Here is a 55,381-nt window from a genome sequence, read left to right as displayed (position 1 = left end):
GGTAGCCGTCGGTGACGACGGCGGTGCCGGCATCGCCCGGTTCGAGGAGGAAGCTGTGGTCCGTGTGGCGGCGGCGGAAGTAGGGCACCCAGGGCAGGTGGTGGGCGTCGGCGACGACGTAGCGGCCCGGGGCGGGCTCGGGGGGCCGGCCGGGTGTGGTGGTGTGCTGTTCGGTGACGCTCAGGTGCAGGGCGCGGGCGGTGTCGGCGAGGTGGCGTGGTGCGGGGCGCTGCACGGTGGGCAGGCCGCCGGGGCCGGGGGCGGGGTCGAAGTGCAGGACGGCGCCCAGGTGGAGGTGGGTGCCGGGGCCGTGCCAGCGGTCGGCCAGGACGGCCAGGTTGACCTGGAGGCAGTCGAACAGCGGGCAGTCCACGGTGCCCGGCCCGGCGGGGGCGGCGGGGGCGGCGGGGGCGGCGGCGGATGTGGTGGTGGTCATGGCCGTCTCCCGGCGGCTGTCGCCTCTTGTGGTGCGGTGGCGGGCGTGTGGCTCGGCAGGGGGGCGGCTGCGGGCCCGGTGGGCGGGTGGATGCGGTCCAGGCCGTGCACGGCCGCCCGCAGCGCCTGGGGGTCGGGGCTGTCGTCGGTCAGTTCGCCGTCCATGAGCTGCTGGTAGGCGCTCAGGTCGAGGTAGCCGTGGCCGCTGACGCACACCAGGACGCCCCGCCGGGCGCGCAGCGTGCCGTGGGCGGTGTCGGTGCCGGCGCCTGCCAGGCGGGCGGCGGCGGCCAGGGCGTGGCCGGACTCGGGGGCGGGCAGCACCATTTCCCCGCGGGTGAACAGGTGGCCGGCCTGGAGCGCCTGGACCTGGCCGACGGCGGTGGCGGTGATCTGGTGGCGGTGGCGCATCGCGGAGAGCACCTTGGCGGCGCCGTGGAAACGCAGTCCGGCGGCGTGCGCGTCGGGGATCGGGTAGGAGCTGCCGATGGTGTACATGGCTTCCATCGGGCCGGTGCCGGTGGCGTCGGTGCGGTCGTAGGCGTAGGTGCCCCGGGTGAGTTTGGGGGTGGTGGCGGACTCGGCGGCGACCAGGTGCGGCGGGCGGGTGCCGGCGGCGGTGGCGGCGGCGAAGAAGGGCAGGGCGATGCCGCCGAAGTTGGAGCCGGCGCCGACGCAGCCCACGACGGTGTCAATGCGTGCGTCCAGGGCGGTGAGCTGGTCGGCGGCCTCCAGGCCGATCACGGACTGGTGCAGGATGCTGTAGGTCTCTCCGCTGCCGATGCAAAACGCCGCACCGTCGGTCCGGGCGGCGTATTCGACGGCCTCGCCGATGGCCAGGGAGAGGCTGTTGACGCCGGTGGTGCTCTGGCGGGCGATGCCGGTGAGGTTGCTGGGGCTGGCGTGGACCCGGGCGCCCAGGGTGCGCATCAGGGTGCCGCGGTGGGGTTTGTGGTGCAGGCTGGTGCCGACCATGAAGACGGTGCACTTCATGCCGAACAGGGCGCAGGCCGCGGCCAGGGCGGTGCCCCACTGTCCGGCGCCGGTGCCGGTGACCAGTTCGCGTACCCCGGCCCGGGCGTAGTAGTAGGCCTGTGCGAGGGCGGTGTTGAGTTTGTGGCTGCCGGAGATGTTGCCGCCCTCGTACTTGACGTAGATGGGCACGCGGGCGTCGACGGCGCGTTCGAAGGCGCGGGCGCGCCACAGCGGGGTGGGGCGGAAGGCCCGGTAGGCGTCGGCGACTTCGGCGGGGATGTCCCAGTACTCCTTGGTCTGCACGCTCTGGCGTACGAGTTCCAGGGGGAGGCTGACCTGGATGCCGGTGGCGGCCGCCGGGCGGGGGGTGCGGTCGGGGGGCAGGGGCCGGTCCAGGTGGGGCAGGACGCTGCGCCAGCGGGCGGGGGCGTTCGCGGTGCTCACCGGGCGGGCTCCGCCCCGTGCAGGACGGTCTCGGTCAGGTCGTGGACGGTGTGGAAGCGGCGTCCGAGGAACAGGTCGTCGCCCAGGGTGATGCCGAGTTCGTCTTCCAGGCGTACCAGGATGCCCACGAAGCCCAGGGAGTTCACGCGCAGGAGTTCTCCGTTGAGCGGCTCGTGGTCGTCGATGTCGGCGGGCTGCAGGGGCAGCCGGGACTCGGCGATGACCACGCGCTTGACGGACTCGGTGACCGCGGTGCGGTCCAGTCCGGTGATCATGGTTCCTCCGGGGGGTCGAGGTCGGGCCGGGGTTCGGGAGATGTCAGTGGTGGTGCGGGGCGGCGGGTGCGCCGGGCGCGGCGGATACCGGTTGGGGCAGTGGTGGCGTGGGGGTGGGCAGGGAGCTGCGCAGGGTGTTGTGGGCTTCGACGATCCAGCTGTGGGTGATCAGGCAGCCCAGGGTGACGGGGCCGCGGGCGTGCAGTCGGCCGGTGCTGATGGAGATTTCGCTGCCCAGGCCGAGGGTGGGGCCGTCGTGCAGGCGCAGGGAGCCGTTGACGATGACGGCGGCGGCATCGACGCGGCGGGTGAACTCGCGGGTGACGGCGGTGTCGGTGCCCCAGATGCCCTCGGTGTGGCCGGAGCCGTGCCGGCGGATGTGGGTGAGGGCCTCGTCGAGTCCGGCCACCGGGTACACGCCGATGGTGGCATCGAGGAACTCGCGGCCGAGGTCGTGCTCCTTGAGTTCGGCGATGCGCCAGGGCTGGGCGGCGCCGGGCTGGGCGGGGCCGGTGGCGGGGGGTGGGATGCGGGGGTCGAGCCGTACGGTGAGCGGGCGGCGGCCGCGTTCGGCGGCGTGCAGCAGTGCGGTGACGAAGCGGGGTGCGGTGTCGGCGTCGACGAGGACGAGTTCGGCGGTGTTGCAGGCGGTGGGTTCGGGGAGCTTGCTGTCCAGGGCGGCTTCGGCGGCCAGGTCGAGGTCGGCGCTGCGGTGGACGTAGAGGTGGTTGACGCCGCCGCCGCTGGCGATGACCGGGATGGTGGAGGTGTTGCGGCAGTGCTCGATGAGGGAGGGGCTGCCGCGCGGGATGAGCACGTCGATGGCGTCGGGCCGCTTGAGCAGGGCCCGCAGGGTGGCGCGGTCGGGATCGTCGAGGACGGTGACCAGAGCGGTGGGCAGGCGGGCGGCGCGCAGGGCCTGGTGGGCGGCCGCGGCCAGGGCGGCGTTGGTGCGGGCGATCTCCTTGCCGCCGCGCATCACGACGGCGTTGCCGACAGCCACCGGCAGCAGGGCGCCCTCGACGGTGACGGTGGGGCGGGCCTCGTAGACCATGAGGACCACGCCCAGGGGCCGGGGGGCGCGCCGTCGGCTTCCCCAGCCGGCCACGGGCACGGCGGGTCCGGTGGCGGTGACGGCGCGCAGTTCGCTGCTGACGGTGTCGGTGAGGTGGCGCAGCTGGTCGAGGTGGGCGCCGGTCAGCCGCAGCCGGTCGAGGAGGGTGGGAGGCAGTCCGCGGGCACGGGCGTGGTCGAGGTCGATGGTGTTGGCGTCCAGGACGGCCGGCCAGTGTTCGCTCAGGGCGCGTGAGAGTTCGCGGCAGTAGCGTTCGTAGGCGGGGTCGCCGGTGGGCGGGGCGTCGGCCACTGCGGCGCGGGCACGGGTGCACAGGGCGTCGGTCATGATCTCCTACCACATGAACTGGCCGCCGTCGACGATCAGCTTCTGGCCGGTGACGTAGCTGCTGAGCGGGCCCACGAGGTATTCGAGGGCGTCGGCGATGTCGTCGGTGCAAGCGATGCGTCGTTGCGGGATCTCGGACAGCACCGCGGCGCGGTGCTGGGGGTCGTCGAGCCGGTAACGGGTGGTGAGTTCGTCGGTCTCGGTCATGCCGGGGATGATGCAGTTGACCCGGATGGCGGGGGCCAGTTCCAGGGCCAGGCATTTGGTCAGGTGCAGCAGGCCGGCTTTGGCGGCGCCGTAGTTGGCGCCGTTGACGCGGGGGCGGATGCCGGTGGTGGCGCCGATGTTGACGACCGTTGCGGTGCCGGCGGCGAGCATGGCGGGGGCCAGGGCCTGGGTGAGGTGGAAGGGTGCGGACAGATTGGTGTCCAGCACGCGCTGCCAGTCGGACACGGACAGCTCCAGGAAGGGGCGGTCGATGTTGATGCCGGCGTTGTTGACCAGGACACGGGGAGTGCCGTGTTCGGTGAGGATGCGGTGGGCGGCGGTGCGCAACGCGTTCGCATCGGCCACGTCGGCGCGGATGACGTCCAGGTGGTGGGCGGTGGCGGCCCGGTGTGCGGCCTGGGCGTCGTGGCGGTAGAGGGCGACCGTGCGGTAGCCGAGGCGGACCAGGCGCCGGGACAGGGCCAGGCCGATACCGCGGGTGCCGCCGGTGACGACGGCCAGCGGCGCGCCGGGCGCGGGCGGTGCCAAGGGCACGGGCGGTGCTAAGGGCACGGGGTGTGCGAAGGGCACGGGGGGCGCGAAGGGCACGGGGGGCGCGAGGGCTGCGGGACGAGCGCAAGGCGCCACCGGCGCGGACGCCGGGGACGGTGCGGGGGGCACGTGGGGTGCGGCAGGGCCAGGGGCCGGTGTGGTCATGGTGTGCTCTTTTGCGCCGAGAAGGTCCCACGGGCCAGGAAGTCGTCCAGGTGGGCGAGCAGGTGCGGCAGTTGAGGGGCGTCGAAGACGTCGAAGTGCCCGCAGGGCAAGTCCCGTACGGTCAGCGGGCCGCCGGCCAGGCGCTGCCAGTGGCGGCTCTGTTCCCGGCGGCGGGGGCCGGCGCAGGCGAGCAGGAGGGCGGGGGCGGGGTGGGTGGCCCGCGTGCGGTGGTGTGCGGCGGCGTGAAGGTGGGCGCGGGCCGTGGCGCGGACGCGGGCGGCGTCCTGGCCGCCAAGGGCGTCCAGGCAGCGGTCGAGGGCAGCGCTCAAGGCCTCGCGCAGGCCGTCGCCGGCAGCGGGCGGCTCGGCGAAGCTGTCGATGAGGACGACGGCGGGCGCGGGCCCGTCGGCGGCGAGCCTGGCTGCGAGCTCCCAGGCGATCACTCCGCCGAGGGACCAGCCCACGAGCAGGTGAGGCCGGTGCGCGCGGCGGGCGAGCAGAGGAAGGTAGCGGTCGGTCATCTCAAGGACGCTGTCGTCGGGCCGCTCGCCGGCCAGCAGTCCGTCGGCGCGGATGCCGTGGACACTGCCGTGGCGGGCGAGCCGGCCGCCGACACCGAGGTACTGGGCGAGACCGCCGCCCGCCGGGTGGATGAGGACGCTGTGAAGAGGGCCGGGCCGCCGGGCGAGCGGGACCAGCAGGCGGGCGTCGGATCGGGGGCGGCGCTTGCCGGGAGCGGGGATGTCGTCCATCAGACGCCTTCGGTGGGTGGGCGGTCGGGGCGGCGGTCCGCAGAGCCGGGAGCCTGCCGCGGCAGCGGACGGCGGTACACGGACGGCGGTACACGGACGCCGGTCAGCGCAGGCTCACCGCCGGCACCAGCAGAAAGTGCAGCCACCGGCGCAGGTCCGCGACCGTGCGGACCTCGGCCAGCCCCGCCGGGTTGATCTCCTGGTCCGGATCCGGGACGAGTTCGCTGGCGATCCGCAGCACGGAAAGGGAATCCAGTCCGGCCTCGGCGAGCCCGAAACAGTCCTCGAAAGGCACACGCACATACCGCCGGATAACTGCATCTATTGTCGCACTGGTCGTTCCGCCCGTACGGCTCATTACTCTGACTCCTCGTGAAACGGGTCGCTCTTGATGACGCGTGACAGATCCTTCAGGAATGACCGAAGAACAGTCAACCGGCAATTCCCACACCTATTGACAGACCTGATGAGGACACCGGTACGGGGACACGAACGGCCGACATGCCCGCGGCCGGCACGACCGGCTTCCGGTTACCCGAAAAGCGCCGATCGATTTCTTCTATGGCCCCATAGAGCAACCCGATAAAGAAATACAAGCCAAAAGGAGGGGAGGTCGGCATCCCGGCCTCCCCTCATTTTTTGCACCACCCGACGACACCACCGAATTTTTCGCGCTGCCGTCGCTTTCCTTTCCCGGGTACACGGTGCGGCGGTGGAACGGGAAGGACGCAAACACGTCAAGGGCACAAGCACGTCAAGGACGCAAGCACGTCAAGGACGCAAGCAGATCGAGGGCGTAAGCAGGTCAAGGACGCAAGCAGGTCAAGGACGCAAGCAGGTCAAGGACGCAAGCAGGTCAAGGACGGCCCCCGGCCGGGGCGGGTCAGCACGCCGGCAACGACCGGCAGCCACAAGACGCGACAACGGCGGCGCCACCCGAAGGGCTGCCGGCGGCGCAGCGGCCGAGCGAAGCGTCGGGCACCGCGCACCGGCCGGATGCAGAAAACCACCACCCACAGGGCAGCCCCTCCCCCCACCATGAAAGGGGCACGGCAGCCCCCCACTGTGAAGGGGCACGGCAGCCCCCGCCTCACACCCTGAAGGGGCACGGCAGCCCCCGCCTCACACCGTGAAGGGGCGCGGCGGTGATCGCCTCACACCCTGAAGGGGCACGGCGACCCCCGCCTCACACCCTGAAGGGGCACGGCAGCCCCCGCCTCACACCGTGAAGGGGCGCGGCGGTGAGCGCCTCAGCGGGAGGGCCGTCATCACAAGGCGCCGACCGAACCGGTGCACAGCACCCGGCGGCGAGACGAAGAGCCGGCTCACCCAGGTGGGTGACGGCGAGCACGCCGGCCAGAGCGCCGACACCCGGAGCGCTCAAGGAGCGTGCCGCTTTGCCACGGCCTGCCGCCCGCGCCCGCGCCCGCAGCAGGGGACCCTTTGAGACACCCTCGGCGCCGCGGCCCCGCCGCAGGACAGGGCGAGGACGGGCCGCGCCGCAGGCGCTGCACCTGCCGCCGGTGTCTTCACCGTGCCGAACCGGGGCTCACCCATCAGCTTCAAGTCCCCCCGCCGCCTTCCCCTGAGCGCTCAGGGGAGATTCCGGTGCGCGCAAAGCCCTGCGGCGGCGGACGGCTCGTGTGGCGGTGCGGCACCCGGCTGCACTCAGGCGGCCGACTGCACCAGGAAGTCGTCGGCGTCCTGTTCGGCCAGGACCTGGCGGGCCGCGTCGAGCACCGTACGAAAGACGCTGTCGTCGTCGAGGCTGCGACGCCATACACACTGGGAGAACACCTCGAAGGTGGGCTGCCAGCCGATGCGCCGCAGTTGCCCGCGCCGCAGTTCGGCCGCAACGGTGACGGCGGGCAGCAACGCCATGCCCACCCCCTCGCAGACACTGCGCTTGACGGCGTCCACGGAACCCAGACCCAGCACATCGACCGGGGCTGCGCCGGCCGCGGCCAGCTCGGCCTCGAAACCGCGCTGGTAGCTGCTCTCGCGGTGGGCGCACACCAGCGTATGGCGGGCGAGGTCGGCAACCGAGCGGACCCGCGCACCGGCCAGCGGGTGAGCGGGATGCGCCACCAGGCTCAACCGCTCGGGACGCAGCACCAGATGACTGACGTCATCGGCGGCGATGCGGGTGCCGATGAAGAACGCACAGTCGACCTGTTCGCCGCGCACCAGCGAAACAGCGTCGCCGTCCAGGGTGCGCAGCGACAGATCCAGCGTCCGGTGCCTGAGATGCAGGTACTCGATGAACGGGAGGAGACGATAGGCGGTAATGCACTCGGCGGCACCCATCACCAGGGCGGGCGCGACGTCGACCGGGGCGGACACCGACTCCTGCGCAAGTTCGCTGAGCTGAACGATACGCAGCGCGTAACGATGCAGCCGACGGCCGGCCGGGGTCAGCCGGGCACCCCCGGCCCCACGGTCCAACAACGGCGTCTCGAGCATCTGCTCCAGCGACTTGATGCGGGCGGTGACCGTCGGCTGAGCCAACCCCAGAACACGGGCCGCCTGCGTGAAGCTGCGGGACTCGGCGACCGTCAGGAAGGCACTGAGATGCTTGATGTTCATCCCTCGGCCCGCCACGACACCGCAGAACCCCCGAACACGACACCCCGAACACCCACTACCACCCCAACAACCCCAACAGCCCGAGCAGCAGGGGCAGGGGCAGGGGCAGGGTGAGCGGCAGGGGCAGGGTGAGCGGCATGAGCGCCGCGCGGACCGCAGGCGGCACTCTCGCGCCCGCCGGGCATACAGGGACTTATTCGCAGCCGCATCATGGCGAACCTCAATCCTCGTCGAGACCGGGGTGGGGCCAACCGAACCGAACCGTGCCGAGCCGGCGGACCGTTACCGGCGAAGGCGCCAACCGGCGGACCCGTCACCTACCCGGCCCCACCGACCCCAAGAAGCATACAGAACGCTCGCTATGTTTTTCTAGGGTGGCAAGCCATCCGAGGCCCGCCAAACCCGCAGCCCCACCCCCACACCCCCACCCACAACACCACCCCGAACCAGCCACCACACCCCACCCGAACCCACCCACGAACACCCACCCCAAGACCGCCGACCACACAACCCTGCGTCAGTTCGGAAAGCCAGCCGCAGTGTCGCGCTGCTCATGTCCCAGACAGAACGACCGAACCCAACCGGCTCGCGAGTGCCGAGTAAGTGAGCGTTTGGTTCTCGCTTGTCCGTTTCATTTGGTTCAGCTGTCGCGCCAGTTGATGGTGGCTTCATGAGTGAGGCGGCGGGTCATGAGGTTGATGGCGGCGAGCTGAATCATGGCGGCTGATCGGTGCGGGTGGGTTTCGTAGTCGCGGGCCAGGCGGCGGTGGTGCATGAGCCGGCCGAGGGTGCGTTCGATGACCCAGCGGCGGGGCTGGACGCGAAAGCCGCGGACGGTGGGATCGCGCTGGACGATTTCGAGGTCGATGCCGATCTCGGCGGCGTGTTCGACGGCTTTGGTCTTGTAGCCGTTGTCGGCCCAGGCTTTGGTGATGGTGGGGTGACGCTCGCGGACTTGAGTCAGGAGTTGGGTGCCGGCGGCGGAGTCCCGCAACGGCATCCGCAAACCCACCCACGACCTGCGCGCCCTGATCAACGCCATCCTCTACGTCGACCGCACCGGCATCCCCTGGCGCTACCTGCCCCACGACTTCCCGCCCCACCAGACCGTCTACGGGTAGAGGGATCAGCTGGGTGACGTCGTTGCGATTGCCGCCGGTCAGGGTGGCGGCGAGCGGAATGCCGGTGGCATCGGTGATCAGATGATGTTTGCTGCCGGTTCTGCCCCGGTCGACAGGGCTTCGTCCGGTCTTGGCTCCCCCTTTAACGCCCGGATGTGGGAGCCATCGACCGCCGCGCGGGAGAAGTCCAGGGCATTCGCGCTGCGGAGCTTGGCGAGGAGGACCTCGTGCAGCCGGGGCCACACGCCAGCCTCGGTCCACCCGGCCAGGCGGCGCCAGCAGGTCATGCCCGACCCGAAACCGAGCTCCTGCGGCAGGTGTTCCCAGGAGATCCCGGTGTGCAGGACGAACAGGACGCCCTGGAACACCAGCCGGTCCGGATGCCGCTTGCGTCCTGGGTGGCGGGTCCGTCGCTCGACCTTGGGCAGCAGCGGCTCGATCACCGCCCACAGCTCGTCGTCGACTTCCCACGGCTTCGGCCGCGCCACCTCGCACCCCCGGATCATCGGTCCCGGAGTGATCCAACCACCTCGAAGATCATTTCGTTAGGACTTCTTCTGCGCGCGGCGGGCCACACGGTCACCGTCGAGATCGACGAGACCCGGCGGCGCAGCTTCGCCGAGGCCGAGGCTGACCGCTACGTGCGCGCGGCCGACCGCGCCGTGCGGTTCGGGACGAAGGCGGACGCGGCACAGGCCTCCTCCGATGCGAAGTGGGAGCGCGGGCGCGAGATCACGCGCGGGTACGCGGGCGAGCCGGTGAAGACCGACCACTACTCGGCCGGGCGGCACATGCGGGACCTGGAGCGAGCCCACCGCCTGTTCGGACAGGCCGTCGAGGACCAGAAGGCGGCCCACCACTAGGAGCGGCGGGCCATCGCCGCCGCGCACTTCGAAGAGCACCGCAGGAACCCCCAGGTGACGCTTCGGCGCCTGGAGCGACTGAACGCGGACCGGCGGGTCATCGAACGGCAGCAGGAGGCGACCGTCCGGGCCGCCATCGAGGCCGCCGGGTCGAGCGCGGCGGCGATCGACCCGGAGACGCTCGCCGACAACCTGGCGCGGCTGGACGCCGACCACTTCGACCTGTGCGACGAGATGGCGCCGAGATCCCCGTCGACGGCGGCCTCACCGCACACGGCGGCACCAAGTCGATCTCGGACGCCCTGCGTGAGGGCGCCTGAACAGCGGCAAGTCGCGGACGCGTCGGGCGGGGAACATGGTCCCTGCCCGCCCGACGCCTTGCGCGTGCGCTACGACAGTGCGCTACGACAGGGGCATCACCTTGCGGTAGGCGAACACCGCGACCACCGCGACCACGACGTGCATCAGCAGCAGCGCCACGACACCGGCCACTCCGCCGTCACCGAAGAGCAGGAAGTCGGGCACGAAGGAGATCGCGACGACGGTCGGCACCAGCCATCGGATCAGTGCTTCTGGGTCCTTCGACACCTTGCGGATGATGGCCCAGCCGATGGCCCCGGCCACCACCCCGACCGTTGTCAGGAAGATGTACGAGCCCGGCATCAGCGGCTGGAAGTCGTCGGGCGCGCCCACGGCCAGGGCGAGGAGGGCAAGCACCGCGTCTGCCAGCGAGGCCACGACGATGGCGGCAAGCACACCTCCGGCCACGACGAGCGGGCCGCGGCGGGCGGCGACGGCCTCAGAGGTAACGGACAAGGCAACTCCAGGGAGGGGGGACGGAAGAGTTCCGAGGGGATGTTTCAACTTCAAACCAAAGCCTCCCCGAAGGTGCTTGAAAGTTCAACACCAACGGACAATTCTTCCTCCCGTCGGGGCCTGTCGGGACATCCGGACAAATCTGTTGACAGCACCAGGGGCCAGCCCCGTAGCTACCTAGCACGGCTACTGGGAGGCCCTCGTCGAGCAGGCGAAGGCCGAGGGCGTGAAGGTGTGGGGCCCCGACGACTTCAGCAAGAACGAGTACGCGCTGGGCACGGCCGCCGACGGCTAGGACGTGGGCAATCCCCGAGCGTGCATACCACGTACCAACTGCGTACATGAGGCGTGCGACCGGCCGACATGAAACGTCCGTGGGCCGACCGGGCGCGGGCGCCTGCCCGGGCCACGCTCATCGGGCCTGGGCCCGGGCGTGGTAGCGCTCCTGCAGCTGGCGCAGCATGATCCGGCAGTACTCGGCCAGGGGCCGGTGCTGGTCCTCGTCGATGACCAGAGCGACGGTGTGGACGCCGTCGGCTCCCGGGATCGCGGCGCGGGGCTGGGAGGCGCGCAGGTTGGGCCAGTAGCGGCCGTGCGCGAACCCGGAGGCCGCCCGCGCCAGGCGGCGTCCACCTCGACCGCGGTGAGGCCTGCCACGGGGGCGGCGACGAGCAGGATCTGGTGGGTCCTGGGTGCGGTCAGCGGGGCCAGGGCGAGGTGGTCGGCGATGGCGCGGATCTCTGCCCGGCGCTGCGCTCCGCTCATGCCGCCGCCGGTGGGGAGGTGGCCGGTGTCCTGTTCGTGCTGGTGGCGGTTGCGCATGTCCTCGTCCCACAGCGACAGCGCGCGGCGCCGTCGTTCGCCCCGGCCGGCGCCGTCCAGGAGCCACAGGCCGGTGGCGAAGTTCTCCAGGGCGCCACGCAGCAGGGTCCAGGGGCTGGTCGGGTCGACCTCGCCGGCCGCCGGCAGGCGGCGCAGCGCGTCGGCATGGGCCAGGCCCGCGGTGTAGGAGGCGCGGATCAGGTGAGCGGCCGCGTAGGCGCCGAGTGGTGCGTCGTCGGTGGCCAGGCTGCTGGCCGGGGCGGGGGCGGGCAGCTGCCGGTAGGCGCCGTCTGTGCGGGCCTGCTCGACCTCGCCGAAGAGAGGCAGGAGGTAGGCGCCGTTGAAGTCGCGCGTGCTCGGTGGGCGACTCGCTGGGCGGTGTGCGCGGTGAGAGGCACGGGTGGTGGGCGGTGCCGCCAGGCGATCGGCGGTGGCGCGCACGGGGCGGTGCAGGGGGTGGGGCTGTCGTAGGAGACGAGGCGGTCCAGTGCGGGCAGGGTGAGCCACCGGCTGGCCGGCGCGGCGGGCTCGTCTGGGGGCGGGGTTCGGTGACAGGGGTGCCGTAGTAGTGGCGGCGGGCAGCCTCGAAGTCGGCGGTGATGGCGTAGTGGCGAGGGAGGGCGGGGTGCGCCAGTCGGCCGGGGGCGCGGCGGGCGGGATGAGGTCCGGCAGCGCCAGCTTCGAGGCGTCGGTGTGCTCGACGGCGGCCAGTTCGTGCCCGGCTTGAGCGGAGGTGAGGGCTCCCAGCCTCTGGGCCGGCCCGGCCGTGGTGGCCGGGGCGAAGCGCTGTCGGCGCAGCGTCTCGGCGGCTTTCACCTCGGCGCGCAGACGTCGGGCACGTTCCGCACGGGCTGTGCGCAGGGCCTCGAGTTGTTCGGGGGTGGCCGCGTCCGCAAGGTGCGCAGGCCCGAGATACCCGCCGCTCGCGTCACAGATGTCGATCTCGTGATCGTGGTGCGGCCTGCAGCGCACGGTGACGGTACGGCCGGCCTGGCCCGCCATCCAGGGGGCGATGTAGGTGCGCCCGCGCCAGCGCACGCCGTGGCTGGTCAGCTTTCGCAGGCGGCCGTCGTCCTCGAGGGTGAACGTCCACAGGTCGGCGGCGGGGACGTCCGTGACAGGAGTCGGATCCGCCTGCCATGCCTCAAGCGGCGTACGGCCGGACAGCGCCTGGGGCCGGTGCTCGGTGTTCCACCAGTGTGTCCAGGCCAGCACCTCCGCTGTGAAGTCCTGAAACGACATGACACCGGACGTATCCGGCCTGCGGCCCGCGCCTTTGCGTCGCCGGCCGGAGCGGGGCTTGGCGGGCGTGAGGGTGTAGCCGGGCAGGGCCGCGAACAGCATCCGGTCGACAGCCCGGTTGAGATTTTCCACCGTGCCCTTGAGATGGGGGCTGTAGGCGGGAAGGTCCTTCACCGTCACGCCCATCGTGCCGAACGCGGCAGTTACGGTGGTCGACAGGAAGTCCTTGCCCCGGTCCACCCTCACCTGCTCCGGTGTCCCTCCGGCAGGGCCGTAGGGCTCCTCACGCAGCACAGCGGCGCGCAGCGCGACCAGCACGGGGGCGCGGGAAGGGACGCCAGGAGTGACCGCAGTGCCGGTGATGACTTTGGTGGCGGTGTCGATGAACCAGGTCACCCACGGGCGCACCAGGTCGCCGTCGGCATCGACCAGCAGCGGTGCCTGGACGTGATCGGCCTCCCACACGTAATTGCGCCAGGAGGCCGCCCGTTTACCGAAGACGTCGTGCGCGCGTGCCGCGTCCGGTCCCTCGGCAAGACCGGCCCGCTCCCCCGCGGTGAGATCACGACGCACTGCGCGCAGGAACGTCGACAGCGACGGCACCGGGTCCAGCAGCGGCACCGCAGCCGGCGGGGCGCCCGCGGGAGAAGCCGCGGATTCAGACGCCGTCGTCGGCTGACCGTCACGGCCGCCGGTCTCGGTCCGGGCCACCAACTGGCGGTGGACCGCAGAAGCGTTGCCGTGCCAGTACGCCAACAGCACCCGGATCTCCCTGGTGATCTCGAACCGGTCACCACTGCGTTCCCCGGGGCGGATCGCGGCCCGGGGCGACCGTGAGGCCTCAGCCAGCCACCGCCACACCGTCCGCTCCGACACCCCCAGGCACTCCCCGGCCAGGCGCACATGCTCCCGCGAGAGCCGCCGCTCGGCGCGCAGCGCCAGCAGACGACGCACCGCCGGCGCCCGCAACGCCGTCAAAGGCACTTCCCCCAGAACACGAGCCGGATCCTGCGGCGGTGCCATCGGCTGCCCGTCCACGCCGTGACCCTCCGTCCCTTCCACTTCCATGGAGCGCGTCTTCGTTCACCTCGTCGGAACAGATGAAGGCCCCCGTACGAGCCCTCCGAGCAGCCCGGACCGTCACGGGTAGGGGCCAAGACGCGCGCAGGCCTGCTCGATCAGCTCCCGGTCCACACGCCTTGCGGGGCCGCGCTCGCGGGCCGCGTAGACATGCGACGTGATCTTCGCCCACGTGCGGAAATTGCCGCGCGCCATCTGCTCGTCCGCCCGCGCAAGCTCGTCCGGGTCCGCCTGCGCCCACACGGGATGGAACAGAGTCAGCGTCTGCGGCACTTGAGACGGCTCAAGCCGGCCGACCTGATGCCAGGTCAGCACGCGCGAGCGCAACGCCGAAGCACGGGCGAGGGCCCGCTCGCTTCCAGCCCCACACAGCACCAGCGCCGCCGCACAGCCCGGCGCGTCCCACAACTGCCGCAGATAATCCAGCAAGGGCGGCGTCAGCCGCTGGGCGTCATCGATGAACAGCACACCCGGCTCGGCCAGTGCCCGCGTCAGAGCCTGGCTGGCCGGTCCGGCCCGGTGCGGCAGCGCCCCCGACGGCAGCCCGAGCGCTTCACACAGCGAGGCCCGCAGCTGCGGCAGACCGGGCGCTACGTCGGCCACCGCCCGCCACACCGGAACCCGGCCGGGGAGAAGATGCAAAGCCTGCTCGACGGCGACCGTCTTCCCCAGGCCGGTATCCCCGTACACACAGCACATCCCGCGTGCCGCGACCGTATGCCCCACAGCCTCCGCCACACCGGCCACCTGCCGTGTGGACACCAGCCGGGCCCCCGGCACGTACAACCGCACACCGCCGCCCCGCACCCCCGCATCCGCGGCGCCCTCCGGCACCGGCACGTCGGCGGGCGGCCCGTCGACAACAAGCGGACCACCCGCCCCGTCCACGAGCCCCAGATCCGCCAGTGCCCGGTCATACCGGCTCGGCTCCAGCCCCACCCTGGCCCCCGCCGGACGAGCCACCTCGAACCCGGCCCGCCCCCAGATCCCGCTTGATCACGCGGTGCAACGTTGGCAGCGAGGGCACACACTCCGCATCCCACTCCTCCAACGCCCCCTCTTCCTGGGCCCGGAGCATCCTGCGCCGCAACTCCGCGACGTTCCCACCCGCCTCAGCGAGGACCTTCCACAAGGCGTCACTCAGCGAAAACCCGTCCTGCCGCGGCCGCGCCTCGACATGGCCCCGGCGTCCATCGGCCAGCCACCGCCACACCGTCCGCTCCGACACACCCGCCAGCTCCGCCGCGATCCGCACATGCAGCGCCGACAGCGCCCCCTCCCCATCCACCGAAAGAAGCCGCCGTACCACCACACCCCGCGCCAACGACGCACCCCCGGCCGGCACAACAGCAGCCGATCCCGCCCCGGCCCCACCCGCCGAAACCCCCTGAACCGTCATACGGCCCAGCCCACCCGACCCCGCCAGCCCCTCACATAGGAACAGCGAAAGCCATGACAGCCAGCAACCAACCTGCTAGCCGCCCCACAACATCCGCTTGGTCACCCCATGACAGCAACCACAGCCCCGTCCTGCACCCACTACCAGGACATCCACTCCGCGATCCCGCTGACGCCCACTCGCTGCCACCCCACCGCCCACTCACAGCTCACACCGACGCCGTTTGGGTGAAGTTGTATGTTGGTCGGTGGTTCCGGGCGCCGCTTCAACTACCCGACGGCACCTTGCAGAAGCGGGACCGGGGAACCCCTCAGGGATCGGCGGTCTCGCCCGTGCTGGCGGACCTGTTCATGCACTACGCGTTCGACACATGGCTCAACCGGACGTATCCGGGCGTCGAGTTCGGACGGTATGCGGACAGGGGCGGTACGAACTTCACCGGCTTCCTGCCCGCGATTAGCAAGGACGCCCAGAAGAAGATCAGCACGGAGATCCGCTCGTGGCGGCTCCACCGGCAGATCCACCTCACCTTCTTCGACCTCGCACGACGCATCAACCCGATCGTGCGGGGCTGGATGAACTACTACGGAGCGTTCTGCCGCTCCGAGCTGCATCCCCTCCTCCATCGCATCAACACCTACCTGATGCGATGGGTCCGCAAGAAGTATCGACGGCTCAGGTCGTTCAAAAAGGCTCACGCATGCTGGAACCGTGTCACGCGCCAGTATCCGAGGCTCTTCGCCCAGTGGGCATGGACAGCAGAGTTCCGGTGATCAGGAGGACAAGAGCCGTGTAACGGGAGACTGTTACGCACGGTTCTGTGGGAGGCCGGGGGTGCGATTCCCCCGGGCGACCCGACCATCATCGCTACCGGACCGCCTCGTCCTCGATGTCGCGGACCAGTTCAATGGCCCGCCCGAGCGTCGCGACTCGGGCGTCGAGGGTCTCGCCGGCGGGGTAGAAGCGAACGGTGTCGACGCCGGCGTCACGCCACACGCGCAGCCGCTCGCGCACCATGTCCTCGGTTCCGATCAGTGTGGTCGCCAGCACCATCTCGTCGGGGACCAGGCCGGCGGCGCCGTCCCGGTCCCCGGCCTGCCAGCGTGTCCGGACCTCGGCTGCCACCTCGGCCCATCCCTGGCGGCTGTAGGCGCTGTTGTAGAAGTTCGTCTTCGCGGAGCCCATGCCGCCGAGGCTGAAGGCCAGTTCTTTCTTGCGTCCGGCCACCATCGCGCGCAGCGCGTCCTCGTCTTCCGCGAAGGCGACCTCGGCGCCTTGGCAGATGTCGAGGTCGGAGCGGGTACGGCCGGCGGCGGCCAAGCCCCGGTCCAGGTGGTCGAAGTACGCCTCCTTGGCCCCCTCGGGCACGAAACTGGTGCCCAGCCAGCCGTTGGCGATCTCACCGGTCAGGTACAGCATCTTGGGCGACAGGGTCGCCAGATAGACGGGGATGTCGTACTCGGCCTGCATCGACAGGCGCATCGGCTTCGCATCCCCGCCGGGCAGCGGGATCTGGAACTCCCGCCCGACATGGGAGATCTTGTCTCCTGAAACGGCCTGGCGCACGATCTCGACGGTCTCGCTCATCCGTGACAGCGGCCGGCCGAAGGGGACACCGTGCAGCCCCTCGATCACCTGCGGTCCGGAGGGGCCAAGGCCGAGGAGGAAGCGCCCCTGGGAGATCTGCGACAGCGTGATCGCAGCGCGGGCGATGGCCATCGGGGTGCGGGTGGCGAGCTGGATGATTCCGGAGCCGAGCAGCATGCGCTCGGTCTTCGCGGCGAGGTAGCCCAGGGGCGAGGGCGCATCGGAGCCCCAAGCCTCCGCCACCCAGCAGATGTCCAGGCCGAGTTTCTCCGCCTCGGTGACGTAGTCGACGATCTCCTGCCAGTCGCCACCGGAGGCTTCGATCGTGGTGGAGGTGCGCATCAAAGACTTTCCTCGTCCGAGTACTGGGCCTTCTCGGCCAGTTTCTTGATCTCTTCGAGGGTGACGGTCATGTTGGCCTCGAACTCGCGCATGCGCACGAAGACGATCTTCTGCTCTTTCTCCGGCATGCGATCGATGGCGAGGGAGAGGCCCGAGCGGGCCGGTCCCATCTGCATCCATTCCCGCAGCAGGGTGCCGCCGTCTTGCGGCTCCAAGGTGAACCGCCAGATCGCGGTCGGGTTCAGCGGATCCTCGACGGCCCAGGCGAGCGTCCTCGACGGCTCGCACTCGACGATGTGCGACGTGGTGGCCCACTCCCCCAACGCCTGGTGCTTGCTCCGGCCGATGAACCGGGCTCCCAGAGCGGGGCCGGTGCTGCCGTCCAGCCATTCCACCGACTGCAGCTCGGAGCTCATGCGCGGCATTAGTTCGATGTCGGACACCAGCGTCCACACCTGCTCCGGCGGGGCGGCGATCCAGGTGTGGACCTCCGCCGTCGGTTTGTCCGCATAGCGTGCGCCCGTCCACTCCATGATCCCGCGGCCTCCTTGCTCAGTGAAGCGTCCTGCACGAGCTTCCGGCCAGTAAAGTTGCGTAGATAGACTGACGTGTCAAGGGCGGCTGCGGGTGCCGCGGGGCTACGGATTCAGCCTGCGAAGCGCTCCCGCACATCCGGCCGCTCAGCCAAGTGCGGTGGGTACCCGGGGCCGATCAGGGCGCGCGTATTGTCCGCGGTCATGGGCTCACCGCAGGCGGCGCACACCACCGTGGCGTGGGTCTCCTGCCCGCACGCATCGTGCCGCAAGGCCACCGGCGGACCCGCCTCACCAGCGAGCCAGCGATCCCCCCACCGGTTCATCACCAGCAGCACACCATAGAAGTCGCGCCCCTTCTCGGTGAGCACGTAGTCGTAGCGGACCGGTTCCGTCTGGTACGGCCGCTTGTCCAGCAGCCCTTCCTCCACGAGCCGGCGCAGCCGGTCCGTCAACGTGTTGCGGGCGATACCCAGCGACTCCTGGAACGCGTCGAACCGGCGGACCCCGTAAAACGTCTCGCGCAGCACCAAGGGCGTCCACCGGTCCCCGAGAAGATCCATGGTCCGCGCGATCGAGCAGGGCCACTGCGCAAAGGATATCCGCCTCATGACAGCAGCATAAGTTCGTTCAGTCGTGAGACCCAGCAGGTCCGGTGGGAGCGATCGGCGTGCATGACGTCTTGCGCTCCTTAAATAACGAAGTTATGTTGCCGCCATGAAACGTGACTTGCTCGGCAAGAGGCTGGTTGTCACTGGCGCGGCACGCGGCATCGGCGAGAAGGTGGCCCGTCAGGCCGCCGCCCGCGGTGCCCGTGTGACAGTGATCGGGCTGGAGCCCGATCACCTGCGTGACCTGGCCCATGAGCTGGGCCCCAACACTTCCTGGCGTGAGGCCGATGTGCGCGACGGCACCGCTCTGCGGTCGGCGATCGATGAGGCCGCGGAGGTCATGGGCGGCATCGACCTCCTCGTCGCCAATGCTGGCGTCGTCGCCTTCGGGACGGTACGGCAGACGGACGAGGCATCGTTCGAACGCGTGCTGGACGTCAATCTGAACGGCGTCTTCCGCACTCTCAAGTACGCGACGCCCCACCTGGAGCGCAGCCGGGGCCACGTGCTGGTCGTGGCGTCCGCGCTGTCCTTCATGCCGCTGGCCGCGATGGCCTCGTACGGTGCGAGCAAGGCCGCGGCCGAGCTGCTCGCCCTGACCTACCGCCAGGAGGTGGCGCACCTCGGCGTGACGGTCGGCCTTGTGCATCCCTCCTGGATCGACACGGACCTGGTCCGGGGCGCCGAGGCGGACCTCCCCTCGTTCCACGGCTTGCGCCAGCGGCTGCCGTATCCGGGCAATGTCACCACGAGCGCCGATCGGGCGGCTGCCGCGATCGTCGACGGGCTCGCGCGCAGACGCAGCCGCGTGTACGTCCCGCGCGCAGTCGCCGTGGCCAACTGGGCGAAGGCGGCGCTGAACTCACCGCTGGCCTGGCCCTGGGCGAGGCGCTTCGCCGCCCGGGCAGTCCCGTCCCTCGAACGGGAGGTCGCGGCGCTGGGAAGGCACGACCAGCTCGTGCCGGGCGCCGATGCCGCTGCTACGGGGTCCAGAGCGTCCCGGCCGCGCACGGAGCGGTGACCGGCCGCCCGGCTTCTCAGCGGCCCTGGACGATCGAGTCGTAAAGGCGCGCGCCGGCTTCGTGCGAGGCCTCGGCACGTTCCCGCGTGTCGCCCAAGCCAACGGAGAAGTTCACGCCCATCGGCAGGAGCACCTGTACGACCGCGTCGTCGAACTCGACGAAATGGTCCGCCAGCTCAAGGGTGATGTAACCGTGTACAAGGCTCCACAGTTGCGCCGCGATGACTGCGGGTTCCTGCTGCCTGGCCCGGCCGGTGCTCACGAGCCGTTCGCACGCGGCGGTGACGTGAGCGTGAGCGTCTCGGAAGGCCGGCGAGTGCCCACTCAGACGAAGATCTGCGTCCGACAGCGGCCGGTACGTGGCCCGAGTGGACAGCCCGAACATCAAGTCGTACAGGTGAGGGTTCTCGCGGGCCAGCCGGCGACAGGTCAAGGCCATGGCGAAGAGGTCCGCGATCGGGTCCTCGGTCACCGGCACCTGGGCGAACGCCCTGCCGAGTTCCCTGAAACCGTGGTCGGCAACGGCGCGCATCAGTTCAGGGATCCCGCCGAAGTGGCTGTAGACCCCCATCGTCGACAGTCCGCTCGCGGTCGCCACCGTCCGGGCCTTGATGGCCGACGGCCCCTGCTCGGCCAGCAGGCCGATGGCGGCCTGCACCAGTCGCTCCGGCGCGTCATCGAGCCTCGCCCGCCCTGCCATGCCTCTTACGCCTCCATCGTTGACACACCTGAAATAACTACACATCGTGAGTGACGTGCCGTCCCGGACACGCGCTCGTCCTTGGACGCGTCATCACGCACTGTCCCAGTTTCCGGCCGCGCGTGCGGCAACAGTCCGCTGCGGCGACCCCATCACTGCGATACGCATCCGCGGATGTCCTCCACGCACGTTGCCCCCCCCGAACTCAGCTCGGGAGCAGAACTCATGCCATACAAGGACAAGGGCCAACTCGAAATCGAAGATCGCGGGGCCGTCCTCGTCGTCCGGGTCGACGGCGGCCCACACCAGGTGTTCGGCCTCGACATCGCCAACCAGCTGGACAAGCTGGTGACCCGGGTCGACCGCGACCCGAGCGTCCGTGCCGTCGTCCTCACCGGGGCGCATGCCGAGCGGTTTGTCAGCCATGCCGCGGTCCAGTGGCTGCAGGAAGAGGGCGCAGCCAGCCCTACGGTGGGTCGGCGCGGCGCCTCCGCCGTGGCTCGCATCGCCAGGGGCTTGGACCGGACACGGGTTCTCGGACCTCTGGTGCGCAGGACCCCGATGCGAGGAGCCGCCCAGCTCGACCGGCTGCATGCCACATTCCTGCGGATGAACGCCAGCGGAGTCGTCTTCGTCGGCGCCCTCAACGGTTCGGCCCTCGGCCTCGGCGCGGAATTCGCCTGGGCGTGTGACCTGCGGGTCATGGCGGACGGGGACTTCTTCATCGGCCAGCCCGAGATCCTCCTCGGCATCATCCCGGGCGGTGGCGGTACCCAGCGGCTGACTCGCCTGATCGGCACCCACAAGTCCCTGGTCGCGATCCTCGAGGGCAAGCCGTTCACCCCTGAGGAGGCTCTGGCCAACGGGGCCGTCGACGAGGTCGTGCCACAGGACGAGGTGGTCGCCAGGGCGACTGCGCTCGCGGAACGCCTGGGGGCACGGTCCAAGGGGTCCGTCGCGGCCGCCAAGAGGTCCGTGTACTTCGGCGGCTCGGCGTCGCTGCCGGAAGGGCTGCACATCGAGCGCACCGAGTTCTTCACCCGCGTCATGTCGAAGGAGGGGCAGGACCTCATGCTCCGCTACATGGCGACGACCGAGGCCACCGGCGAGCTCCCGCTGTACAACCCGAACACGTACGCACAGGCGATCGCCTCGGGCAGCGTGCCCGGGCACCGCTCCACGAGCGGACAGTGAGCCGGTGATGACCACTCCCCGCTCCTTCACCCGTCACGACGTCACCTTCCCCTCGGGCGACAGCAGATGTGCCGGGTGGCTCTACCTCCCCAAGGGCGTCGCCTCGCCTCCCGTCGTCGTCCTCGGCCACGGCCTCGGTGCCACTCGCGAGATGCGTCTGGACGCCTTTGCCGAGCGTTTCGCACAGGCCGGCATCGCCGCCCTGGCCTTCACGTACCGCCACTTCGGTGACAGCGGCGGTCACCCTCGCCAGCTCCTGTCGATCAAGCGTCAGCTCGCCGACTGGGACTCCGCGATCGCCTACGTCAAGGCCCGCCACGATGTCGACCGCGCCCGTGTTGCGGTGTGGGGCAGTTCCTTCGGTGGCGGCCACGCGATCACCGTCGCCTCGCGCCATCCCGAGCTGCGCGCGGCCGTGGCCCAGTGCCCGTTCACCGACGGCCTCGCCTCCGCTCTCGCACTGGGTCCGGTCGCCTCTCTCAGGATGACGCCGGTGCTCGCCCGGGATCTGGTGACCAGGGTGCGCGGCAAGGCGCCTGCAATGGTCCCCATCGCCGCCTCCCCCGGTTCGCCGGCCCTCATGAACGCTCCGGACGCGTTGCCCGGCTACGAGGCGCTGCAGCCGGCGGGGAAGACGTTCCGCAACGAGGTGGCGGCACGGGTCATTCCGACCATCGCTGCCTACCGGCCCGGACGTGCGGCGAAGAAGGTCACCATCCCGATTCTCTTCTGCGTCAGCAACACCGACTCCGTCACGCCTCCCGCCCAGACCCTCCGCTACGCGCGCACAGCGCCCCGTGGAGAGATCAAGAGGTACGACGCCGGCCACTTCGACTTCTACACCGGCGCGACCTTCGAGGCACTGGTACGCGACCAGATCGAGTTCCTCGCCCGCCAGTTGGCCCCGGCACCCGCCGCGTCGACGACGTGACCGGATCGCATCACACCGAGACAGGTACCCTCGCCATGAATTTCGCTTCGCTGCCCGACCGCCGCGCCGATCTCGACCCCCATGGGGCCGCGGTTTCGGACGGGCGACAGTCGCTCACCAACACTCAGTTGCTGGACCGCGTCCGAACGGCAGCGTGTCAGCTCCGGGATCGCGGGATCGGTCCCGGTGATGTCGTCGCCCTCAAGTTGACGAACCGCGTCGAGTTCGTGGTGCTGCTGTTCGCCGCGTGGCGGCTCGGCGCCACCATCACGCCGGTCAACCCGAGCATGACCGACGTCGAGGTGGTCCGACAGCTCGAGGACTCCGGCGCGCGCCTCATTGTGGTCGAAGACGGTGCGGCCGTGATTCCGGACGGCGTCGACGTACTCGCCGTGGGCGATCTGTACGACGGAGCTGTGGGTTCGGATCAGGCACCGCTGCTTGCCCCGTCCGTGCTGGCCCTGCTCATCTACACCAGCGGCACCACCGGGGTACCGAAGGGTGTGATGCTCGACCACGCCAACATCGACGCCATGGTGGAGATGGGGCGCCAGGCGCTCGAGTTGGGGTCGGAGGACCGCTGCCTGCTGGTCCTTCCGCTCTTCCATGTCAACGGCATCGTGGTCAGCGTCCTGACTCCGCTGCTCGCCGGCGCCAGTGTCGTCATCGCGGGGCGCCGCTTCGATCCTCACAGCTTCTTCGACCTCGTCGAGCAGGAGCGCCCCACCTTCTTCAGCGCCGTGCCCACGATCTATGGCATGCTCGCGGCGCTCCCGGCCGACGTTCAGCCCGACACGTCGTCCCTGCGGTTCGCAGTCTGCGGTGCGGCACCCGCCTCCGCCGATTTGCTGACCCGGTTCGAGGCGCGGTACGGATTTCCCGTCGTCGAGGGGTACGGGCTGTCCGAAGGCACCTGCGGGTCGACCCTCAACCCCGTCGCGGGGCCTCGTCGTGCCGGAACCGTGGGGCTTCCCTTTCCTGGACAGGAGATCCGGATCGTCGATGCCGACGGCACCGAGGTGGCACCGGGCAAGGACGGGGAGGTAGTCGTTCGGGGCGCCAATGTCATGCGCGGCTATCTCGGTCGTCCTGACGAAACGGCCCGCGTCATCATCGATGGCTGGCTGCACACGGGCGATGTGGGCCACCTCGACGCCGACGGTTATCTGACCCTGGTCGGACGCTCGAAGGACATGATCATCCGGGGCGGGGAGAACATCTACCCCAAGGAGATCGAGGACGTGCTGGCCGGCGATCCGTCGGTGCTCGAGGCCGCCGTAATCGGCGTACCCGACGAAAAGTGGGGAGAGGTGGTCGTCGCCTACGTCCAGCCACGCCCGGGCGCAACCATCGACCCGGAGGCGCTGATGGCACTCTGTGCGGGCCGCCTCACCGGCTTCAAGCGGCCCACCTCGTACGTCGTGGTCGAAGCCATCACGAAGAACGCGGTCGGCAAGATCGACAAGGTCTCGTTGCGAGCTGCCCACGCCGCGGCCGCTGCCAGGTCCACGGTTTCCTGAGCTTCACCTCGCACCCGACCTGCCGTCGGAATCGATGCGTTACCCGGCGAGGGTGGACGGAATCAGCTGCTCCGCCCAGATGACCTTCCCCTCGCGGTGGTGCCGTGTGCCCCAGTGTTCGGTGAGCTGGGCGACCAGGAACAGGCCGCGGCCGCCCTCGTCGAAGGCGCGGGCACGCCGCAGGTGCGGTGCGGTGCCGCTGGCGTCGGCGACCTCGCACGTCACAGTGGACTGGAGGATCATCCGCAACTGGATGGGGCTCTTGCCGTAGCGGATGGCGTTCGTCACCAGTTCGCTGACCACGAGCTCCGTGGTGAAGGCCAGCTTCTCCAGTCCTCACGCGGCCAGCTGGTCGGAAGCGAACATGCGCGCGTCGGAGACGACTGCGGGGTCGGAGGGAAGATCCAGTGTGGCGACGTGGCCGGCGTCCAGCGCTCGGGTTCGCGCTACGAGGAGAGCCACGTCGTCAACGGGTCGGCCGGGCAACAGCGCCTGGAGCAGGCTGTCGCAGGTCTGCTCGAGCGAGCCCGTTGCCCGGGCAAGGACGTCCAACGCGAGGGACGCGTCGACGTCGCGGGCGCGACTGTCGATGAGGCCGTCGGTGAACAGCACCAGCAGACTGTCCTGGGGCAGTTCGAACTGGGCGGTTTCGAAAGGAAGTCCTCCCAGGCCCAGGGGCGGGCCGATCGGCAGCTCCGGAAAGGCGACCGCGCGGACGGACTGCCCATCACCGGAGGTCACCACGGCCGGCAGCACGTGTCCGGCGCTGGCCAGGGAACACACCTGGGAGACGGGACGTAGACCGCGTACAGGCACGTGGCGCTGATCTCGTCTCTGCTGCATTTTTCTGCGCGCTGCAGCCGGATGACCACGTCATCGAGGTGGGTCAGCAGTTCGTCGGGGGGCAGGTCAATGTCCGCCAGGGTACGGACGGCGGTCCGCAGCCGGCCCATCGTGGCCGCCGCCTGGAGTCCGCGGCCAACCACGTCGCCCACCACGAGGGCCACACGGGCACCGGACAGGGGGATCACGTCGTACCAGTCACCGCCCACGCCTGCCCGGGATCCGCTGGGCAGATAGCGGGAGGCCGTCTCGACGGCGGACTCGTCCGGCGCGTGCTGAGGCAGCAGACTGCGCTGGAGCGTGAGCGCGGTGGAACGCTCCTGGGTGTAGTGGCGGGCGTTGTCGATGTTCACAGCCGCTCTGGACGCGATCTCCTGGGCGAGGAGCAGGTCGTCGTCGTCGAACGGGTCTGCCGTCTGCTGACGGAAGAACTGTGCGATCCCCAGGGCGTTTCCACGGGCCCGGAGCGGAACCAGGAGCATGGAGTGCGTGCCGTGGGAGCGCGAGGCGTTTTCGTGATCCGCAGGCCCCTCCAGCCAGGCCGGCGCGGCAGAAGCCGTGACACGAAGCCGGAGAGGTTGTCCGGTGGCCAGCACTCGGGCCGGTGCCGATCCTTCCGGGCAAGAACGCACCTGCCCTGTGACGATCGCCGTATCGGGTGAACCGTTCGAGATGGACTGTGCGATCCGGCGCAGGGTCGGAGCAGCGGGTGCCGAGTGCGTCTCCTCTTCGCGAAAGACGGAGTCGAGGAGATCGACGGTGACGCGGTCAGCGAAGCGACCGGTGCCGACGTCTGCCAGTTCCTGGGCGGTGCGGGCGATGTCGAGGGTGGTCCCGATCCGTGCTCCGGCCTCGTTGAGTCGGCGGCTACTCGCCGATGGATGCGGGGGTACGGATGCTGCCCTGGACCGCGATGCCGATGATCGCCAGGCCGCCGGCCGGGGCGCTGTCCGACCGTATCGGCGGGGGTCCGGTCGTCGCGGTGGGCATGTCGCTCAACGCGGTGGGCCTCGTGCTGTGGGCGCTCGCCGTCGAGCCGCAGGTGTCGTACACCGCTCTGCTGCCGGCGCTGATCGTGTGCGGCATCGGGATGGGGATGCTCTTCGCCCCGAGCGCGAACCTCCTCATGAGCACGGTCCGTCCGGAGGAGCAGGGCATCGCCTCCGGCACCAACAACGCGATCCGCGAGGTCGGCGGTGCCATCGGCGTCGCGTCACTGACGGCCATCTTCTCCGCGCAGGGAGGCTACGAGTCCGCGTCGCTGTTCGTGGACGGGCTGGTCCCGGCGCTCTGGGTGGGCGCGGGTGCGGTCGCCGTGGCGGCGGTGCCGGCGCTCTTCATGCCGCGTCGGGGCAAGGCCGACGGTCCTGCCGTGAGCCGTACCTCGGGTGATGTTGCGGTAGAGGCTCCGCTCGCGATCTGAGTGCTACGTCGAGATGGTGGCGCGTCCCGCGACGGCCGCGCCGCCGGGCCGGCCACCGTGAGGGCCGAACTGGGCAGCCGGAGTTCTCAGCTCACTCTGCCGGCTTCATGCGAAAGGCAGGACCGGGCACGCTCTCGACGTCCTCCGCCCGCACGGCGTGGCCTCCTTCGCAGCCGAGCCGGACGTCCACGCGCGCGCCGCACCCGCGGTGCCGTGACAGCAGGGCCGGTCCCTCCGGGTCGGCGCGGTACCGGTCGCCCCACTGCAGGAGCCCCATCACGGCCGGGACCAGGTCCATGCCCTTCGGGGTGATCACGTACTTGGGCCGGCTCCGCGAGCCGGGCTCCTTGTAGGTCTCGGTGGCCAGGATCCCTTCCTCCACGAGCATGCGCAGCCGCGCCGCGAGGAGGTTGCGGGGGCAGCCGAGGACGCGCTCGAAGTCACCGAAGCGTGACGAGCCGTACCAGACCTCCCGAAGGATCAAGATCGTCCACTTCTCGCCCACGATCTCCAGAGTCCGCGCGATCGAGCAGTTCGACGTGTCCCGATCGAGGCGGGGGTCCAAGCCGGTGTCTGTCAGGGCTTCGGTCCACGCATCCATGGATGTGATCCTAACCGACCCTGGGTTTACTTTCCTATACTCAGCAATTAGCGTCGCCGTCAGCACATCGATCCCGCCGTGCGCCAGACGCCGGCGCGGCCCGCCCCGCAACAGGGCAGTCAGGAGCGTCACCATGGGAGTCAGCCAAGAGGCACAGCAGTTCGCGGAGTTCCTCGCGAGTGTGAGCGCGAAGTCGTCGACACCGGGGCTCGACCTGGCCGTCATCCGCGACATCGTCGACTCGAACCACAAGGCGTCGACCGAACCGGAAGGCGTCACCTACGCCGAAGTGGACGCGGGCGGGGTACCCGCCCTGTGGTGCATCCCCGAGGGCGCCCACCCCGACCGGGCGCTGCTCCACTTCCACTTCGGCGGGTCGGTCACCGCCTCGATGCACTCGGATCGCAAGGCCGCAGGCCACATCGCCAAGGCGGCCGGTGTCCGTTCGCTGGTGGTGGACTTCCGTCTGGCGCCCGAACACCCCCACCCTGCACAGCTCGACGACGCCGAGGCGGCCTACCGGTGGCTGCTCGCGCAGGGCTATGAGCCGCGGAACATCGGCAGTACCGGACATTCCATCGGCGGCACCCTCGCGGTCATGCTGCCGCTGCGCCTGCTGGCGAAGGGCGAGGAGACGCCGGGCGCGATCGTCAGCGTCTCGCCGTGGACCGACCTCGCCCTGCAGCACGCCGCGGTGGACGAGAACGAGGGCAACGACAGGATGCTCAGCAGGGGCACGCTCGAACTCTTCAGGGCCGCCTGGCTCCAGGACCCCGCCGTGGACTTCACCGACCCCTCTGTCAGCCTCATCAGCGCCGACCTGACCGGCCTGCCGCCCACGACCGTCCACTACGGCGAGTTCGAGACCCTCGCCGACGACGGCGCCGAACTCGGCCGCCGCCTCGCGGAGTTCAAGGTCACCTCCGAGGTCCACCCCATGCCGGAGGGCCAGCACTCGTTCATCCTGGGTGCGGGACGCGTACCCGAGGCGGACCAGGCGATCCAGCAGATGGGCCAGTGGCTCCGCAAGCACCTCGGCGCCTGAACACAACCACCTGACGGCGGCCCCGTACGATCGGGCCCGCCGACAGCATCACCATGTGTCACGAAGGAGTGCGCGATGGGAATCTACGAGGACGTCTTCCGCGCCAGTACGGAAGACCCGGAGAGCTTCTGGCTGACGGCGGCGCAGGGCATCGACTGGGAGGTCGCCCCGCGACACGCCCTGAATTCCTCAGGCGCCCCCTTCTACCGCTGGTTTTCCGACGGCCGCCTCAACGTCTGCCACAACGCCCTCGACCGACACGTCGAGGCCGGCCGAGGCGAACAGGCCGCGCTCATCTACGACTCCCCCGTCACCGGCACCCGGCGCACCTACACCTACACGCAGTTGAGGGACGAGGTGGCCGCCTTCGCCGGAGCGCTCGTCCAGCTCGGCGTCGGGCACGGCGACCGCGTGGTGATCTACATGCCGATGGTCCCCGAGGCCGCCGTGGCAATGCTGGCCTGTGCACGCATCGGCGCGGTCCACTCGGTCGTCTTCGGCGGCTTCGCCCCGCACGAACTCGCCCTGCGCATCGACGACGCCGCCCCCAAGGTCGTCGTCTCCGCCTCCTGCGGCATCGAGGGCAAGAAAGTCATCGCCTACAAGCCGCTCCTCGACCGGGCCATCGAACTCGCCACCCACACGCCCGACAAGAGCATCATCCTCCAACGCCCCCAGCAGCAGGCCACGTTGGGACCCGACGACCTCGACTGGACGGAGGCGGTCGCCGCCGCGGCCCCGGCCGAGTGTGTTCCCGTCCCGGCCACCGACCCGCTCTACATCCTCTACACGTCCGGAACGACCGGAAAACCCAAGGGCGTTGTCCGCGACAGCGGCGGCTACGCGGTCGCCCTGCACTGGTCGATGAACGCCGTCTACGACGTCGGCCCGGGCGAGACCATGTTCACCGGCTCCGACGTCGGCTGGGTCGTCGGCCACTCCTACATCGTCTACGGCCCCCTCCTGGCCGGCGCCACCACGATCCTCTACGAGGGCAAGCCGGTCGGCACCCCCGACGCCGGCCAGTTCTGGCGAGTGGCGAGCGAGCACCGCGTCAAGACCATGTTCACCGCCCCCACCGCCTTCCGCGCCATCCGCAAGGAAGACCCCAAGGGCACCCTCACCACCGACTACGACCTCTCCGCCCTGCGCTACCTCTTTCTCGCCGGCGAGCGCCTCGACCCCGAGACCTACCACTGGGCGAGCACCCTGCTGAACATCCCGGTGATCGACCACTGGTGGCAGACCGAGACCGGCTGGCCCATCGTCGCCAACCCCGTCGGCATCGAAGCCGCCCCGCTCAAACCCGGCTCCCCCACCCGCCCACTGCCCGGCTGGGACGTCCGCGTCCTCGCCCCCTCCGGCCGGCCCGTGCCCGCCGACGTCGACGGCGCGATCGTCGTCAAACTCCCGCTGCCGCCCGGCGCACTGCCCACCCTCTGGAATGACGACGAGCGCTACCGCGCCTCCTACCTCTCCGCCTTCGACGGCTACTACCTCACCGGCGACAGCGGACACTTCGACGAGGACGGCTACCTCTACGTCATGGGCCGCACCGACGACGTCATCAACGTCGCCGGACACCGGCTGTCCACCGGCAGCATGGAGGAAACCCTCGCCGCTCACCCGGACGTCGCCGAATGCGCCGTCATCGGCGTCGCCGACGCCCTCAAGGGCCAAGTCCCGCGCGGCTTCGTCGTCCTCAAATCCGGCACCGACCGCGAACCAGCCGGCATCGAGGCCGAGTTGGTCCAACTCGTCCGCGACCGCATCGGCGCCGTCGCCTCCCTCAAGGACATCGCGGTCGTGGCCGCTCTGCCCAAGACCCGCTCGGGAAAGATCCTGCGCAAGACCATGCGTGGCATCGCCGACGGCCACGACGAACCCGTCCCCTCCACCGTGGACGACCCCACCGTCATCGAAGCCCTGCGCCCTGTCCTTCGCGGCACCAATCAGACCCTGTGAGCGGCTGACCGACACATCCGGCGAACCGATCCCGACGGGCCGCTCGTGACGGTCCATACGTCGCTGCTGTATGGACCGTCACGAGCATCACACTTGAAGCAAAGAATTATGTTCGTAATATTATGAGATGGCGTGAATCGATGGAGGACAAGCGGTCCTCGTGACCTGCGGAGGAACCCATGGTGCGCTACAGCGCGGAGCACAAGCAGGCGACCCGGCAGCGAATCATCGAGACAGCCGGCCGCCGGTTCAAGCGCGACGGCATCGACGGCTCCGGCATCTCGGCTCTCATGACCGACGCGGGGCTGACGAACGGCGCCTTCTACACCCACTTCGCCACCAAGGACGACCTCGTCGCCCACGTGGTCGCCGACCAGCTGCGCGCCCAATGCACGTATCTCCGCGATCAGTTCGCGCCCGGCATGGCCGGAGTCGAGCAGCTCGTGCGCGACTACCTCTCGACCTCCCACCGGGACAACGCCGCCGACGGCTGCCCCAACGCCGCGCTGCTGGACGAGATCGACCGCTGCGCCGACGCCACCAGGCAGGCGTACACCGAGGGCGTACTGGCTCTCGCCGACGAAATCGCCGCCCGCCTGGCGCCCCACGCCCCGGCCTCCGCGCGCGCCGAGGCACTGAGCCTGCTTGCCCTGCTCGTCGGCACCCTGCAGCTCTCCCGCGCCCTGACCGACCCCCACATCGCCGACGAGATCCTCGACCAGGGCATCCGCCGGGCGCTCACGCCGTTGAACACCGCTGAGCAAGCCGGCTGACGGCCACGAATAGCCGGGCACTGGCCGCCGGTTCCACATCCCGTCGCACAAAAGGCGTGGGTGCCGCTCCCCCAGGGGGTTGCGGCAGCCACGCCACAAGCCACTGGGCGAGGTTGCGCGGCCAGATGATCAGGATGAACGAGGCGCATCGGTCCCGGGCGGCTGGATCGTCAGGAAAGGGTGCAGACCGCGTAGGCGGTTATCTGACCCCTCTCCTGGGTCTGGCATACCAGCCGCTGCCGTCTTCGAGCGGATGATCTTCCACGGCGCCACCTTTGCCGATCGGTGGGTCGATCCTGAAGGGGTGCGGCTCTTCTACGGTGAGCTGGTGTTGCCGTTGCCGTTCGTGGGCGGAGGGCGGATCGTCGTGTCCCAGGACGTGGTCTTGGAGGCGGTGATGGTTCCCGGCTGCAGATCATGGGAACACCGAACCGTCAGTATCGACTCGGCCGGCATCACAGACCGTTGGCGAAGAACTCGGTCAGCTTGTCCACGGCCGGCTTCACGTACTCGTCGATGTCGTAGAGATCGAGATGCCGTGCACCGTCCACGACGAACAGTTCCTTCGGCTCGCCGGCCGCAGCGTAGGCCGCCTCGTTGTCATGCAGGCTGTCGGACTTGCCGCCGGCGATGAACAGCACCGGATGCGGGGTGATCAAGTCGATCACGTCGAGCGCCGAAAACGACACCCCCTGCTCCAGCGACCAGGACAACACCTTGTTCTCCCAGCGGGGATGGGCTCCACGCTCGGGATCGAAGTAGTAACTCGGGGCCTGCCTGATCAGGTCCATCACGTTCGGCGTGGCCGCATCCGGGATCAGCGGGAAATACAGCGGCTCCGCGCCGTCGGCAAAGGCCTGCCGTGCCGCGGATCCAGCTGCGAGCGCGCTGACGATCGTTTCCCGGTCGGGGAACTGGCCACGAGTGGCACCACGCTGATCGGCTACTCCGCTCACGGTGGCCACAGCCTTGATGCGCCGGTCGGTCGCCGCGGCGGCGAGAGAATAGCCGGCACCGCCACAGATCCCCATCACGCCGACGCGAGAAGGATCAACCTCGGGGCGACGCCCGAGGTAGCCGACCGCGCTCTTGATGTCCTCGATCTTGCTGTACGCATTCTCATCGAAGCGAGGGAAGCCTTCGCTCTCACCATATGAGCGGTGATCGAAAGCGAGAGTGACGAAGCCGCGTTCGCTGAGCTCTCGTGCGTAGCGGCCCGAGGTCTGCTCCTTGATCCCTCCCCCGGGAGAAACGGTCACGACCGCGGGATGCCTGTCGCCAGGCTGGTGGCCGACGGGAAGGTACAGGTGTCCGGCGAGCGTCAGGTTGTCGCTGAGAAAGTGGACGTGAATCGGCATTGCTTCCTCTTTCTGAAGATATTCAATGGCTCTCGATAGCCTTCCTTAGCGCAGCAAAGTTCTCTTCGAGAGTGGCCTTGAGGGGTTTTGTGCCATCGCAGCCGATCCAATCCTGGAACCCGAGCCGAAAGGCTGTCGTCGCGAGCGCCGCCGTCATTGGCGCCGTGCGCACAGCCGGCCACGGCGGTGCCGGGTGCGGCCCCACCGCTCGCGGTGGGGCCGGAATCGTTGTCAGTTCGGCGGAGGCGAGTCCCTGGATGGGTGAGGGACCGGCGGTGGTGTGGGCGTGGTGACGCTCAGCAGCCGGACGATGGCGGGGCGGACGGGAACAGATTGCCCGTTGTGTGCGGCGGGAGGGGAACAAGGGGCTGCTGTCGCCTGTGGGTGGATTCGGTCACCAGGCCACCGGAAGAGCAGCGACGCCGTACACAAAGCTGTTCGCCCGCATCTCGATCTCGTCTGCAGGAGCGCTCAGACGCAGCGTCGGGAACCGTTCGAGGAGCGCGGGAATCGCGATGCGCAGCTCGACACGGGCCAGCTGCTGGCCGACGCACTGATGGACGCCGAAGCCGAAGGCCAGGTGGGCGGTGGCGGAGCGGCTGATATCGAGGGTGTCGGGGTTCTCGAAGCGCTCCGGGTCACGGTTGGCCGCGAACAGGGCGGGGACCACCACATCGCCCTTTCTGATCTGCCGGCCGCGGACCTCCACGTCTTCCAGAGCGGCGCGTTCCAGGCCGTACTGCGGGATGGTCAGGTAGCGGAGCAGTTCCTCGACCGTGTTGTCGATCCGGCCGGCCGGGTCTTCGCACATCAGTGCCAGTTGGTCGGGGTGCTGGAGCAGGGCGAAGGTGGACAGGGCGATCATGTTGGCCGTGGTCTCGTGACCGGCCACGAGCAGGCCCATGCCGAGGGCGGTCGCCTCCTCCAGGGAGAGCTCCTCGTCCTGGGCGAGTTCGCTGAGTATGTCGTCCGTCGGGTGGGCGCGCTTGTGACGGGCCAGTTCCTGGACGAAGTCCAGGAACCCTCGGTTCGCCGCGGCGTGCTCTTCCGCGGTGCTGCCCATTTTCAGCAGGCTGGCGGTACGGGACTGGAACTCCGCGCGGTCCTCATAGGGCACGCCGAGGAGTTCACAGATGACCAGCGACGGTATGGGCAGGGAGTACGTCTCGACCAGGTCGACCGGGGGCCCCACGCGCTCCATCTCGTCGAGGCGCTCGTTGACGATCTGCGTGATGGCATCGGCGAGCCGGGCGACTCGCTTGGTGGTGAACTTGCCCTGGAGCTTGCGGCGCAGCCGGGTGTGGTCCGGCGGGTCCATGGAAGCCAGGTTGCCGGGGTCGGCGGGCCTGCGTGCGGAGATCATGGTTCCGGTGGCCGAGGTGCGTAGTTCACCGCGGGAGCTGAAGGTCTCGTGGTTGCGCAGGGTCGCGTAGATGTCGTCGTAGCGTGTGAGCAGCCATCCGTCGGTGCCGTCCGGCATGGTGACCGGGCACACCGGCTCCTTCTCCCGGAGTCGAACGGGCAGCCTTTCGCCCGCTGAACGGGGATCGAACGACGCTCGGGCAAGGTTTCCGACATGGGGATTCCTTTCTTCATGGGACGTGGACGAGGCGGCGCGGCGCATCAGGGCGTCCGGGCCGCGCCCACGGCGTCACGCCAGGCGGCGCGCAGGGCGACGGACTGCCGCCATGCCCGGACCACCTTCGGCGGCATACCGACGCCGAGGACTCCGGTGAGGCGGTCGCCTCTGCGGTAGGCGGCGACGAACCGGCGGGAGACCAGGTCGCCCTCCACGACGGTGACCTCGTCGTGTCCGCGCAGGTGGCCGTGGGCCTGGATCTTCATGCCGTACTGGTCGGACCAGAAGTACGGCACCGGCGCGAAGGGCTTGCGCGCCTGCGGGTTGAGCAGGTTGCGGGCAGCGGCCACACCCTGTTCGGCGGCGTTCGTGCGGTGCTCGACGCGCATCCGCGTGCCGAACAGCGGGTTGTGCCACGAGGCCACGTCGCCGGCTGCGTACACGCCAGGGGCGGCGGCACTGAACTCGTCGCACACCAGGCCGTCACCGACGGTCAGGCCGCTGCCCTCCAGCCATTCGGTGTTGGGCTGGGAGCCGATGGCCAGGAGTACCTCGTCGGCCCTGAGCACGCTGCCGTCGCCGAGGCGTACGCCATCGGGGACGACCTCGGTGGCTGTCACGCCGGTGCGCAGGTCCACGCCGTGCTCGTAGTGGAGGGAGGAGAGCACGCGTCCGACGGCCTCGCCGACCGCGTGGGCCAGTGGCACGGAGGCCGGCTCCAGCAGTGTCACCCTCGCGCCCAGACTCTGGGCGACTGCGGCGGCCTCGGAGCCGAGGAATCCGGCTCCGATCACGGCCAAGTGGCGGCCGGGCCGGATGCGGTCCCGCAGGGCGAGCGCGTCGTCCAGTGTGCGCAGCACATGCGCCCGTTCGCCGGGCAGCCGACGCGGCCGTACACCCGTTACCACGATGAGGCCGTCGAAGCCCACCTCGGAGCCGTCGGCCAGCGACACCGTACGACCGGTCAGGTCCAGTCCGGTCGCGGCGCGGCCGAGGCGCAGCTCCAGGTGCAGGGCTTCCAGATCGGACTTGGGGCGCAGCGGGAGCCGGTCGGCGGTCCACGATCCCGACAGGATCTCCTTCGACAACGGCGGCCTGTCGTATGGCGGCAGGGGCTCGTCGCCGATGAACGTGATCGCCCCCTTGTACCCCTCCCGCCGCAGCGTCTCGGCGGCGGCGAGCCCGGCAGCGGAGGCTCCGACGATCGCGACCCGGTTCAGGCGCGGACCAGGTGTCGCACGACAGCCTTGCCGATCCGTGAGGCACGCCTGTCGGCAAACGATTCGAACGACGACAGGCGCGGCGGGCGTCCAATGGACCCCGACTTTTCGGGGGCTCCGATCCAATGAGATCCGGTGACGGCTGATGACAGGGTTTGCTGACAGCCAGGGTCTGATCCGCCGACAGAAACGGGGACGGCATGGCAAACCCTGGTCTACAAGCGGGTGTCGACCGACCAGCAGTCGGCCGACCGTCAGGACCTCGTCCTCGCCGAGGCCGGGATCGAAGACCCGGTCGTCTTCGAGGAGGACCCGGCACCTCCAACCGCCTTCACCCGCTGGAACGACCGAAGTTCAGCGAGCTGCTCACCTACGCGCGGCCGGGCGACAGCGTGCACGTCTCCGAGATGTTCCGCCTCGTACGCAGCACTGGGCACATCCTCGACGTGCTCGGCGTCCTCCACCGCGACCGCCTCGCCCTGCGCATCCAAGACGGCGTCTTCTCCGCCATGGACCTCGCCGCCCGACACCCGCGCACCGGAGAACTGCTGTCCACCGTGAAGTTCATGGTGCAGACCCTCGCCGCCGCCGGCGAACTCCAGCGCGACCTACAGGGCGAGCTGACGTACGACGGGCTGCGGTCCGCCGAGGCGAAGGGCAACAAGGGCGGGCTCCGCCCCGTCGTCACGGCGGCGAAGGCCGCCGCCGTACGCGCCGCGTACCTGGGCGGCCAGTCCATCGCCGCCCTGGCCCGCGACCACCACGTCAGCCGCGGCGCCATCCGTACCGCCGTCGCTGACCTCCTGCCCGAGCGTGTCGCCGACCAGGACACCCCGGCTCTGGAGCTGCCAGTCGTCCTCGACATGCCGGGCAAGGTCGCCGACTTCCTCCACACGGCCAACCTGGAGCCCGCCGAACGCGCCGCGCTCGACCAGGGCGTGACCGTACGACGTGGTCAGGGCTACGCCCTGCGCGTCAGCGCCATCCCGGCGGTACACCGCCAACTCCTCGACCACTGCCAGATCCTGGACGGTGCCGGAGCCATTCCGGCCCAGCGCAAGGCCCGCCGTGAGTACGAGAGCCGCGTCAGCTCCCTCGGCGGTCCACGGCCTGAGCATCACTCGTAGCTACTTTGCCCCCGGGGACAGAGCTGGGAGTCCAGGGCCGTGGAGATACGGGGCTGCGCGGTGGAGCCGTTGGTGAACTTCGTGGCCAGGACGAAGTGGTCCCGGTCGATGGCCACGAACTTCCCCACCAGCTCTTGGCGACTCGCTGAACTGACAGCCGTCCGCGGTGACGAGAAACGTCCCGCCGGCCTCGGCGAACCTGTCGAACATCCGTCGCGCCTCGTCGGGATCCGCACCGGCGCCCCAGCCGGTGCCGAAGTTCCCGGTACCGAGTGCGACTCGGAAACACGCGGTCCTGTCCTACGGCCGAAGGTCGCGTATCGCATCAGGTCTCCTTGATGCAGCTCGCGTGCAGAGGTTCTTCTCGACGGGTCAGCGGGCAATCTCGGCCAGATGCGGGTAGAGCGCCGCGACGCCCGCGCTCAGCCCGGACTGCACCTGGCGGCTGACCTCGTCCGCGACGATCTCGTACTCACCGGCGGCGATACCGTCGGCGGCGAGCCGTGCGATGTCCGCGGGGTCGGACTTGGGGTCGGTGATCCCCCGAGTCATGTCCGTGTCCATGAAGCCGACGACCAGCCCGGAAACCCGGATGCCCTGGTCGGCGAGCTGCACCCGCAGGGCGTTGGTCAGGGACCACTCCGCGGACTTGGCGGCGCCGTACGCACCGGCCTGCGGGAAGCTGATCCAGGACAGGACCGAGAGGATGTTCAGGATCGCGCCCCCGCCATTGGCGGCGATCTGGGGTGCGAAGCCCCGGACCACCGAGAGCGTGCCGAAGTAGTGCGTCTCCATCTCCAAGCGGATGGTCTCCGGGTCGGCGGTGAGCAGGTCGGCGCCGGTGGAGATACCGGCGTTGTTGATCAGGAGGGTCACATCGCCGGTCGCCTCGACGGCGGCGGCCACGGAAGCGGGATCGGTGATGTCGAGCGCGATCGGCTTGACGCCCGGCAGGTCGACCTGCTCGGGGTTGCGGGCCCCCGCGTAGACGGTGGCACCGCGGCTGAGCAACTCGGCGGCGAGCGCGCGGCCGAGGCCGCGGTTGGCTCCGGTGACGAGAACGGTGCTGGTGGAGAGGTCCATGGATGACTCCTGGTAGATCGAGGTTCTGGTGGGTGTGGGGCGCCGGTTGACCGGCGGGGTCGTGGCCCTTCGTCGCCGGTACGGCCTCTGCCGAGCAAGCAGCCGTTGCCGTCGCAGCGCCGGCTGTTCGCTGTGTCAGGCGGAGGCGGCCGAGGCGTCGAGGGTGGGGTAGTCGGTGTAGCCCGTCGCGCCGGCGCCGTGGAAGCCGTAGAAGGTCTCGGGGTTGGGCGCGTTCAGGGGCGCGTCGGCGCGGATGCGCTCGGGCAGGTCCGGGTTGGCGAGCGACTGGGCGCCGACGGCGATGACGTCGGCCAGGCCGTCCTCGATGTCCTTGGCGCGGGTGGCGATGTCGGTGCCGGCGCGGTTGAGGATCAGCGCAGTCGGCCACAGCTTGCGCAGGGTGTGCAGGAGGTCCTCGTCGCCGCCGTGGGCGAGGTGCAGGTAGGCGAGGTGCAGCGGGGCGAGGGCCTGGACCAGAGCTGGGTACAGCTCGCGGGTGTCGCTCTCCGTGACGTCGCCCAGCTTGAAGGGGTTGCCCGGGGAGAGCCTGATGCCGGTGCGGCCCGCGCCGATCTCCTCGGCCACTGCGGTGGCGACCTCCACGGTGAAGCGGATGCGGTTCTCGATGGAGCCGCCGTACTGGTCGGTGCGCTGGTTGGCGTTGCTGGAGAGGAACTGGTGCACGAGGTAGCCGTTGGCGCCGTGGATCTCGACACCGTCGGCACCCGCCGCGATGGCGGCCGCAGCGGCGCTGCGGAAGTCCTCGACCGTGGCGGCGACCTCTGCGGTGGACAGCCCGCGCGGCATCGGCATCTCCTGAGGGCCGGTCGAGGTGTACATGTCGCCCGCCGGCTTGATGGCGGAGGGGGCCACCGGCCGGCGGCCGTGCGGGGTGTTGTCGGGGTGGGAGATCCGTCCGACGTGCATCAGCTGGATGACGAGCTGCCCGTGGGCCGCGTGCACGGCGTCGGCGACCTTGCGCCACCCGGCGATGTGCTCCCTGGTGTAGATGCCGGGGGTCAGCAGGTAGCCCTGTCCGTCGGCGGAGGGCTGGGTGCCCTCGGTGATGACCAGGCCGTGCGAGGCGCGCTGTGCGTAGTACTCGGCGTTCAGCTCGGTGGGAGCCCCTTGCGGGGTCGACCGACCTCGCGTCATGGGGGCCATGGCCAGCCGGTTCGACAGGTTCAGGTCACCGACAGCGATCGGGTTCCACGGGGCACTCGACATGACTGTTCCTTATGTAGGGGTGAGTGAAGGCGCGTTCGGATGCCGCGTACGCCCCAGGGCGGCATGCGCGGGCCAGCGGGCTTCCGGTGGGAAAGTCAGCACCTTCGAGAGACAGCCCGTCCGCTGCGGCTGTCGCGCAGGGCAGCGGTCCGCCTGGGGCGACGGGCCATGCGTCGTCACGCATGGCACCAGCCGCGCTGTGGCTGTTACGAGCTCGCCAGCTCCCGAGACCCATTAGCTTACGATCATAATCCTATGACTGTTGATCGCCGAGGGCAAGCGGACCGAGGGATACGCCAGGGCGGGCGCAGGACGGAAGAGCCCCGACCGACCGAGGGGCGGGCGAGGCGGCGCCCTATATCACCCCCAGGGTGCATTAGAATACGTTCGTAAGGTAACGGGTTGGGGATCAGCGGGGCAAGCGAGGAACGCATGGCGCGCTACACGAAAGAGCACAAGCAGGAGACCAGGCGGCGGATCATCGAGACGGCCGGCCGCCGGTTCAAGCGCGACGGCATCGACGGTTCGGGCATCGCCACGCTCATGTCCGACGTGGGTCTCACCAACGGCGCCTTCTACGCGCACTTCACCTCCAAGGACGACCTGGTCGCCCACGCGGTCGCCGGCCAGCTGCACACCCAGTACGCGGATCTCTGCGCGCAGGCGGCGCCGGGCTTCACCGGGCTGGAGCAGATGGTGCGCCAGTACCTGTCCCCCGAGCACCGCGACAACCCCGACGACCTCTGCCCCTCCGCCGCCCTGCTCGACGAGATCGGCCGCTCACCGGAGGCCGTCAAGCAGGCGTACACCACCAACGTGCTGGTCCTGATCGACGAGATCGCCGCCCGCTTCACCCCCGCCAACCCGGCCTCGGCGCGTGTGAAGGCGCTCAGCCTCCTCGGCCAGCTGGCCGGCACCCTCCAGCTCTCGCGAGCCCTCACCGACGAAGAGCTCTCCGACCAGCTGCTCGAACAGGGCGTCCAGAACGCTCTCGCCCTGATCGGCACCGATCAGCACAGCTGACAGGCCACGCCATGCGGCGCCTCTGACGTAGACGCAGACGGAGGCGCCGTTTCCGTTGAAACCACTCCGGCTCCCCCGCACGCTCTTGGCATTATCTTACATCCATAATATTATGGGCGTAAGATAATGCTCCGCCGACCTTTCGGCGTCGAGCCCCAAGTTCTGGACAAGGACGTTCAGGGAGGCGCAATGGCAGAGAACGGGCGAAGAAACTCGATGGCGGGGAACGTGGCCCTCGTGACCGGCGGCGCACGGGGGCTGGGTGCCGCGACAGCCCGGCGCCTGGCCGACGAGGGCGCCCGGGTCTTCGTGGCCGACCTCCACAAGCCGAGCGTCGACCGGGCCGTCGACGAGCGAATCACCGTGCTGCAGGGGGATGTCACCGACCTCGCGGACATGTCCGGAGTCGTCGAGAACGTGGTGGAGCAAGCCGGCCGCCTCGACATCGTGATCGCCAACGCCGGAGTGGCGGCCCGGGGCGCGACACTGCGGGCTTCGTCGCCCGCCGCGATCAATCAGCTCTTCGACGTCAATGTGCGCGGTGTGCTCAACACCGTCCACGCCGGGCTGCCGCACATCATCAAGAACCAGGGACGCCTCGTCCTGCTGTCGTCCGTGTTCGCCTACATCAACGGCACCGGGACGATCCCCTACGCCATGAGCAAGGCCGCCGTCGAGCAGCTGGGCCGGGGGCTGCGGGTCGAGCTCGCCGCCCATGAAGTCAGCGTCACGACCGCCTACTTCGCCATGATCAATACCGACATGATCCGGCAGAGCATCGACGAGGACCCCGCGGCGCAGGCACTGCTGAACGGTCTGCCGAGGGTGCTCCACAAGCGCATCAGCCCCGAGCAGGCAGCGAGCGCCATCGTCACCGGCCTACGTCGCCGGGACGCCCGCGTCGTCCGCCCCCGCCGCTGGGCCGCGGCCTCACTGCTGCGCGGGGTCCTGGCTCCCGCCATGGACTCCCGCCTGGCCGGCGACGCCAAGGTCCGGAACATCATCGCGAGCCTTGACGCCCGCGACGGCGAAGACCTGCTGACTTCCTGAGCCCGCGAGGCACTCCCGCCCCGGCCTGGTCACAAGCGGCGTCGCCGTCGACGCCGGTCGGTCGCCCCGGGCCCACCAAAACAGCACGGACAGAAATGAGGCACCCGTGCACGCCCTCCCTTTCCAGTCAGCCGCCGACCAGTTGAGCGCGCTGGCCTCGGGTGAGATCTCCAGCGAGGAACTGCTCGACATCTACCTGAGCCGGATCGACGCCCACAACGCAACGCTGAACGCGATCGTCACCCTCGACGTCGCTCGGGCGCGGCGTGATGCCAGGAACGCGGATGCGAAACGTGCGGGTGGGGCGGAGCTCGGGCCCCTTCACGGCCTGCCCATCACGCTCAAGGACAGCTACGAGACCGCCGGGCTGCGGACGTCCTGCGGACGGCCGGATCTCAAGGACTACGTCCCCGATCAGGACGCCGAGGCAGTACGGCGGCTGCGTGCCGCGGGTGCGGTGATCATCGGCAAGACCAACATGCCCCCGGGAAACCAGGACGTCCAGGCGGACAACCCGCTGTTCGGGCCGACGCTGAACCCGTGGAACACCGACCGCACGTCGGGAGGTTCCGCCGGCGGTGGCGCCGTGGCGACGGCCGCGGGGCTGACCGCCCTCGACTTCGGCTCGGAGATCGGTGGCTCGACCCGGATTCCGTCGCACTTCAACGGCCTGTACGGACACAAGGCGACCTGGCGGTCCATTCCGCTCATCGGCCATGTGCCGGGCGCTCCGGGTGTGGGGCGGTGGGGGGAGTTCGACCTCGCCTGTGCGGGAGCCCAGGTACGGGAGGCACGTGATCTCGTCCCGGTCCTCCAGGCCACCGTGGGGCCGCCCGAGCGCGACGGCGGCTTCAGCTACAGCCTCGCCCCGCCCCGGGCGAGCAGGCTCGGTGGCTTCCGGGTCGCGGTGTGGGCCGAGGACGCGCTGTCTCCCGTCGACCGCGATGTCGAAGCCGCGGTCGAGGACGCCCTGAGCGCCCTCAAGGCGTCCGGCGCGAAGGTCGAGGTGCAGCCCTCCCGCCTCCCCGTCGACATGGCCACCAGTCATGACGTCTTCCTGCGCCTGCTCTTCGGCGCGTTCACCTACGACCGGTCCGGCCTGACGCCCGCCTCCAACGCCGCGCTCCTCGCGCGCATCGTCCAACGCCCGCGCGGGGAAGCGCTGTACGCGTTGCGAGGCACCTTCCAGTCGCACTACAGCTGGCTCCAGGCGGACGTCGTACGCCAAGAACTGCGGCAGCGATGGACCGAATTCTTCCGGGACTTCGACGTCGTACTGATGCCGGTCGCGCCGACCGCGGCACCGCCTCATCACCACAAGCTGATCGACAGGTTCGGGCGCCGGATCCAGGTCGAAGGGAAGTCCCGCCCCTACTGGGACCAGGTCAAGTGGAGCGCCATCGCCAACGTGGCCGGCTCCCCCGCGACAACGATCCCGGTCCGCTCGGGCCGGGACGGTCTGCCGATCGGGCTGCAGGCGATGGGCCCCAGCGGCGGCGACCTCACCACGATCAAGTTCGCCGAGCTCCTCGGCCAGGAACTTGCGGGCTACCGGCCCCCTCCGGCCTTCGTCTGACGATCCGTCGACCCGTACGGCTCTGAACCCGACCCCCCGCAACACCGGCTCGCCACACACCCAAGGAAAACCCCTCCATGAACATGCTGAACACCCCCCTCACGCTCCCGAACGGCCAGGTGCTCCCCAACCGTCTGATGAAGTCCGCGTTGAGCGAGTCGCTGGGCGACAAGAACAACGCGCCGGACGAGCGGCTCAGCCGTCTGTACTCGACGTGGGGGCGCGGCGGGTACGGCCTCATGATCACCGGCAACGTCATGGTCGACCGCTCCCAGCTCGGTGAGCCGGGCAACATCGTCATCGAGGACGAGCGCGATCTCGACGCGCTCTCGCGCTGGACCAAGACCGCCCAGGACACCGGCGTTCCGATCTGGGCCCAGCTGAACCACCCCGGACGGCAGGCGAACCCCCTGGCGCTCGGGCACACACCGGTGGCACCCAGCCCCATCGCGCCGAACCTCCCCGGCGCCAGGGCCCCGCGCGAGCTCCGCCCCGCAGAGATCGAGGGGCTCATCGAGCGCTTCGCCCGAGCCGCGGCCGTGTGCGAGCGGGCCGGATTCAGTGGCGTGCAGGTGCAGGCGGCGCACGGGTATCTCATCTCGCAGTTCCTGTCTCCCCTGTCGAACCGGCGCACCGACAATTGGGGCGGCGACTTCGAACGACGGATGCGTTTCTGCCTCGAAGTCGTACGGCGCATCCGCGCCCGTGTCACCCCCGGCTTCGCGGTGGGCATCAAGCTCAACTCCGCGGACTTCCAGCGCGGCGGATTCAGCGAGGACGAGTCCCGGGGCGTACTCGCAGCGCTTGCCCACGAGGGCGTCGACCTCATCGAGGTCAGCGGCGGCAGCTACGAGTCCATGGCCATGAGCGGCTCGGCGGCTGCCAGCACCAGGGCGCGCGAGGCGTACTTCCTGGAGTACGCCCGCACCGTCCGCGAAGTCGTGGGCGACATCCCGATCACCGTCACCGGTGGTTTCCGCACCCGCGACGCCATGCAGCGAGCCGTGCAGGCCGGCGAATGCGACGTGATCGGCATCGGCCGGCCGGCCATCACCACACCGGACGCTGCCCGCCTCATCCTCGAAGGGCGCGCCGAGACGCTCACGGCGCACCAGATGCGCTATGGCATGAGGAGCCTGCTGAGCCGGGTCACCGACCTCAAGGCACTCGACGGCGTGCTGGACCTGAGCTGGCACACCGACCAGATACACCGCCTCGGCAGCGGCAAGCACCCCGATCTGAGCCGCGGCGCGCTCGCCACGACCATCGCGATGGTGCGGCGAAACGGAAGCACCTCCTTCCGCTCCAAGCGCGGCGGCTGATCACGATCCCCCAACCACGGGCGCCCGTACCGACGCTGAGCCCCTACCCGCCGTACCCGGAGACCCGACAGACCACTGCCGACAGGCAAGTCACCCCGAGACGTTCTGACTTCACGACAACCATCTCCCAGCAGCAGGAGCGCAACGATGCACACTCCAAGCCGGAACGTATCCGGGCTACTGACCGATTCCGTGGCCCGCTTTCCCGAGCGCACGGCCATCGTCTTCGGTGAAGACCGGATCACGTACGCCGAACTCGACTCGGCGGTGAACCGGGTGGCCAATCTGCTGGTCGCGCGCGGCGTGCAGCCGGGAGACAAGGTGGCGCTGTCGTGCCCGAACCTGCCGCAGTTCACGGTCATCTACTTCGGGATCCTCAAGGCCGGCGCGGCCGTGGTGCCGCTCAACGTGCTGCTGAAGGCCCGTGAGGTGGCCTATCACCTGGGCGACTCCGACACGAAGGCGTACTTCGCGTTCGAGGGGACACCGGAGCTCCCGATGGGCAAGGAGGCATGGGAGGGCTTCCAGGACACCGAGGGATGCACCGAGTTCTTCCTGATCGGTGACGGATCCTCCTTGCCCGGCATCGGGCCGCATCAGCTGTACGGGCCCGCCGTCGCCGCTCAGTCCGGATCGTTCGCCACGGTCGAGCGCGATGACGAGGACACCGCGGTCATCCTCTACACCTCCGGCACCACCGGCCGGCCCAAGGGCGCGGAGTTGAGACACCGGAACGTGTACGACAACGTGCGCGCCGACGTCGATCTGTTCGAGGCCGACGCCGAGCGCCCCGACACGTACCTGTGCGTCCTGCCGCTGTTCCACGCCTTCGGTCAGGTCGTGATCCAGAACGGTGCCATAGCCTTCGGCGGCACGCTCGTCCTCCAGCCCCGGTTCGAGGCGCGGGCGGCGCTGCAGCTGATGCTGGACCATGACGTCACGTTCTTCGGCGGTGTCCCGACCATGTACTGGGGGCTTCTCGGGGCTCTGGGCGACGGCGTTGACGTCGCCCGGCTGGCCTCGAACCTCCGCGTCGCGGTGTCCGGCGGTTCGGCGCTCCCCGGCGAAATTCACCAGCAGTTCAAGGACCGCTTCGGCGTGACCATCCTCGAAGGCTACGGCCTCTCGGAGACCTCCCCGGTCGCCTCCTTCGCCAGGTTCGGGGAGGAACCCCGCGTCGGATCGATCGGAGTACCCATCCCCGGCGTGGAGATGAAGCTCGTCAACCGCGACGGGTCCGACCTCAAGGGCGACCCCGACGCGATCGGCGAGATCGCGATCAAGGGCCACAACGTCATGAAGGGCTACTGCAAGCGCCCCGACGCCACGGCGGAGGCCGTCCGCGACGGATGGTTCCGCTCCGGCGACCTGGCCCGCAGGGACGAGGACGGCTTCTACTACATCGTCGACCGCTCCAAGGACATGATCATCCGGGGTGGCTTCAACGTCTATCCACGCGAACTCGAAGAAGTCCTCATGGGGCACCCCGCGGTCTCGCTGGCGGCCGTCATCGGCATCCCCCACGACAGCCACGGCGAGGAGATCAAGGCGGTCGTCGTGAAGCACGAGGGAGACACCACGACGGAAGCGGAACTCGTCGCCTGGGGCAGGGAACAGTTCGCCGCCTACAAGTACCCGCGCATCGTCGAGTTCGTGGACCAGATGCCCATGACATCCACCGGCAAGATCCTCAAGCGCGAACTCGCCCCTTCGGCCGGCACGGCGCAGCAGGAGGTGACCCGATGACGGCCCTGGCGTCAGGAACGAAGACGGGGCGGATGGCCCTCGCCGGCAAGCGCGTGCTCGTCACGGGCGCCGCACGCGGACTCGGCCTCGAACTGGCGACGGTCCTTGCCGCCCGCGGTGCGAGACTCTCGCTCGTCGGCCTCGAACCCGACCTCCTGCAGGCCGCCGTCGACGCGCTCGGCCCCGGCCACGTGTGGTTCGCCGCCGACGTCACCGACCAAACGGCACTGGACGACGCGGTGCAAGGAACGGTCGCGGCGCTCGGCGGCATCGACGCAGTCGTCCCGAACGCCGGGATCGCCAATGTGGGCACCGTTGCCGGAGGCCCGGTGAATGCCCATGTCCGGACCATCGACGTCAACGTGAACGGCACGATCCGCACGGTGAGCGCGTGCCTGCCGCACCTGATCGAGAGCCGCGGTTACGCACTACTCATCGCGTCGGTCGGCTCGTTCAGCATGTTCCCCGGACTCGGCACCTACTGTGCGTCCAAGGCAGCGGTCGAGCACCTGGCCAACGCGCTGCGCCTCGAACTGGCCCACACGGGCGTCCGGGTGGGCAGCGCCCATCCCGCGTTCCTGAACACCGACCTCGTGCGCGACAGCGACGCCACCAGTCGGGCGTTCAGCGCCGCGCGCCGCCGCCTGCGCGGCCCACTCAACTCGACGTATTCCCCGAGGCAGTGCGCGGAGGCTCTGGCCGACGGGATCGCGAAGCGCAAGCGCCGCGTCTACGTCCCGCGCTCACTCGCGGTGATGCAGGCTCTGCGCCCGCTCGTCCTCAGCCCGCTGGGCGACGCGGTTCTCAAACGGCAACTGCGTACACGGGAGTACATCCCGGCGCTTGAGGACGAGGTCACCGCTCTCGGACGCGCCTTCGGTGCCAAGTCCGTCGAGAACAAGGAAGAGCGAGCCCTCTGACACCCGAAGCCCCCGCCCGCAAGGTCCGCTCGCACGTCGGCGGTCTTGCGGGGCCAGGAGGCCGCTGGGCCGTGAGGGCAGGCGGTCGCGTTGGTCACGACAGAAAACGAACGGCCCGCCGCACGAAATCCTCGTGGAACTGGAAGATCGCACCATGTCCCGACTGCGGATAAAGCACAAGCTCGCAGTCCGGCAAACGCCGCCCGAGCTCCTCGGTGTTCTGGCTGGGAACGATGCGGTCGGCGTCTCCATTGATCGCGAGCACCGGCTGACGCACAACGGAAAGGTCGGCCGCCGGCCGCTTGCCCCACCGCTTGATCGCCTTCAGCTGTGCCCTGAAGGACGGTACGGAAATCTCCTTGTCACGGTCGACCTTCCGTTCACCGAGCCGGGCCAGAAATGCCTTGCCCGCACGCTTCCCCGCCGACGAGCGCGGAAAGAACATGAACTGCTTCGGGTCCTGGCGGGTGAAAGCCCCCGGAAGATGTCGTAGAACGTGAGCCGCGCGACCCTGTCGAGGCCGGTTCCGCCGGCCGGACTCGTCCCCGCGAGGATCAGCCGCCGTACCAGCCCGGGATGCTTCTCGACGACGGCCTGCGCGACCATGCCCCCGAGCGAGAATCCGATCAGGTCTACCTCTTCGAGCCCGAGCGCACGGATGAAAGTGACGGCATCCTCGGCCATCTCCTCGACCGTGGTGGGAGTCTTGCCCGTCGAAGCACCGATGCCTCGATTGTCGAACGTGATCACCCGCCGACTGGCGGCAATACCGTCGATGACCTGCGGATCCCAGTTGTCCAGAACCGCGGCCAAATGAGTGAGGAACACCACCGGCGTACCGCCGGACCCCAGCTCCCGATAGGCGAAATCGACTCCGCCCGCGGAGACCGTCCGCGTCGGAACGGTCTGCCACGTACTGTTCCCGAGCTTCTCGGTTTCCCCTGCTGTTCCGGTCACGTCCATTTTCCTTCGCTTGAGATCCGGGGCGCCCTTTTCCATGGATCACCCCCACCTTTATATTACGACCATACTTCTATACGGGCAAGGAGGAGCTGAACCCCGGGATCGGGGGCCCATGCCGCCCCGCCCGGACCTGCTCGCCAGCGCCAAGGCCGGCCCCTCACTCCAGCCCGGCCGCTGATCAGGTTGGACAGGTCGTCGGCCTTGATGCCCGCGCGAGCGCTCGCTCCGTCGCTGAGCAGCGTCAACTGCCGGGCCACAGCCCTGGATTACATGCGCGCCCCCGGACCGCCTCGGCACGGAAGAAGTACATGGTGCGCTTGGAAACCCCGGCGGCCCGACACAGCGCCTCGACGCCGACCTTGACGCCCTCCGCGTACGAACAGCGTGGCTGCAGCATCGAGCAGCCTCTCGCGGGGACCAGCCGCCGATTCCGTGATCACGACGAGGCTGCCTCCATTCACGTCTGCGCGAAGACGAGGGGGATGAACGGCGGCATGGACGGTGCCCATGCGGAACTCGGCCACAATCTGCCCCCGATAGGAGACCGTGCCCGAGCCTCTGGGGGTGCGTCGCCTCTCGTCCCCACGGGACGACGCACGAGGGGCCGCCGCCACTGGCCCGTCAACGCTCGTTCCAGCTGCACTGAACAACGAACTTCTCGGACCTGCGGCTGAACCGAGTGGTCGTCACGAACACTGCGACGTCAGCCCCGAAATGCACCCGGGCCCCCAGCAGGTCACGCAGCTCACGGCTCGGGATGACCCGGTCCGGCGCGCAGCGCGTGGCGTAGGCCGCCGACGAGGTGCCCGTGGCGCGGGTCCTTTCCGTCGGCCCCTCCCCGGATGGTGAGGGGTCATTTTCGCAACATCCCCCTCTCCAGGGACTGATTGCGGATCGAGGTCGTGAGCCGACCTGCTTGAATGGCACGCTGACGGTGGGCGCCTTCATCACAGGGCCCGCATCGGGCGCACGCCGAGCCGGGTGCGGGCGTGCCACAACGCGGTCGCGGTCACCCGCGGCAGAGGCAGGGCCTCCCGGGCGCCTGTCAGCTTGCGCCACACGGCCGGGTAGCCGCATTCCTCGAACAGCGTGGCCGCGAGCAGCAGGTAGACCACCACCCGGGCCGGCAGTTTCCGCAGCCGCTGCTGAACCGCCCCGCACTCGGCGAGGACCTCGTCGACCATCTCGAAGGGTACGACCTGGGTCAACTCGCCCAGATGACCTGGGGCGAAGACACCTTCGGCTACCGCGATTCACGCGTGATGACACACTGTCCGGACAGCGGAGCCTCCGGTCCTTGTGAACGGCTTGTCTTGACGGACCAGCCAGTTCTACCGGGGCTCCGATTCTCACGTCCGGCGTCCTTCCAGATCAGCCCCCACTTGCGGCCACGACCCCACCCATAACTTCATGGCCTTGGGCTTTAGGCGACGCCAGGGGGGCCGACCCGGTCCGCCGCTCGCGGCGGCAACGCCCTCGTCCGTCGATCGTTGCTGTGAAGTGGTGCAGCAACACCAGCGGAACCGGTCGACGGACCGAACTTCAGGTAAGCGAAGTATTCGGGGCCCAGGTCGCCGGGGTCGTGATCACCGCTGCGCTGCGCTTTAGGTGGTGCGAAGGATCGACCGGCCGCGGTAAGCGGGCGGGAGATGGGGGAATGCCGGTGTGTCGAGGCCGAGGCGCCCCGTGCTCGCTGTCGGGCGGAGCTGGAGGAAAACGCCGACCCGGTGCGTCGGGGTCGTGAGTGCGTGCTTCATGGCATGCAAGTGGGCGCCAGGCGCGTAGGCGTAGTCGCGGGCAAGCTTGAGTGTCTCCCACAAGCTGATCGAGGTGTGCTCGAAAGGCAGTGCTGACGACACGTCGACGCTCCCGCGGTGGCCCGGGTGGTGGGCCGCGCGACTGGCGGCGTGCATGTTGTTCTTGAAGAAGTGGCCCAAGTACCGTGGACGCACGATCCCGTGCACGATCGCAACCATCGGCTCGTCCGCCGAGAGTGGCGTCGCGCCTTCTGCCGACGGGCTCCAGCCGTGCCAGGTGTCGACGTCGTTGTCGAGACGCACACGAGTGATCTCGCCGTCGAGGCAGTAGACAGCCGGCCCGCCACGTGCCCCCCTGAGCGGCCCGTCCCACGCGTCAGCGGCAGCCTCGGCAGAGTCCCAGGCGGCGACGACTGCGCAACCACCGGGAATCAGGCGTGGGGCGAGCGCGTGGGTGGCGTTATTGCAGTAGTTCACCGTCACGGCCCGGAGACCCGGCGGCTTCTGGGCGAGCGCCTTCGACACTGACCTCCGCCACCGGCGTACGGCGCCCATAGGACGCTCGAACACGTCGATGGTCACGAAATCGCGAGTGCTCACCCTGACTCCTATAACGAAGTTATTCAACGTCAGCACGGTAGGGCACGATCTCGCGGCTTGCAAGGGGTCCTCAGCCCTCCAGTCGGAAGATGAAGCCACTGAGATCCTTGCTTCCGTCCCAATCTCAGTCGGCCAGGAACTTCAGGACGTCGGGGACAAACTCCCGGTGGTGCTGGAAGACGCCGCCATGGCCCGAGTTGGGGTAGATCTTGAGTGTGGCGTCGGGCAGCCGGCGAGCCATATCGATCGAGTGCTTGCTGGCGACCATGAGGTCGTGGTCGCCGTTCGCGACGAAGACCGGAATCTTGATGACCGACAGATCATCGGGAGCATGAAGCCCGCCCGTGGTGATTGCCCGAAGCTGAGCGTTGCGTGCCTGACCGGAGATCGGAGTGTCGCGGTCCTGGGTCCGCTCGGCCAACCTCGCGAAGTACTCTTCGGAAGCCTTCCTGCCCTCAACATTGCTCGGGAAGAACAGGTAATGGCGTGGATCCCTGCGCGTCACGAAGGCTTTGAAGTAGGCCCCGCCGACAATGAACGGCATCTTCCAGATGCCGCCGCCGCCACGCGGTCCACTGCCCGCGACGACCATTCGCCTCACCAGGTCAGGGTCCTGCAGGGCGACCATCTGGGCGACGGCACCGCCGACCGAGAAGCCAAAAAGGTCGACCTTGTCATAGCCGAGCGCTCGAATGAAAGCGATGGCGTCCGCACCCATCTTCTCCAGGTCGGCGGGCACCTTGCCGCCGCTGGCCCCGACGCCGCGATTGTCGAAGGCGATGACCCGGTGATGCTCGGCCAGGCCGTCAATGACGCGGGGATCCCAGTCATCGAGAACGGCGGTGAAGTGATGGAGGAAGACAACGGGGACATCTGATTCGGCGCCGAGCTCGCGGTAGGCAAACGGGACTCCGTCGACCTTCACGCTGCGTGTAGGAACGTCTTTCCAGCTGGTCATCGGGGGCCTCCGCGGGCTATCGACTCTTTAAAGTATGACCATAATATAATGGTCCACAAGACGTCGGCAAGATCAAAGCCCGCGGTGTGGCGAGGGCCTCATTCCAAGTCCCTGGACTCCAGGGTTGCGAGGTGCGAGTCCCGGCAGGACCGGGGATCGTCCCCCAGTCCGACGAGCACGCCGACGGTCATCGGCAGAAGCACCTCGCGGAAGGGGTCAGGCGTCCCGGGCCGGTGCGCGCCCCGAGGACGCCCGGCACCTGCTCGAAGAGGCCCTGCATTCCGCCGCCGTGGCGCTGCATGCCGCCGACCTGCTCAGTGTCGAGGCGGACGCCACCACGCTCTGGGCGTGGGCGCCTCGCCCCGCCCGCTGACCATGGCGTGCGCCGACGGCGCTACCGGCGTCCGGCTCGCGGTCGGCCGCAGCGCCCGCGGGCCCGGCCGGTTTCCGGCGCACACACTTCGCCGCGCTCGACGCCCGGCGCGCGGCCCTTCGGTCCCGCCCATCCGAGCCGGTGACTCGTTACGACGAGGTGGCCCTGATCTCCCTTTCATCCACCGACTCCGAACGCGCCGCCTGGTTCGTCACGGAGGAGCTGGGCGCCCTCGCCGCCCCGGACCGCGCCACGGCCGACCTGCGCGCCACTTTGCTCGCCTACCTCGACCGGGGCAGCAGCTTCGTGCGGGCCGCCGAGGCACTGCACGTCCACCGCAACACGGTGGTCTATCGGCTGCGCCGGGCCGAGGAACTGCTGGGACGGACGGCCGCCGAACGGACCCTGGAGACCCACCTCGCGCCGCGGCTGGCAGTGGCCGGATACCCGTCCTGACAGGGGAGGCGACTGTCAATGCGGGTCGGTGGCGACCACCGAGATGGGCCTGCTCGGCCCGCACGGCCAGCGCCCGGCGCCGCTCCAGGAGCCAGTGCGGGAAGTAACTCCTGCTCCTGAGCTTGGGGATGGCGAGTTCGTTCGGTGCCTGCCCCCGTATCCCACTCGCGCGGTGCGGTAGCCGTTGCGGCGGTTGACTCTCTCATCGCTGACCTGCCCGTATTCGGCGTTGCAGAGGGCGTCCGCCTCGGCGAGTTCATGAGCAACCGCACCGCCCTCGACCGCTACAAGGCCCGCATCAACCTCTATGTCGGCAACGTCAAGGGCGTGAACCCCTCCGACCCGCAGGGGGTGCTCGGCCTGTACCCCGTGAAGAGCACGCATCCGGGGCTGTGGGCCGCGACCCGGGTCGCAGAGGACCAGGTGCTGGCCCTGTCGCGGTCCTACTTCCCCGCAGGCCCGGTCACTGGTCAGCCGGGACCGCACTCTGGCCGGGGTGGGGGCGGCCACGACCGTCCTCGTGTCCGCGGCGGGGCTCCTCCTCGGGGCGCGTACCGGCCGCAAGTGGTGACCGACGAGGTCGTGACGACGGACCCGCACCGCATTGAGCGGATCCTCGCCGACCTCGCGTCCAACACGCTCCGACACGGCCCGGCCTGCGGTCGCCGGACGGGGTGGTGTCGAGGTGCGCCCTGCGCGGCCCTGGTCGAGGACGTCCTCGAAGTTGCCCGGACGGACGAGCAGCTCGCCGTGCCGGAGACAGAAGCGCGACAGGTGGCGCCCCGCCGGTCACAGTGGAAGTGGACGGCCCGCTCATCCGTGTCCGCGACCACGGCCCGGGCATCCCGCCCGACCTCTTCGCCGTCCTGCACACCTCCGGCCCTCAGCGATTCGGTACCACCGTGCCGGGGGACGGCACCGGCCTGGGCCTGACAATCGCGGTCGGCCAGGCACGCCTCCGGGTCACGGCCGTGCGGGCCCTTGCACCGTGCCGCGTGCGGAGTGGGCCAGCAGCTTGGTCACCAGCTCGCGAAGCATCAGCCGCTCGACCAGGGTGAGCGGCTCCACGAGGTCGGCGGTCAGCTGCGGGACGTGCGCGGCGAGGGCCCGCTCCAGCAGCTCACGGCCTTTCGGGGTGGCTTCCAGGAGTGCGGCCCGGCGGTCGTCGGGGTGGGGGTGGCGGGCGAGTAGCCCGGCTTCCTCCATGCGGGCGATCAGCCGGGTCAGCCCGCCCGAGGTGAACGACAGGTCCTCGGCCAGGCGAGCGCTCGTGGTCCGGTTCTCCGGGTGACGGGCCAGGCGCAGGAGCACCTCGAACTCGGAACCGCCCAGTCCAGCGGCCTCGCGGATGGTGCGCTCGGCCCGTCCGCCGATCGCGTCCGTCAGTCGCAGGATGTCGCCGTACAAGACGACGGCCTGGTTGTGCAGCAGCTCACCCATATAGCTGACGATACAGCAATCTCTGACGCTCGTCGCACCTCAAATCTCCACAGAAATCGACTATGTACTCAACTTGAAGTTTGAAATAATGCTGCCTCGGAAGGTATCTTCGCTCCCGTCCATCGCACTGCAGCACCGCCCTGAAGGGGACCACCCATGCCAGTCGGACGACGCCAGGTACTCGCGGCGGGTTCGCTCACGGCCGCCGGGATCGCACTGGGCGCCGGAACGGCACACGCCGCGAGGTCCGGTGAGGAGACCAAGAGCCTGAAACAGCTGTACCGCGAGGCGATGAGGGAGGGCGGCACCCTCACCGTCTATGCCGGCGGCGACACGGCCACCCAGCAGGACGGCAACAAGGCAGCCTTCGAGAGGGCGTTCCCCGGCATCACGGTCAACATCGTGGTGGACTACAGCAAGTTCCACGACGCTCGCATCGACACTCAGCTCGCCACCGGCACCCTCGTCCCGGACGTCGTACAACTGCAGACCTTGCAGGACTTCCCCCGCTGGAAGCGCGAGGGCGCCCTGCTGCCCTACAAGCCGGCCGGCTTCTCCTGTGTCCACCCGGCCTTCAGGGACCCCGACGGGGCGTGGACCGGCATCTTCGTCGACGCCTTCTCCACCATCTACAACGTCGACAAGGCGGGCGGCACGGCACCTGCCTCGGCCCGGGACCTCCTCGACCCGCGATGGAAGGGGAAGATCGTCTCGACGTTCCCGAACGACGACGACGCGGTGCTGTACCTGTACAGCCTCATCGTCGACAAGTACGGCTGGGACTGGCTGAGGCGGTTCGTCGCCCAGGACGTGGCCTGGGTGCGCGGTACGCAGGAGCCCGCGGACCGGGTCGAGGCGGGCAGCGCGGCCGTCGCACTGGGCACGGACGGCATGCTGACCCCGGCGGCAGGTATGAAGACCCGCTTCGTCGTCCCGAAACACGAGCCGTTCATGGCCTGGGCCCAGCGCGCCGCGATCTTCAGGCACGCGAAGCATCCCGCCGCCGCGAAGCTGTACCTGAACTGGTGGCTGTCGAAGCGGACGCAGTCCGACTTCTACATGTGGTCGGTGCGCACGGATGTCCAGCCCCACGAGGGCTACCGCCCCATCTGGGAGTACCACAACGCCCACCTCGACGGCTTCGAGGACTTCATGGCGCACCGGGGCCTCGTCGAGCGCTTCAGGCAGCAGCTCACTCTTTACGTCGGCGAGGTGACGGGAGCTCCCTCCCCGGGTTGGCTCGGCCTGCACCCCGGGCGCTGACCGGGAGGGGCTGCGACGGGCGAACCTCTGTCGGCCGGCCGACATTACGCCGGCCGGCCCGCATGTGACGCCTGTGTCTGTCGGGTCAGGCGGTGTTGAGGTTGAGTCCGTAGCGCCGCAGCGCGTCGTCCAGGTGCTGGGACGCGTCGCCCTCGGAAACGATGCGCTGCCCGTGGGGCAGGAGGAGCAGGAAATCCATGCGGGAGCGCAGTAGCGCTTCGGGGCCCGCTCGCGCACGGTTTTGTGGTCCCATTGGAGCCACACCTCGGGCAGGAGTGCCGGGAGGTCGTAGACGGCGGGTCCGAGAATCTGGTGACAGAGCTCGAAGAGGTTGCGCTGTCCGGGGGAGTTGCCGGGCAGAGTGCGGCGGAGCCGGAGGACAAGGACGCCCTGAGCACGTTCCTGAACGTGGTCCGTCGCAACAAGGGGTGCGGCAAGCTGGCTGACACCCTGGAACAGCCCGAGGTCCGGCCCGCGAACGGCACCTTCTACGGCGTGAAGAGCACCGATTTCCAGGGCAGTTGACGAGCTAGCCGTGCCCGCGGCCGCGGGCATCCCGCTACCGCTCGCGCAGCGTGCGGCGGGCCGCCTTATAGGCGGCGGGATCGCCGGAGGGGCTGGGGGCGGGCCGCCAGCCGAGGCGGAGTTGGATGCGGGCGGCCGCATCGGTGAACTGGTTGTCATGGCTGACGAGGGAGGCCAGCCGTGCGGGCCCGGTGGGGCTGGATCGCGGCCTCGGCATGCGCGAGGGCATCCGCATCCGCGGCCCGGGGCCACAGTGCGACTTCGACGCCTGCCGCTCCGCCGTACTCGTGGGCGAGGGCGAGGTCGCGCATCTGGAGGGTGGACAGGCCCAGTTGCTCGGCATCGTGTTCGAGGTGTGCTTGGTGGGCAGGGTCGGCCCAGCAGCCGGGCGGCGTCCCTCGGACCTCAGTCCGTCCAGCAATGAGGTCGGGGGTGCGGGCCTGGGCGTGGCGGAGTCGGGTGGGGCGGGCGGTGAAGCGGCCGAAGGACTGGTGTGCGTCGATCCCGGTTCGCGCCTGCTCCGGCAAAGGGGCCGACTCGGTCACCGTCGGGGTGCTTTCCCCGGAGCATGCTGCGCAGCTCCTTGATGGAGCCGCCGCGCAGGGTGAGAAGGACGCCGGGGTTGGCGCGTACATGCTGGGCGACATGCCGGGGTCGGGGCGGCAGCTGCGGGTGAAGGTGATATCACCGGGCGCGGGCGGGATACGGATGACGTCGGCGTTGGCGGGGTCGCTGAGGGCGTCGGGCAGCCGTCCGGCGGCGATGACGTCGGCGTGCTCGCCGGTGGCGGCGATCGCCTGGTAAATACGCTCCCACTCGGGACTCTTGAGCAGGCGGATAGTCAGGCAGGGCTGGTGGGGGCGTGCGGCAGGGTCAGGGCCGCCTGGGCGGTCCCGGGGTTGATGCGACCTGGCCGATGTCCGCTCTGCCCAGCAGGCGTTCGCCGGTGAGGAGCATGACCGGGTCGGCGGCCGCGGCCTCGAAGGCGGTGAGCCAGGCATCCATCCAGCCGTGGGTGGCGGGGGGCAGGGGCCTGGTCGGCGGTGGTCACGGGCGGCTCCCGAGGGAAACGAGCTGGGCCAGTTCCTGATCGTAGAGGTCGGCGAGCGCCTTCTCTCCGCCGGCCAGGACGGCGTCGCTCACGCCGCGCTTGCGGACGAGCAGGGCGGCGATGCGGTCCTCTCGCACGTGCGCTGCGCCCTGCGGGCAAGCACGTGAAGTCCTGGCCGGAGCAGCCGGCCCGCGGGGCGCTTCTCGCTTTCGCGGGCCGCTCTCGTTCGCTGTCTCAGTGGACGGTGGTCCGTCTCAGGGCTGCACGGCCGAGCGCAGTTCGGGCAGGGACAGGACCTCGTCCAGCGCGTCGACGTAGAGATCCACGTGCTCGCGGCGGAAGGTCATGGGCGGTTTGATCTTCAGTACGTTGTCGTGCACGCCGTTGGGGAAGACGATGACGCCGCGCTCCTTCATGAGTTCGGTGACCAGGAAGGCCTGCTGAGTGGCCGGCATCTTGGTGGTGCGGTTGCGGACCAGTTCGACGCCGAGGTAGAGCCCTTTTGCCCGCACGTCGCCGATGAGCGGTTGGCGCTGCTG

The 55,381-nt window shown here is 69.6% G+C and carries 53 protein-coding genes and 9 pseudogenes (1 of these 62 cut by a window edge); 25 read left to right on the top strand and 37 right to left on the bottom strand.

What is annotated here, in order from left to right; all coding sequences use genetic code 11:
* The 9 genes and pseudogenes from ACZ43N_RS37940 to ACZ43N_RS37900 all read right to left on the bottom strand — a co-directional run.
* Positions 1-436, bottom strand: partial view of an acyl carrier protein gene (locus tag ACZ43N_RS37940; protein WP_468103791.1) — the 5' portion only. It extends 854 nt beyond the left edge of the window; 436 of the gene's 1,290 nt are visible here — the first part of the coding sequence; its start codon is at positions 434-436; the stop codon falls past the left edge of the window.
* Complete coding sequence (locus ACZ43N_RS37935) at positions 433-1,854, bottom strand: TrpB-like pyridoxal phosphate-dependent enzyme (protein ID WP_468103789.1); 1,422 nt, start codon at positions 1,852-1,854, stop codon at positions 433-435. The genes ACZ43N_RS37940 and ACZ43N_RS37935 overlap by 4 nt, the downstream gene beginning before the upstream one ends.
* A complete protein-coding gene (locus ACZ43N_RS37930) occupies positions 1,851-2,129 on the bottom strand; it encodes an acyl carrier protein (RefSeq protein WP_468103787.1) in 279 nt (92 codons plus the stop codon). The genes ACZ43N_RS37935 and ACZ43N_RS37930 overlap by 4 nt, the downstream gene beginning before the upstream one ends.
* Before the next feature lie 43 nt (positions 2,130-2,172).
* On the bottom strand, positions 2,173-3,531 hold the full coding sequence (locus ACZ43N_RS37925) for a glutamate-5-semialdehyde dehydrogenase (protein WP_468103785.1): 1,359 nt from the start codon (positions 3,529-3,531) through the stop codon (positions 2,173-2,175).
* 6 nt (positions 3,532-3,537) lie between these two features.
* A complete protein-coding gene (locus ACZ43N_RS37920; RefSeq protein ID WP_468103783.1) occupies positions 3,538-4,293 on the bottom strand; it encodes an SDR family NAD(P)-dependent oxidoreductase in 756 nt (251 codons plus the stop codon).
* A gap of 158 nt (positions 4,294-4,451) precedes the next feature.
* On the bottom strand, positions 4,452-5,207 hold the full coding sequence (locus tag ACZ43N_RS37915) for a thioesterase domain-containing protein (protein WP_468103781.1): 756 nt from the start codon (positions 5,205-5,207) through the stop codon (positions 4,452-4,454).
* A 103-nt stretch (positions 5,208-5,310) separates the two neighbouring features.
* Positions 5,311-5,508 carry a hypothetical protein gene (locus tag ACZ43N_RS37910; protein ID WP_468103779.1) on the bottom strand — a complete coding sequence of 66 codons (198 nt, stop codon included), beginning with the start codon at positions 5,506-5,508 and terminating at the stop codon, positions 5,311-5,313.
* Positions 5,509-6,875: 1,367 nt separating this feature from the next.
* Positions 6,876-7,793, bottom strand: a complete 918-nt coding sequence (locus ACZ43N_RS37905) for a LysR family transcriptional regulator (RefSeq protein WP_468103777.1) — start codon at positions 7,791-7,793, stop codon at positions 6,876-6,878.
* A 640-nt stretch (positions 7,794-8,433) separates the two neighbouring features.
* Positions 8,434-8,787: pseudogene (locus ACZ43N_RS37900) on the bottom strand (transposase); the annotation flags it as partial.
* Positions 8,788-8,797: 10 nt separating this feature from the next.
* On the opposite strand from ACZ43N_RS37900, the pseudogene ACZ43N_RS37895 reads away from it, so the two are divergent.
* A pseudogene (locus tag ACZ43N_RS37895) lies at positions 8,798-8,908 on the top strand (transposase); the annotation flags it as partial.
* On the opposite strand, the pseudogene ACZ43N_RS37890 reads toward ACZ43N_RS37895, so the two are convergent.
* A pseudogene (locus tag ACZ43N_RS37890) lies at positions 8,888-9,420 on the bottom strand (IS5 family transposase); the annotation flags it as partial. The pseudogenes ACZ43N_RS37895 and ACZ43N_RS37890 sit on opposite strands and share 21 nt — an antisense overlap.
* 135 nt (positions 9,421-9,555) lie before the next feature.
* Between ACZ43N_RS37890 and ACZ43N_RS37885 the strand changes: the two are divergent.
* The gene (locus ACZ43N_RS37885; RefSeq protein WP_468103855.1) at positions 9,556-9,777 is read left to right on the top strand and encodes a DUF3560 domain-containing protein; all 222 of its coding nucleotides are present in this window, start codon (positions 9,556-9,558) and stop codon (positions 9,775-9,777) included.
* Between the two features lie 236 nt (positions 9,778-10,013).
* Positions 10,014-10,097 (top strand): annotated as a pseudogene (locus ACZ43N_RS37880) (3-oxoacyl-ACP reductase); the annotation flags it as partial.
* A gap of 82 nt (positions 10,098-10,179) precedes the next feature.
* On the opposite strand, the gene ACZ43N_RS37875 reads toward ACZ43N_RS37880, so the two are convergent.
* The 3 genes and pseudogenes from ACZ43N_RS37875 to ACZ43N_RS37865 all read right to left on the bottom strand — a co-directional run bounded on the left by ACZ43N_RS37875 (position 10,180) and on the right by ACZ43N_RS37865 (position 14,676).
* On the bottom strand, positions 10,180-10,593 hold the full coding sequence (locus tag ACZ43N_RS37875) for a DUF6069 family protein (protein ID WP_468103776.1): 414 nt from the start codon (positions 10,591-10,593) through the stop codon (positions 10,180-10,182).
* Positions 10,594-12,009: 1,416 nt separating this feature from the next.
* Positions 12,010-13,611, bottom strand: a pseudogene (locus tag ACZ43N_RS37870) (transposase); the annotation flags it as partial.
* Positions 13,612-13,797: 186 nt separating this feature from the next.
* Positions 13,798-14,676 (bottom strand): AAA family ATPase, encoded by an 879-nt coding sequence (locus ACZ43N_RS37865; RefSeq protein WP_468103774.1) that lies wholly within the window; start codon positions 14,674-14,676, stop codon positions 13,798-13,800.
* A gap of 744 nt (positions 14,677-15,420) precedes the next feature.
* On the opposite strand from ACZ43N_RS37865, the gene ACZ43N_RS37860 reads away from it, so the two are divergent.
* Positions 15,421-15,909 carry a group II intron maturase-specific domain-containing protein gene (locus tag ACZ43N_RS37860; protein ID WP_468103772.1) on the top strand — a complete coding sequence of 163 codons (489 nt, stop codon included), beginning with the start codon at positions 15,421-15,423 and terminating at the stop codon, positions 15,907-15,909.
* A gap of 94 nt (positions 15,910-16,003) precedes the next feature.
* Here the strand turns inward: ACZ43N_RS37860 and ACZ43N_RS37855 are convergent, their stop codons facing one another.
* The 3 genes from ACZ43N_RS37855 to ACZ43N_RS37845 all read right to left on the bottom strand — a co-directional run bounded on the left by ACZ43N_RS37855 (position 16,004) and on the right by ACZ43N_RS37845 (position 18,209).
* Positions 16,004-17,065: an LLM class flavin-dependent oxidoreductase gene (locus tag ACZ43N_RS37855; RefSeq protein WP_468103770.1), complete on the bottom strand. Its 1,062-nt coding sequence runs from the start codon at positions 17,063-17,065 to the stop codon at positions 16,004-16,006.
* Positions 17,065-17,598, bottom strand: coding sequence for an SRPBCC family protein (locus tag ACZ43N_RS37850; protein WP_468103768.1), 534 nt, complete (start codon positions 17,596-17,598; stop codon positions 17,065-17,067). Before ACZ43N_RS37850 ends, ACZ43N_RS37855 begins: the two co-directional genes overlap by 1 nt.
* A gap of 113 nt (positions 17,599-17,711) precedes the next feature.
* A complete protein-coding gene (locus tag ACZ43N_RS37845; protein WP_468103766.1) occupies positions 17,712-18,209 on the bottom strand; it encodes a winged helix-turn-helix transcriptional regulator in 498 nt (165 codons plus the stop codon).
* 106 nt (positions 18,210-18,315) lie between these two features.
* Here ACZ43N_RS37845 and ACZ43N_RS37840 point away from each other — a divergent pair, with 106 nt between their 5' ends.
* Positions 18,316-19,230, top strand: coding sequence for a short-chain dehydrogenase/reductase (locus ACZ43N_RS37840; RefSeq protein ID WP_468103764.1), 915 nt, complete (start codon positions 18,316-18,318; stop codon positions 19,228-19,230).
* Positions 19,231-19,246: 16 nt separating this feature from the next.
* Here ACZ43N_RS37840 and ACZ43N_RS37835 read toward each other — a convergent pair whose 3' ends face one another.
* On the bottom strand, positions 19,247-19,930 hold the full coding sequence (locus ACZ43N_RS37835; RefSeq protein WP_468103763.1) for a TetR/AcrR family transcriptional regulator: 684 nt from the start codon (positions 19,928-19,930) through the stop codon (positions 19,247-19,249).
* 225 nt (positions 19,931-20,155) lie between these two features.
* On the opposite strand from ACZ43N_RS37835, the gene ACZ43N_RS37830 reads away from it, so the two are divergent.
* Genes ACZ43N_RS37830 through ACZ43N_RS37820 form a run of 3 tightly spaced genes read left to right on the top strand, consistent with a single transcriptional unit; the run spans position 20,156 to position 23,575 of the window.
* Positions 20,156-21,124, top strand: coding sequence for an enoyl-CoA hydratase/isomerase family protein (locus tag ACZ43N_RS37830; RefSeq protein WP_468103762.1), 969 nt, complete (start codon positions 20,156-20,158; stop codon positions 21,122-21,124).
* Between the two features lie 7 nt (positions 21,125-21,131).
* Positions 21,132-22,055 (top strand): alpha/beta hydrolase, encoded by a 924-nt coding sequence (locus tag ACZ43N_RS37825; protein ID WP_468103760.1) that lies wholly within the window; start codon positions 21,132-21,134, stop codon positions 22,053-22,055.
* Positions 22,052-23,575: a class I adenylate-forming enzyme family protein gene (locus ACZ43N_RS37820; RefSeq protein WP_468103758.1), complete on the top strand. Its 1,524-nt coding sequence runs from the start codon at positions 22,052-22,054 to the stop codon at positions 23,573-23,575. The genes ACZ43N_RS37825 and ACZ43N_RS37820 overlap by 4 nt, the downstream gene beginning before the upstream one ends.
* Positions 23,576-23,614: 39 nt before the next feature.
* On the opposite strand, the pseudogene ACZ43N_RS37815 reads toward ACZ43N_RS37820, so the two are convergent.
* Positions 23,615-25,278, bottom strand: a pseudogene (locus ACZ43N_RS37815) (ATP-binding SpoIIE family protein phosphatase); the annotation flags it as partial.
* Here ACZ43N_RS37815 and ACZ43N_RS37810 point away from each other — a divergent pair.
* Positions 25,278-25,841, top strand: a pseudogene (locus ACZ43N_RS37810) (MFS transporter); the annotation flags it as partial. The pseudogenes ACZ43N_RS37815 and ACZ43N_RS37810 overlap by 1 nt on opposite strands.
* Positions 25,842-25,932: 91 nt before the next feature.
* Here ACZ43N_RS37810 and ACZ43N_RS37805 read toward each other — a convergent pair.
* Positions 25,933-26,442: a winged helix-turn-helix transcriptional regulator gene (locus ACZ43N_RS37805; RefSeq protein WP_468103756.1), complete on the bottom strand. Its 510-nt coding sequence runs from the start codon at positions 26,440-26,442 to the stop codon at positions 25,933-25,935.
* A 133-nt stretch (positions 26,443-26,575) separates the two neighbouring features.
* Between ACZ43N_RS37805 and ACZ43N_RS37800 the strand changes: the two genes are divergently transcribed.
* The 3 genes from ACZ43N_RS37800 (at position 26,576) to ACZ43N_RS37790 (ending at position 30,225) form a co-directional block, all read left to right on the top strand.
* Complete coding sequence (locus ACZ43N_RS37800; RefSeq protein ID WP_468103754.1) at positions 26,576-27,487, top strand: alpha/beta hydrolase; 912 nt, start codon at positions 26,576-26,578, stop codon at positions 27,485-27,487.
* Positions 27,488-27,562: 75 nt separating this feature from the next.
* Entirely contained in the window at positions 27,563-29,452 is a 1,890-nt protein-coding gene (locus tag ACZ43N_RS37795; RefSeq protein ID WP_468103753.1) for an AMP-binding protein, read from the top strand.
* 179 nt (positions 29,453-29,631) lie between these two features.
* A complete protein-coding gene (locus tag ACZ43N_RS37790; protein WP_468103751.1) occupies positions 29,632-30,225 on the top strand; it encodes a TetR family transcriptional regulator in 594 nt (197 codons plus the stop codon).
* 455 nt (positions 30,226-30,680) lie between these two features.
* Here the strand turns inward: ACZ43N_RS37790 and ACZ43N_RS37785 are convergent, their stop codons facing one another.
* From ACZ43N_RS37785 to ACZ43N_RS37775, 3 genes are all read right to left on the bottom strand, one after another.
* Positions 30,681-31,583 carry an alpha/beta hydrolase gene (locus tag ACZ43N_RS37785; RefSeq protein ID WP_468103749.1) on the bottom strand — a complete coding sequence of 301 codons (903 nt, stop codon included), beginning with the start codon at positions 31,581-31,583 and terminating at the stop codon, positions 30,681-30,683.
* 394 nt (positions 31,584-31,977) lie between these two features.
* Entirely contained in the window at positions 31,978-33,078 is a 1,101-nt protein-coding gene (locus ACZ43N_RS37780; RefSeq protein WP_468103748.1) for a cytochrome P450, read from the bottom strand.
* Positions 33,079-33,206: 128 nt separating this feature from the next.
* Positions 33,207-34,382, bottom strand: a complete 1,176-nt coding sequence (locus ACZ43N_RS37775; protein ID WP_468103854.1) for an NAD(P)/FAD-dependent oxidoreductase — start codon at positions 34,380-34,382, stop codon at positions 33,207-33,209.
* Positions 34,383-34,774: 392 nt separating this feature from the next.
* On the opposite strand from ACZ43N_RS37775, the gene ACZ43N_RS37770 reads away from it, so the two are divergent.
* Entirely contained in the window at positions 34,775-35,509 is a 735-nt protein-coding gene (locus ACZ43N_RS37770; RefSeq protein ID WP_468103746.1) for a hypothetical protein, read from the top strand.
* Positions 35,510-35,881: 372 nt separating this feature from the next.
* Here the strand turns inward: ACZ43N_RS37770 and ACZ43N_RS37765 are convergent, their stop codons facing one another.
* Complete coding sequence (locus tag ACZ43N_RS37765) at positions 35,882-36,592, bottom strand: SDR family oxidoreductase (RefSeq protein ID WP_468103745.1); 711 nt, start codon at positions 36,590-36,592, stop codon at positions 35,882-35,884.
* A 135-nt stretch (positions 36,593-36,727) separates the two neighbouring features.
* Positions 36,728-37,819: an alkene reductase gene (locus tag ACZ43N_RS37760; protein WP_468103744.1), complete on the bottom strand. Its 1,092-nt coding sequence runs from the start codon at positions 37,817-37,819 to the stop codon at positions 36,728-36,730.
* Positions 37,820-38,251: 432 nt separating this feature from the next.
* On the opposite strand from ACZ43N_RS37760, the gene ACZ43N_RS37755 reads away from it, so the two are divergent.
* The 6 genes from ACZ43N_RS37755 to ACZ43N_RS37730 all read left to right on the top strand — a co-directional run bounded on the left by ACZ43N_RS37755 (position 38,252) and on the right by ACZ43N_RS37730 (position 45,456).
* A complete protein-coding gene (locus ACZ43N_RS37755) occupies positions 38,252-38,842 on the top strand; it encodes a TetR/AcrR family transcriptional regulator (protein WP_468103742.1) in 591 nt (196 codons plus the stop codon).
* A gap of 189 nt (positions 38,843-39,031) precedes the next feature.
* Positions 39,032-39,892, top strand: coding sequence for an SDR family NAD(P)-dependent oxidoreductase (locus ACZ43N_RS37750; RefSeq protein WP_468103741.1), 861 nt, complete (start codon positions 39,032-39,034; stop codon positions 39,890-39,892).
* A 106-nt stretch (positions 39,893-39,998) separates the two neighbouring features.
* Complete coding sequence (locus tag ACZ43N_RS37745) at positions 39,999-41,468, top strand: amidase (protein WP_468103740.1); 1,470 nt, start codon at positions 39,999-40,001, stop codon at positions 41,466-41,468.
* Between the two features lie 77 nt (positions 41,469-41,545).
* Positions 41,546-42,790, top strand: coding sequence for an NADH:flavin oxidoreductase/NADH oxidase family protein (locus tag ACZ43N_RS37740; RefSeq protein WP_468103739.1), 1,245 nt, complete (start codon positions 41,546-41,548; stop codon positions 42,788-42,790).
* 147 nt (positions 42,791-42,937) lie between these two features.
* Positions 42,938-44,536: a long-chain-fatty-acid--CoA ligase gene (locus tag ACZ43N_RS37735; protein WP_468103737.1), complete on the top strand. Its 1,599-nt coding sequence runs from the start codon at positions 42,938-42,940 to the stop codon at positions 44,534-44,536.
* A complete protein-coding gene (locus tag ACZ43N_RS37730; RefSeq protein ID WP_468103736.1) occupies positions 44,533-45,456 on the top strand; it encodes an SDR family oxidoreductase in 924 nt (307 codons plus the stop codon). The genes ACZ43N_RS37735 and ACZ43N_RS37730 overlap by 4 nt, the downstream gene beginning before the upstream one ends.
* A gap of 94 nt (positions 45,457-45,550) precedes the next feature.
* Here the strand turns inward: ACZ43N_RS37730 and ACZ43N_RS37725 are convergent, their stop codons facing one another.
* From ACZ43N_RS37725 to ACZ43N_RS37700, 6 genes and pseudogenes are all read right to left on the bottom strand, one after another.
* On the bottom strand, positions 45,551-45,733 hold the full coding sequence (locus ACZ43N_RS37725) for an alpha/beta fold hydrolase (protein ID WP_468103735.1): 183 nt from the start codon (positions 45,731-45,733) through the stop codon (positions 45,551-45,553).
* A 47-nt stretch (positions 45,734-45,780) separates the two neighbouring features.
* Positions 45,781-46,455, bottom strand: a complete 675-nt coding sequence (locus tag ACZ43N_RS37720; RefSeq protein ID WP_468103733.1) for an alpha/beta fold hydrolase — start codon at positions 46,453-46,455, stop codon at positions 45,781-45,783.
* Positions 46,456-46,592: 137 nt separating this feature from the next.
* A pseudogene (locus tag ACZ43N_RS37715) lies at positions 46,593-46,859 on the bottom strand (hypothetical protein); the annotation flags it as partial.
* 507 nt (positions 46,860-47,366) lie between these two features.
* Positions 47,367-47,627, bottom strand: coding sequence for a transposase domain-containing protein (locus tag ACZ43N_RS37710; RefSeq protein WP_468103731.1), 261 nt, complete (start codon positions 47,625-47,627; stop codon positions 47,367-47,369).
* A 396-nt stretch (positions 47,628-48,023) separates the two neighbouring features.
* Positions 48,024-48,776: a hypothetical protein gene (locus tag ACZ43N_RS37705; RefSeq protein ID WP_468103729.1), complete on the bottom strand. Its 753-nt coding sequence runs from the start codon at positions 48,774-48,776 to the stop codon at positions 48,024-48,026.
* Positions 48,777-48,900: 124 nt separating this feature from the next.
* Positions 48,901-49,734, bottom strand: coding sequence for an alpha/beta fold hydrolase (locus ACZ43N_RS37700; RefSeq protein ID WP_468103727.1), 834 nt, complete (start codon positions 49,732-49,734; stop codon positions 48,901-48,903).
* 514 nt (positions 49,735-50,248) lie between these two features.
* Between ACZ43N_RS37700 and ACZ43N_RS37695 the strand changes: the two genes are divergently transcribed.
* Positions 50,249-50,563 (top strand): helix-turn-helix domain-containing protein, encoded by a 315-nt coding sequence (locus ACZ43N_RS37695; RefSeq protein ID WP_468103726.1) that lies wholly within the window; start codon positions 50,249-50,251, stop codon positions 50,561-50,563.
* Positions 50,564-50,609: 46 nt separating this feature from the next.
* On the opposite strand, the pseudogene ACZ43N_RS37690 reads toward ACZ43N_RS37695, so the two are convergent.
* Positions 50,610-50,815: pseudogene (locus tag ACZ43N_RS37690) on the bottom strand (transposase); the annotation flags it as partial.
* Positions 50,816-50,821: 6 nt separating this feature from the next.
* Between ACZ43N_RS37690 and ACZ43N_RS37685 the strand changes: the two are divergent.
* Together ACZ43N_RS37685 and ACZ43N_RS37680 are read left to right on the top strand one after the other, a co-directional pair.
* Positions 50,822-51,496, top strand: a complete 675-nt coding sequence (locus ACZ43N_RS37685; protein ID WP_468103856.1) for a hypothetical protein — start codon at positions 50,822-50,824, stop codon at positions 51,494-51,496.
* Positions 51,379-51,621 (top strand): ATP-binding protein, encoded by a 243-nt coding sequence (locus tag ACZ43N_RS37680; RefSeq protein WP_468103852.1) that lies wholly within the window; start codon positions 51,379-51,381, stop codon positions 51,619-51,621. The genes ACZ43N_RS37685 and ACZ43N_RS37680 overlap by 118 nt, the downstream gene beginning before the upstream one ends.
* Here the strand turns inward: ACZ43N_RS37680 and ACZ43N_RS37675 are convergent.
* Entirely contained in the window at positions 51,527-52,003 is a 477-nt protein-coding gene (locus ACZ43N_RS37675) for a MarR family winged helix-turn-helix transcriptional regulator (RefSeq protein ID WP_468103724.1), read from the bottom strand. The genes ACZ43N_RS37680 and ACZ43N_RS37675 overlap by 95 nt on opposite strands.
* A 156-nt stretch (positions 52,004-52,159) precedes the next feature.
* Here ACZ43N_RS37675 and ACZ43N_RS37670 point away from each other — a divergent pair, with 156 nt between their 5' ends.
* Positions 52,160-53,266, top strand: a complete 1,107-nt coding sequence (locus ACZ43N_RS37670; protein ID WP_468103722.1) for an ABC transporter substrate-binding protein — start codon at positions 52,160-52,162, stop codon at positions 53,264-53,266.
* 85 nt (positions 53,267-53,351) lie between these two features.
* On the opposite strand, the gene ACZ43N_RS37665 is transcribed toward ACZ43N_RS37670, so the two are convergent.
* Positions 53,352-53,519: a hypothetical protein gene (locus ACZ43N_RS37665; RefSeq protein ID WP_468103720.1), complete on the bottom strand. Its 168-nt coding sequence runs from the start codon at positions 53,517-53,519 to the stop codon at positions 53,352-53,354.
* Between the two features lie 59 nt (positions 53,520-53,578).
* On the opposite strand from ACZ43N_RS37665, the gene ACZ43N_RS37660 reads away from it, so the two are divergent.
* Positions 53,579-53,791, top strand: coding sequence for a hypothetical protein (locus ACZ43N_RS37660; protein ID WP_468103718.1), 213 nt, complete (start codon positions 53,579-53,581; stop codon positions 53,789-53,791).
* A gap of 34 nt (positions 53,792-53,825) precedes the next feature.
* On the opposite strand, the gene ACZ43N_RS37655 is transcribed toward ACZ43N_RS37660, so the two are convergent.
* Positions 53,826-54,008, bottom strand: coding sequence for a hypothetical protein (locus tag ACZ43N_RS37655; RefSeq protein WP_468103716.1), 183 nt, complete (start codon positions 54,006-54,008; stop codon positions 53,826-53,828).
* A gap of 254 nt (positions 54,009-54,262) precedes the next feature.
* Here ACZ43N_RS37655 and ACZ43N_RS37650 point away from each other — a divergent pair, with 254 nt between their 5' ends.
* Entirely contained in the window at positions 54,263-54,595 is a 333-nt protein-coding gene (locus tag ACZ43N_RS37650) for a hypothetical protein (RefSeq protein ID WP_468103714.1), read from the top strand.
* A gap of 69 nt (positions 54,596-54,664) precedes the next feature.
* On the opposite strand, the gene ACZ43N_RS37645 is transcribed toward ACZ43N_RS37650, so the two are convergent.
* The 3 genes from ACZ43N_RS37645 to ACZ43N_RS37635 form a co-directional block, all read right to left on the bottom strand.
* Positions 54,665-54,796 carry a hypothetical protein gene (locus ACZ43N_RS37645; protein WP_468103712.1) on the bottom strand — a complete coding sequence of 44 codons (132 nt, stop codon included), beginning with the start codon at positions 54,794-54,796 and terminating at the stop codon, positions 54,665-54,667.
* Positions 54,797-54,838: 42 nt separating this feature from the next.
* Positions 54,839-54,979, bottom strand: coding sequence for a hypothetical protein (locus ACZ43N_RS37640; protein ID WP_468103710.1), 141 nt, complete (start codon positions 54,977-54,979; stop codon positions 54,839-54,841).
* Positions 54,980-55,096: 117 nt separating this feature from the next.
* Positions 55,097-55,381 (bottom strand): aminotransferase class III-fold pyridoxal phosphate-dependent enzyme (locus tag ACZ43N_RS37635; RefSeq protein ID WP_468103708.1); only part of this gene is annotated, 285 nt, incomplete at its 5' end.

The sequence above is a fragment of the Streptomyces sp. NPDC030814 genome (genome assembly GCF_055572155.1).
This window is presented reverse-complemented; position numbering and strand designations above follow the sequence as displayed.

What these genes read in the sequence shown, in the direction of transcription:
- ACZ43N_RS37655 (WP_468103716.1), bottom strand. Translation starts at nt 54,008, where the DNA reads ATGCCGAGGCCGCGATCCAGCCCCACCGGGCCCGCACGGCTGGCCTCC.
- ACZ43N_RS37855 (WP_468103770.1), bottom strand. Translation starts at nt 17,065, where the DNA reads ATGCGCACCTCCACCACGATCGAAGCCTCCGGTGGCGACTGGCAGGAG.
- ACZ43N_RS37835 (WP_468103763.1), bottom strand. Translation starts at nt 19,930, where the DNA reads ATGGCAGGGCGGGCGAGGCTCGATGACGCGCCGGAGCGACTGGTGCAG.
- ACZ43N_RS37765 (WP_468103745.1), bottom strand. Translation starts at nt 36,592, where the DNA reads ATGGACCTCTCCACCAGCACCGTTCTCGTCACCGGAGCCAACCGCGGC.
- ACZ43N_RS37720 (WP_468103733.1), bottom strand. Translation starts at nt 46,455, where the DNA reads ATGGAAAAGGGCGCCCCGGATCTCAAGCGAAGGAAAATGGACGTGACC.
- ACZ43N_RS37850 (WP_468103768.1), bottom strand. Translation starts at nt 17,598, where the DNA reads ATGGAGTGGACGGGCGCACGCTATGCGGACAAACCGACGGCGGAGGTC.
- ACZ43N_RS37805 (WP_468103756.1), bottom strand. Translation starts at nt 26,442, where the DNA reads ATGGATGCGTGGACCGAAGCCCTGACAGACACCGGCTTGGACCCCCGC.
- ACZ43N_RS37790 (WP_468103751.1), top strand. Translation starts at nt 29,632, where the DNA reads ATGGTGCGCTACAGCGCGGAGCACAAGCAGGCGACCCGGCAGCGAATC.
- ACZ43N_RS37750 (WP_468103741.1), top strand. Translation starts at nt 39,032, where the DNA reads ATGGCAGAGAACGGGCGAAGAAACTCGATGGCGGGGAACGTGGCCCTC.
- ACZ43N_RS37700 (WP_468103727.1), bottom strand. Translation starts at nt 49,734, where the DNA reads ATGACCAGCTGGAAAGACGTTCCTACACGCAGCGTGAAGGTCGACGGA.
- ACZ43N_RS37840 (WP_468103764.1), top strand. Translation starts at nt 18,316, where the DNA reads ATGAAACGTGACTTGCTCGGCAAGAGGCTGGTTGTCACTGGCGCGGCA.
- ACZ43N_RS37675 (WP_468103724.1), bottom strand. Translation starts at nt 52,003, where the DNA reads ATGGGTGAGCTGCTGCACAACCAGGCCGTCGTCTTGTACGGCGACATC.
- ACZ43N_RS37925 (WP_468103785.1), bottom strand. Translation starts at nt 3,531, where the DNA reads ATGACCGACGCCCTGTGCACCCGTGCCCGCGCCGCAGTGGCCGACGCC.
- ACZ43N_RS37845 (WP_468103766.1), bottom strand. Translation starts at nt 18,209, where the DNA reads ATGAGGCGGATATCCTTTGCGCAGTGGCCCTGCTCGATCGCGCGGACC.
- ACZ43N_RS37800 (WP_468103754.1), top strand. Translation starts at nt 26,576, where the DNA reads ATGGGAGTCAGCCAAGAGGCACAGCAGTTCGCGGAGTTCCTCGCGAGT.
- ACZ43N_RS37740 (WP_468103739.1), top strand. Translation starts at nt 41,546, where the DNA reads ATGAACATGCTGAACACCCCCCTCACGCTCCCGAACGGCCAGGTGCTC.
- ACZ43N_RS37730 (WP_468103736.1), top strand. Translation starts at nt 44,533, where the DNA reads ATGACGGCCCTGGCGTCAGGAACGAAGACGGGGCGGATGGCCCTCGCC.
- ACZ43N_RS37645 (WP_468103712.1), bottom strand. Translation starts at nt 54,796, where the DNA reads ATGGATGCCTGGCTCACCGCCTTCGAGGCCGCGGCCGCCGACCCGGTC.
- ACZ43N_RS37760 (WP_468103744.1), bottom strand. Translation starts at nt 37,819, where the DNA reads ATGTCGAGTGCCCCGTGGAACCCGATCGCTGTCGGTGACCTGAACCTG.
- ACZ43N_RS37670 (WP_468103722.1), top strand. Translation starts at nt 52,160, where the DNA reads ATGCCAGTCGGACGACGCCAGGTACTCGCGGCGGGTTCGCTCACGGCC.
- ACZ43N_RS37685 (WP_468103856.1), top strand. Translation starts at nt 50,822, where the DNA reads ATGAGCAACCGCACCGCCCTCGACCGCTACAAGGCCCGCATCAACCTC.
- ACZ43N_RS37830 (WP_468103762.1), top strand. Translation starts at nt 20,156, where the DNA reads ATGCCATACAAGGACAAGGGCCAACTCGAAATCGAAGATCGCGGGGCC.
- ACZ43N_RS37665 (WP_468103720.1), bottom strand. Translation starts at nt 53,519, where the DNA reads ATGGGACCACAAAACCGTGCGCGAGCGGGCCCCGAAGCGCTACTGCGC.
- ACZ43N_RS37795 (WP_468103753.1), top strand. Translation starts at nt 27,563, where the DNA reads ATGGGAATCTACGAGGACGTCTTCCGCGCCAGTACGGAAGACCCGGAG.
- ACZ43N_RS37915 (WP_468103781.1), bottom strand. Translation starts at nt 5,207, where the DNA reads ATGGACGACATCCCCGCTCCCGGCAAGCGCCGCCCCCGATCCGACGCC.
- ACZ43N_RS37735 (WP_468103737.1), top strand. Translation starts at nt 42,938, where the DNA reads ATGCACACTCCAAGCCGGAACGTATCCGGGCTACTGACCGATTCCGTG.
- ACZ43N_RS37905 (WP_468103777.1), bottom strand. Translation starts at nt 7,793, where the DNA reads ATGAACATCAAGCATCTCAGTGCCTTCCTGACGGTCGCCGAGTCCCGC.
- ACZ43N_RS37785 (WP_468103749.1), bottom strand. Translation starts at nt 31,583, where the DNA reads ATGCCGATTCACGTCCACTTTCTCAGCGACAACCTGACGCTCGCCGGA.
- ACZ43N_RS37930 (WP_468103787.1), bottom strand. Translation starts at nt 2,129, where the DNA reads ATGATCACCGGACTGGACCGCACCGCGGTCACCGAGTCCGTCAAGCGC.
- ACZ43N_RS37755 (WP_468103742.1), top strand. Translation starts at nt 38,252, where the DNA reads ATGGCGCGCTACACGAAAGAGCACAAGCAGGAGACCAGGCGGCGGATC.
- ACZ43N_RS37825 (WP_468103760.1), top strand. Translation starts at nt 21,132, where the DNA reads ATGACCACTCCCCGCTCCTTCACCCGTCACGACGTCACCTTCCCCTCG.